Here is a 57671-nt window from a genome sequence, read left to right as displayed (position 1 = left end):
GACGCCGAGTACTGGTATCCCGAGGCGGAGGTAGTGCGTGAGCAGGTAGCCGTCGTTGGCCCCGATGTCGATGACCAGGCTGCCCGGGCCGAGGCGTTGCTCGTCGGTGACGCGAGCCGCCAACTCCGCCATCGCCTCGACCATCGTCGTGCTGTACGACGAGTAGTACGGGTAGGTGTCGAACAGGGTCTCGGGGGCCACGGTGCCGGCCAGTTGGACGAGGGTGCAGTGTCTGCAGCGCGTCAGTCGCAGGGGGTACCGTGGTTCCGGTGCCGTGTCCCGCGGCGTCCGATAGGCGTTGGCCAGTGGTTGACGGCCCAGGTCCAGGACGGGCAGCAGGGCAGCCCGTCCGCAGGAGCGGCACGCGTCGACGAGGCTGTAGGTCATAGGGACCGCAGATGGTCCCGGTACCAGGCCGCGGTACGCCGCAGCCCGATGGTCACCCCCAGCGCTGGCCGCCAGCCCAGGTCGGACCGGGCAGCCGAGGAGTCCAGGAACTGGGACGGGATCTCCTGCGCCGCTCCACCCAGCACGATGGGCTTGATGTCGACGCCCACCGCCTGGGTCATGTGGGACATCATCTGCAGGACGGTGAGCGGCTCTTCGAGGGAGAAGTTGAACGCACGCCCGGCCAGGTCCCGCTGGTGCATCATGGCCTCCGCGAGTCTCAGATAGGCAGAAACGCCGTCCTCGACATACAGGTAGTCGCGGACGAGCGAGCCGTCGGAGCGGATGGTGGGCGCCCTGCCTGCGAGGAGGTCTCGCATGGTGCCGGGCACCAACCGGCTCCAGTTGAGGTCGCCGCCGCCGAAGAAGTTCCCGCACCGCGTGACACAGACGTGCAGTCCGTACGCCTGCGCGTAGGACTGTGCGATGAGATCCGCGCAGGACTTGCTGACCTCGTAGGGGGCACTCCCGTGGAGTGGCGTCGTCTCCGTGTAGGGGAGGACGGACTGACTCCCGTACGCCTTGTCGCTGCTCGCCACCACGGTTTCCGAGACGATCGGGCTGCGTCGGCAGGCTTCCAGCACCGTCCATGTGCCCCGGACGTTGGTCTCGAACGTCGCCACCGGATTGCGGTCGGCCACCGGCACAAGGGTCTGGGCGGCGAGATGGAAGACGGTACGTACCTCGTACTCACCCAGGACGCGTTCGAGCAGGGGCTGATCGGTGATCTCGCCGCGGACTTCCTGCACGCGTCCTCGGACGCCCTCGGTGCGGTAACGGCTGTGGGGGACCCGGTCGCGCACCAGACACACGACGCGCGCGCCTCGGGCCACCAGCGCTTCGACCAGCCAGCCGCCGAGCAGTCCGGTGGCTCCCGTGACCAGGACAGGGCGTTCGTCCCAGACGGAACTGTCCGAGGACTTCATGCGCTCAGCCACGCGCATCACCAGTGGACGACAGGCTGCCGGCCAAGTCGAACAGGTGGGGCTGCCCAGCGATCCAGGCGTCGCGGTCCCGACCCCGTGCCGCCTCCGCCTTCGCGGTCGTGGCATGCGGATAGATCAGGAAGCTGTCCGCTGTCACGCCGGCCACGATCCGGTCGGCGACGGTGCGCGGTGCCAACACCTCGCCCACGAACCCCTTCGCGGCTTCGCCGGTGGAGGCCAGGAACGCATCGAGCATGGGCGTGTCCACGCTCTGGGGGCATACCGCCGACACGCGTACCCCGGTGCCGCGGCAAGCGATGGCCAACCACTCGGCGAAGCCGACCGCAGCGTGCTTGGACACCGCGTAGGGGGCTGCGGTCGGGTCGGTGAGGACACCGGCCGCGGAACACATGTTGACGATGTAGCCCTCGCTGCGGCCGAGCATGCCAGGCAAAACGGCACGCGCCCCGTACACATGCGCCATGACGTTGACCGCGAGGCAACGCTGCCATGCGCTGTTCGGGGCCTGAGGCCCGCCGGGGGCGAAGTGGCCGGCGTTCTGCACCAGGATGTCAATCCCGCCGTGGGAGGCCTGTGCCTGGTCGACAGCTGCGCGGATCTCTTCCTCACTGGTGACGTCGGCGACCACTCCGATCGTGTCAGTGCCCCGGGCTCGCGTCTCCGAGACGACGACGTCGAGGCGCGAGGCGTCGACATCCACCGCGACGACTGCTCGGACCCCGGCCCCGGCGAAGCTCTCACAGAGGGACGCGCCGATTCCCCCTGCCGCGCCGGTGATGACAACCACGCGATCCTCTAGGAGCATTGCTCCACGCTAGCGATGGCCTGACGAGAGCTCAAGAGTGCCTTTGTCAGAACAAGTTGTCCGGGGGCTCGTCGGCCTCCCCGTCCTTGGAGGCGTCGTTGTCGGTGCACGTGCTCCAGCTCAGCGATATCCATTTCACCGCGACCGGACGGCACGTCGACGGACGAGACGCAGATGCACGGCTCGCCACTGTGCTCGACGCCTGCCTGCAGGCCGACGCCGGTCCTGACCTGGTGGTCGTCACCGGTGATCTCACCGACGACGGCACCACGGCGGCGTGTCGGAGACTGCGTGACGCCCTGGCCCCACTGGAGGTGCCGATACTCGCCGTGCCCGGGAACCATGACGTGCCCGCCGTCGTGAGCGAGACGTTCCCGACGAATGTGGCGACGGCGGGTGGTTGGCGGATTGTCGGAATCGACACGTCGCGCGACGGACAGATCCACGGGCGGGTGGACGTGGCGGGTGAGCTGCGTCGGCTCGACGCGTGGGACCGGCGGCCGACACTCCTGGCCATGCATCACCCGCCGTTGTCGCCCTCGCGCAACGCCTGGTTCCAGCTGGACGGCGCGGCCGATCTGCTGGCAGCGCTGACGTCCCGACCGCAGGTCAAGGGCATCGTCTCCGGGCACCTGCACCATCCGTTCTCGCTGCGATCGGAGGCAGGTACTCCGGTGCTGGGCTGCCCGTCGACCCTGATCGCCTTCCGCCACGATGGAGAGGAGCTGGTCGTCGGTGGCAGCGACGCCACCGGAGCCCGGTGGCTGCACCTCACGGACGCCGGGACCCTCACGTCCACGGTGCTCACGGCATGACGGCTGCGGCTCGGCCCCCGGCCGGGGACTGCCCGGCGGACGAGGCCTGGATGACAGCGCTGATGGCGGATCTGTTTCCGCTGAGTCGCAGCATCACGGGGGACGGCACCCGGGCCACGCTGGCACGCGTCGGCCGTGAGATCGCCCTCACCGTCCACGAGGTGCCGACCGGCACATCCGTCCTCGACTGGTCGGTCCCCGAGGAGTGGAACCTGCGTCGAGCCCGGCTGATCGCGCCGGACGGTTCCGTCGCCGTCGACACGGCGGACAGCAACTTGCACGTCGTCGGCTACAGCACGCCAGTGCGGGGCGAGTACGCGCTGGTCGATCTTCTGCCCCGGCTCCACTCGCTGCCGGACCGCCCCGAACTGGTGCCCTACCGGACCAGCTACCACGTTCGTGACTGGGGCTTTTGCCTGTCGCAGCGGACGCGCGCCGCTTTGCTGCCCGGCCGGTACCGTGTGGAGATCGACGCCTCGCTGGCTCCGGGTTCGCTCAGCTACGGCGAACTGTTGGTGCCGGGCCGTGTACGCGACGAAGTCCTCATCACCACCCACATCTGCCACCCCTCCCTGGCCAACGACAACCTGACCGGTATCGCGGCCGCGACCGCTCTGGCCCGCTGGGCGGCCAGGGAGAGCCGCCGGCACACCTACCGCTTCCTGTTCCTGCCGGCGACCATAGGCGCTGTCACGTGGCTCGCCCGCAACCTGGACGCCACCGCACACGTCCGGTACGGACTGGTCCTCACGGGTCTGGGAGACCCCGCGCCGCTGACCTACAAGAGTTCTCGCCGCGGAAACACCGCCATTGACCGCCTGATGTCGCACTTGGTCACCCATGGCGGCGGAACCACGACGGACTGGTACCCGTACGGCTACGACGAGCGGCAGTTCTGCTCGCCCGGATTCGACCTTCCCGTAGGCCGTCTGAGCCGGGCGATGCACGGCACGTATCCGCAGTACCACACGTCCGCGGACGACCTGTCCTTCGTGAGCGGCGGGCAGGTAAGCGCGGCGGTGGCCACCGTGCTCGCGGCGTTCGACGCCATCGAGAGCGGCCTGGTGCCGCGCAGCCTCGCTCCCTACGGCGAACCTCACCTGGGACGGCGGGGACTGTTCCGCGGACTCGGCGGCACCCTGGAGAAGACGTCGTCGGAGTACGCGCTGCTCTGGCTGCTGAGCCTGGCCGACGGCGAGCACGACCTCGTCGCGATCGCCGAGCGTTCTGGCCTGTCCCTCAGCGAGGTGATGACAGCCGCCGAGGTCCTGAGGACCTGCGGGCTACTGGCCTGAGTTCAGCCGGTCGACACGGGCGCGGTCCGGCAGGGCGGGGAAGGCGCTGATCACCGCCGCCGCCGTGGCATTGCCCAGCGCCAACGCCTGGGCCGGCCCGCGCCCTTCGACCAGCCCTGCCAGCAGCCCTGCCGCCAAGGCGTCACCGGCCCCCAGCGTGTTGACCGGGCAGCAGCGGACGGCATCGACGTGGACGATGTCGCCGCCGACGAGCACCAGTGAGCCACCGGCCCCGAGTGTCAGGACCACCAGGCCGGCACCAACACTTGCCGCCTCCCGCATCATCCTCGCCTGCTGGTCCCGGGCCAGGCCGTCGCCGGACAACAGGCAGACGTGACAGTACGGGGCCCGGGCCAGCACGGACGCACGGTAGCCGGCCGGATCCGCGAGCCACGGTCGGTACCCGAGATCGACGGCTGTCGGCGCGCCCGCTCGCGCGAGGGCCTCCAGCACCGGCTCGAACCCCGGAAAGCCCGGGCAGTACGCGTACTGCACTCCGTCCGGCCACACCTCGGGCACTTTCGCGACGAGGAGCCCCGGAGTGCCGTCCGACGGTTCGTGGACGATGTCATGGTGGCCGGAGGTGTCGTGCAGCACGAGCGTCCTGCCGGTACGGATCCCCGTGCGCAGCGGTGCCTCGCAACGCACCCCTCGTGCCTTCACTTCGCCGATTAGCCACGTTCCGACCTCGTCGTCACCGGCCATCGCCTCGAGCGCAACGCGGTGACCGAGCCAAGCCAGTTGCTGGCACACCAACGCCGAGCCTCCTCCCAGGGTCAGATGCACCCGGCCCAGCCGGAGCGTGTCGGAGGCAGGCGGTCGTGAGGGAAACGCGCCGAAGACATGGGCGGCCAGCTCGCCGAACGCGACAACGGACAGTGGGGCTCGGCCGGGGGACGGCTTTTCCCCGCACGCGGGCCGCGGGGCGGAGGTCATCCGCGGCCCGCTGTGGTGTCGCCTTCCAGCTCCGGATCGTATACGAGCACGGCGTCGGCGGGAGGCCGGCCGAACAGCTCGACCACGGTTCGCTCGCTGAGGGCCTTGTGGGTCGCGACGTTGTGGAAGTCCCTGATCGCCGTGCCAGTGCAGCGCACGTCGACCAGCGGAGCACCGGAACCGGAGTGCAGGTCGTCGCTGTCCACGGTGCGAAAGTCCACGCTGTAGCGGGCCCAGCCGGAGGTGTTGGGGACCGTCGCATGCAGGTGCGCGCCAGAGAAGAGCATGACCGCGCCGGTGGAGGGCAGGACCGTCAGGGGGTGGTCCGCGGTGTGGTCAAGGGCGCGCGGACGTGGCTGCGTCTCGTGCGTAACCTGCCGCGCCGTGTGCGCGCGACCGGCGTTGTGGCGGTAGTAGTCGAACGTCTCCGAATCGTTGGGCACTTCGCGGGCGAAAAAGGCCGGGTCGAAGTACATGGCGTTGTCCGGTAGGACGTCGAAGACCGGCAGCCACCAGTTGACCTGCTGCGCAGGTGCGCCGTACCAGACGTCGCGGTGCCAGGGAAAGGAGAACGCCACCCCCGTGGTCAGGTGGCCCTGAGGGAAGGAGGTGCGTGGTTTGGGAACGTCGTAGAAGCTTCGGCCGGCCGGGAAGCCCGCCTGAACGATGATCTCCCGTACCAGCTCGCCCGCGCGTCGACTGTGGATGAACCGCGGTTTCCACCGGCCGAGCATGCCGGCCAGTTCGGACGGGCTGTAATGCTCGTGGGCCCGTTGCGGATCATGCGGTGCGAACAGGTCGGTGAGCTGTTCACGGGTGTGCTCCGCCAGCGCCCGTACGCCCGGCAGCCCGGTCAGGACCACGATGTCGCCCTGAAACAGCCTGCGCCGCAGCGCGGCGGCCGGGTCCGGCGGATCGACGACGACCATCATGCAGGCTCCCTGGGATTCAGTTCGGTCCCGAACCGGGGATAACCGGGACCACGGAAGGGCGCCCCGGCGGTCACCCCGTTGCGCCGTGCCTTGTCCATCTGGCGGCCGGAGGCGTACGGCTTTGGTGCGTAGCGCACGTCCGCACCGGCCCAGCGGGTCACGACCGCCCGTCGGCGGCGGTGTCGCGAGATGTTGGGGCCCGCGCCATGCAGGACCGATGCGTGGAAGACGACCGCGTCCCCGGCGGACAGGGCGGGCGCCAGGACACGGTGGCGTTCGCGCAGCTCGGTGTCGTCCGGCACGGCGAGCCACGCCGGGTCTCCCACGTTCTGCCCCTCGGCGAAGGAGGCGGCCCGGAAACGCTCGGGCCACAGGTGCGATCCCGCCACGAACTCCAGCCCGCCGGTGGTCTGGTCGACGTCGTCCAGTGCCAGCCACGCACTGCACAGCTCCCGGCCCGTGGCGGCCCAGTAACTGCCGTCCTGATGCCACGGCGTTCGCCCCTCCGTGCCTGGTTCCTTGACGTAGACCTGATCGTCGAGCAGCGTCAGCGGCGGAGTGCCCCCCAGCGCGCTGAGAACCGCCGGCACCAGAGGGGAGGACCGCAGAACCGGAGCAAACGCCTCCACCCGGGCGAGCACGTCGTGCCCGTACGCGAAACGGCCCGACGTCGTGCGCCCGTCACCGGCCTCCGTCACCGGCGCCCCCTCGTCGTCGAGATAGGCATCGACCTGCTGGCGGATCACGAGTAGCTGGTCGACGCTCAGCACCCCGCGGACCACCACGACGCCGCTGCGCCGAAACTCCCGGAACGTCACAGCGTCCATGTCTCCCCCTCGAATCCCTCGTCCCTGGCTGCGGCGACGATTTCCCGCTCGTAGGTCGCGTTGGAGATCACCAGCATGTCGCAGCTGACGCCGCGAAGGTCGGTCGGCGGGCACACCCGGTGACCGGTCACCGGCAGAAACGCACCGTGCCGCGCAGGATTCGCATCGACCGTGAAGTCGACCAGCCGGGCCCCGGGGTCGACCGCCGCGAGGAAACTCGTTCCGCGTCCGCCCGCGCCCCAGAGCACGGTGCGCAGGCCGGACCCCGCCCACGAGCTCAGGCGAGCGGTCCATCGCGACCGCTGCTCCCGGTAGGCGCCGGCGAAGTCCCGGGCCGATTGCGCCGTGTGGGGATTCGCCGGGCCCAGGGCGGAGGTGGGTGCGCCGCCGGCGACCGCGACTAGCCGCAGGTACTGGCCGTCCATGTAACAGGGCGCGCACTCCAACACCCGCATGCCCTGTGCCGCGCAGGCACGCCGCAGCGTGTCGGCGGTGAAGTACGACCGATGCTCGTAGTGGACGTTCCACGCCATCCGGTTGCCGAGCAGCCAGTCGGCGTTGGGGACCTCCAGGTACACCAGGGTTCCTGGACGGCCGGGGTCGGCCATGGCGTTGATCATGCGTAGGAAACCCGCTGGGTCCGGCAGCAGTTCCAGGATGCTCCGGGCGACTACGAGCCCGGGCGCTTTTGGGGGCGGCTGCGGACGGAACTCCTGCGGATGCAGCCGTACGCGGCCCTCGCCCACTGCCTCCGTGTGCGCCGCGCGCAGGCTGGGGTCGTACCCGTCGCCGCTGTTGCCTCCGAGCTGGCACAGCAACCGCAGGAAGTAGCCGTCGCCGCAGCCGAGTTCGACCACTGCACGGTCGCGGACTCCGTGCTCGCCGACCAGGGCGAGGGCTTCCTGATGCAAGTAGGCCCGGTAGAGGGGCGAATGGGTGAGCGACACGTCGTAACCGGGGGCGTAGCGGATCCGCTCGGCTTCGAAGCCGTCGTTGACGACCAGGCCGCAGTCCCGGCACTGGGCCAACCGCACGTCTCCCGTGGCGGCGCCCAGTGCCTGTTGATGACTGGGTAACGCCACGCCGATCTGCAGCGGCACGCGGGCGACGTGGAGCACCATCTCCAGGCGCTGCGAGGCGCAGAGCGGGCAGGCGCTCATCCGCGCGTCCGTACCGCTGGTGCGACCGGCCGTCCGCGCAGCACAGTCCCGACCCCGTGGTCCAGAGCCCGCCGGTACGCCGTCATCGCGCCGGCGAACGCGGACACCGTGTCGTCGACCGCCTGGGGGTCGTGCGCGGCGGAGACCACGAGCGAAGGAGCGAGCACCCCGCGTTGCAGCAACTCCTGGAGCAGCAGCGTTCGGAACGCCTGGCTCGCCCTGCCCTCGCCGTCCCTTGCGACGTACACCATGTTGCAGTCCCTGCCCTTGAGCTGCACGTACGACTCCAGGCCGGCGTCGGCTACGACGCCTTCCACTCCGGCGCGCAGGTCGGCCCCAATGCGATGCAGGCGGTCGGCGATCGCCGACCGCTGATAGGTGTCGATGACGGCGAGGACGGCGGCCAGGGCCCACGGCTGGGCGCTGCCCGTCTGAGAGAGCAGGAAGACGCGGTCGGCGTCGTCCACCGGCCCGCCGAGCCGCATGACGTCGCGGCGGCCGACCAGTGCCGACACCGGAAACCCATTGGCCATCGCCTTGCCGAAGGTCGACAGATCAGGGAGAACGCCGTGCACGAACTGTGCGCCGCGTTCGTGCCACCGGAAACCGGTGATGATCTCGTCGAGGATCAGCAGGGTCCCGTGCCGGTCGCACAGCCGACGCAGACCCGGTAGGAAGTCCGGCGCCGGCGGCTCGGTCGTCTCGGCCTCCAGCACGACGGCGGCGATCCGGCCTGGGTGCCGGTCCAGCAACTCGGTCAGGCCAGCCACGTCGTTGTAGGAGAAGCCCACGGTCAACTGCCGAACCGCCTCGGGAATACCGGCAGCCATGGGCGTTGTACCGATGAACCAGTCGTCCGTACCGAACATGGGGTGCTCGCGGCAGACGGCGATCAGATCGCGGCCCGTGAAGGCCCGAGCCAGGCGCACCGCAGCCGCGGTGACGTCGGACCCGTTGAGCCCGAACTTGACCATCTGCGCGCTGGGGACGAGGTCGATGAGCCGCTCGGCCGCTTCGCGCTCGATTCGATGCGGTCGCACGAAGTTGACGCCGCCGGAAAGATGCCGGCGCACTGCGTCGACGACCGGTCCGAAGCCGTGGCCCAGTGTGGTCGATCTGAGGCCGTTGCCGAACTCCACGTATGCGTTGCCGTCCACGTCCCAGACCCGGCAGCCGGCTCCGCGTTCGATGACGGGTGCCATTCCTTCCGGATACTGGTCGTCACCCTTGGCGTACGTGTGCGCACCGCCGGGGATCAGGTCGTTGAGAACCGAGGTGTGAGCGCGCGAGGCGCGGAAATTTCGCACGTGTCACCACGTCCGCCACGGTGGGTTTCGGCCTTTCCACAGGGAGTTGAGAAACGCCACGTCCGCGACAGTGTCCATGCACTGCCAGAAGCCCTTGTGCCGGAAGGCCTTCAGCTCCCCGGCGGCGGCCAGCGCCGGCAGGACGTCGTGTTCCAGGCTGCTGTTGTCCCCGGCGATGAAGTCCATGACCTCTCGCTGGAAGACCATGAACCCACCGTTGATCCATTCAGTGTCGAGTGGTGACCGCTCCGCGAAGCCGACGACGCTGTCGTAGTCGAGGGACAGCCGGCCGAAGCGCGCCGGAGGGTGCACGGCCGTGATCGTGGCCAACCGGCCGTGAGAGACGTGGAATTCCATGGTCTCGGCTATGGCCAGATCACTGACGCCGTCCCCGTAGGTCAGACAGAAGGAACTTTCCGTCAGCCTGTCGGCAAGTCGGAGAACTCTGCCGCCGGTGTTCGTCTCGACCCCGGTGTCGACGACTTCCACGGTAGCGTCCGCGGCGAACAGCTGCTGGATCTGTTCGGCCCGGTAGCCGGCGGCGACAACGCCCCTGGAGACTCCGGCGGCCTTGTAACATGCGAGTACGTGCCAGAGAATGGGACGGCCGCCGACTTCGACCAGAGGCTTGGGTATCTCGTCCGTCAACCTGCCCAGCCTGGCGCCGCGGCCTCCGGCAAGGACGACGACGGACGGTGCACCATGATTTCTGTCAGCCCTCATGGAACTGGCTGCCCCCCTCTGCCCGGCTTAACCCCCATGGGGAACCAGGTTCATCGCCGGTGGGCGGCAAACCCTTCCCACGACTGGTGACGAACAGGTCCCCGAGTACGAGGCCGTCCAGGCACATTTCGGTGAGGCAGCTCAACGCCGCCTGCCACGATCCAGCAGTGGGCCGACCCTTCATGTTCAGCGAGGTGTTGATCAGCAGGGGCGAGCCCGTCAGCTGCTCGTAGCGACCGAGCAGCGCTTCCAGGAATGCGTCCGTCCCCGCCTTCACGGTCTGCACCCGAGCCGTGCCGTTGCGGTGGATCACTGTGGGCGCGTGGTGGAGGAGTTCCTGCCGTGCATCCACAGCGAGGCTCATGTAGGGCGACTCGCACCCACGCAAGTCGAAGTACCCGGCGGCTCGGTCCGCGAGGACCATCGGAGCGAACGGCCTGAAGGTCTCGCGCTTCTTGACCCGGGTGGCCAGCCGGTCGTGTACCTGGGGCGAGAGGGGATTGGCGATGATGGACCGATGCCCCAAGGCTCGTGGGCCGGCTTCCGCAGCACCCCGGTAGATGCCGAGGATGTCGTTCTTGGCCAAGGCCGCGGCCACTCGACGAGCGAGGTCCCGTTCTTCGTGAGGACCGGACACCTCGAACCCGCGATTGCGTACCTCCTCGGCCTTCGGGATTGCCGGTTCGACACCCCAGTACGGCGACGCGGGTACCTCAGCCAGCAGACACTGTTTCTCCAGGACGACGGCCACAGCGGCGCCCAGTGAGGTCCCGGAGTCGCCGGGAGCCGGGGGCACGAAGAGTTCCGCAACGTTCGGAAGGTCGCGCAGTTTGCCGACGGCGACACAGTTGGTGGCGACCCCGCCGGCCACCGCCCAGCTCCTGCCCGATCCGGGACGCAGGCCCACCAGGTGGGCGGTCACCTCCTCGACACGTTCCTGGAGGGAAGCCGCCAGATCGGCATGGTCCTGTGTGAGTTCTTCTCCGGGTGCCCGCCGGGGGATCGACGCCAGGACGAACGCGTCCGTCAGCCTGTTGCCGCTGTCGCCGAACACCCGTTGTCTCACGAGGCGGGTGCTCACCCGGAATCCCCGGGGTGTCAGCGGAATCGCCCGCGCGAGCAGCGCCCGGAACCGCGACGGATCCCCGTAGGCCGCCAGCGCCATGACTGTGCCCTCTTCGTCCCGCATCCGGAAGCCCAAGTGGTCCGTGAGAGCTCCGTAGACGTAGCCGAGGGAGTCCGTGTCAAACGTCAAGGCGCGCAGATCGAGGGAGCGGGCCGCACGGTTCCAGCCGCCCATCGAGGTGGTCGCGGCCTCTCCGATGCTGTCGACGACCAATACATCGCGATCGTGCCAGCCCTGCGGTGCGATCGCCGAGAAGGCATGAGCCCGATGGTGGGGCACCTCCACGATCGCCGCGCACGGAAATTCCGCGGTCAGCCGTCTGAGCGTCTGGGCGTGCGCCGCGGCTATGGAGTCGTACGAATGCACGGCTCGGCGCCGGCGGGCGGGATCCCCCGCCCTTCGCATGGCCCTTTCTCTGCCGTGCCGGTACAGAGAGCTGTCGAAGGTGTATGCCACAGCGGTCACCTCGTCGGGTCCTCGCCCTGCTGCGGCCAGAAGAAGGCGGGCCGCTTCGCTGGGGAACGCCCGGGTGTGCTTGTCGTCGACCAGCCGATCTTCCTCGAGGAAGCCGATCAGACTGCCGCCGACGAAGAGGGCGGCCGACGAATCATGGGTGTGGGCACACACCCCCAGAATCACCTCGGCCGTCATTCTCCGTGCCTCCCGACACAGGGCTCCCCCTGCTGCCCGTGCACGACAACCTCCGGGAGGCCGGGAAGAGGGTGGCGGAACGCCGTTGACGGAGACCACACACGTTGGGCCACCTCGGCCTTCGCGACCGAGTGCCTCCCATCCAGGGTCAGCTGACCCCGGGTCGCTGTACAACGGCCCAGGCGCCAGGGGCGGCGGCCCAGCCGGGCGAAGGCGGCCCGGACATCGTCGAACCGCTCCGGACGAAGGGTCATGACGAGAGCCAGATCACCGGAAGGCGGCCCCAGGAGGCACTCTGCGGAAACGGCTTCGGGAAGTCCTTCACCCAGTCGCTCGACGGCCGAGCCGTCGAGGTCGATGCCGACCTCGGACCCTCTGGCCAGATCGTCGAGGGTGATCAGCAGGCAGTCGTTGGCGTCGATGACAGCGGTGATCGACTCGCTCTCGACGAGCAGCCGCCCGAGCTCCAACTCAGGGAGTCCGCCGAGCAGCGCGGACGCGAGCCATTCGGGTCGCAGGTCGCCCGCGGGGTGGTTCAGGTGGGCAAGCGCCGCGTTGAAGCGCCCGGGCCGGCGTGACACGACCACCAGGTCCCCCGGAGCCGCTCCGGTTCGCCCGGGCGGGAGTTCGGAGCGCCGCCCCACCCCTCTGACCGAGGTGGTGAGGGCGGTGGGGCCGAAAGTGGTGTTGCAGCCGTTCTGCAAGGTCGCGCCGTTGATCCGGATCGCATGCCGTACTCCGGCTGCGATTGCCGCGACCATGGTGGGGTCGGCGCTCCTGGGAATCTGGAGGTCGAGCTGGACTGCCGGCTGCGACACCCCCGCGCACGCCAGATCCGACAGGGCCGCGTTGACCCCTCTGTAAGCCCACACGTCCAAGGGCTCGCCGGGAGGACAGTCACCGTGGACCGCCCGGTCCACGCTCGACGCGAGGCGCACGTCCGAGCCAGGGACCGGCCAGTGATCGAAGTCGGCCTCGGGATTCTCGTCCTCTCCGAGCCCGCCGCGCATCAGCGTGATGACCTCGCGCTCGTGCATTCCGCCCCCTCGTCGTCGCCACCCTCCGGTGCTACTGGTGCGTGTGGTGCCCGATCGAGTACGACAGCGTGCCGGGGGTCGCCGCGACCGCGCCCATGACCAGATCGCGCTCCTGCTGGGTCACCGCGTAGGCGCCCTCCCGCTCGACGCGTTTACTGCCGCCGGACAGCTCGAACAGGTCGCGCAGCATCAACTCGTTGAACCTCTTGGTGTACTCGCAGCTTCTGCGGTCGATGGACATCTCGTCTCCATTGGCGACGTAGGCGTCGTAGGCACAGCCGTTGCCGCACATGCCACGGGCCGAGCACCCGTCACAGTGGGTGTAGTAGATCGGTGACCGCATCCGCCAGCGGCTGAGTACGGAATCCGAGTACGCGGTGCCGTCCAGTTCGGAGAGTGCGAGCCGATCCATGACGAGAAACGACTTGCAGGGGCCGACCTTTCCCTTGGCATCGAGGTTCAGGTTCGCGCCGGCCGCGGCACCGCAGTCATGGAAGCGGTAGTGGCCCTTGACGAATGGCTCGAGCTTGCGATGGACGAGTTCGAGGAACAGACCCTGGTCACGCCACTTGCGGTGGATGTCGTAGAGAGTCTGCGCGTAGTCGACGCCATCTATGAGATAAGGGTAGTCCTGCTGTTCCGGTGTGGGGGGCTTCATGAAGTTCACTCCCAGGCCGGTCGGCTGGTACTCGGTCATGAACCACTCGATGATCTCGTCGGCCCGCGTCAGGTTGTGGCTGCCGAAGACGGCGGAGATGGACACCTCGACGCCGTGCTCCTGAAGGATCCTGATGCCCCGGTCGACCTGAGTCCAGGATCCTCGGTCGGCGTGGTTGGGGCGTAACAGATCGTGGATCTCCGCCGGTCCGTCCATCGACACGATGCACTTGGCGCCGTGACGGGCAAGGGTCCGGGCACGGTCGGCAGTGATCAGGGTCGCATTGGTGCCGACGACGACCCAGCAGTTCTCGTCCGGCCGGGCAAGCCGCTGCTTCTCATCGAGGAGGTGCTCCAGTTCCGGCCAATGCAGGGTCGGCTCACCGCCCGTACAGTGAATGATCTTGGGTCGGGCGGCCCGCGAGTTCGCGAAGAAGTACTCGATGACCTCGGTGAGTCGCGCGGTGCCGGTGGGCGCCTTCTGCGGTGCCTCGACGTTCTGTACGACCTTGCAGTAGTCACACTTGAGATTGCAGAAGTCGGTGAGCAGTACGCGGAGCAGAGAGAAGTCCGGATCCTTCTCGACTCGCTCTGCTTCTTGAGCTGCCAGCGAGGCGCGCACGGCGTTCTTGTCCTCGCCCCGTCCCGAGACGAACCCCTCGGCCTTCATCATGGCGAGCACCGACTCGTCCACGGCTCCGTTCGCGGCGAGGGCCTCAACTGTCCTGTGGAGGACTTCTCCGCCGAAGATCTGACGGTGTCGCAGCGCGTGCGTCAGGCAGTACGCGCCGTCTCCGAGATCGACGAGCTGAACGTCGTTCTCCAGCTCTCCCCGCTCCGAGGTTGCCGGGTCGGCCGGGATCTCGACCAGCAACCGGGTTGGCGGAGCGGCCTCGGGTGGGCCGATACGCAGTGAGCCCTGGGGGATGAAGACCGTGGTGGGCTGTATATCGCTCGTCACACCACAGGACTCTGAGCAAGCAGTCACGGCTCCTCCAGCGGTCTTCGGCGCGCAGGCCGGTGGGAAGGGCACTCGGTCGATTCGCTACGAGGGTGGCAGCAACCAAGGGGAAGCGCCAGAGGGCATATTGGGCGAAGGATCCTGTTCCGCGCCGACGTCCACCGGCGAGGCTGATCTCCCAGGAGGGCATCCATCAGAGTGCGTTCTCGTCAGCTGAGCAAGGCGGAGGCGAAGATCCTCGGCAGGGGACTCCAGCGGGGCGCGGCGGCGAAGTCGGTCAGGAGGCGGTCCCTCATGGCGGCGGTGCGGTTGGTGACGAACCAAGGGGCTTCGAAGACAGCACCGGGTCGCCGTGCAGCAGGGCTCCGGGTGCGGGACGAAACAAACCGCGGACGTCGGTGCTTTCAGGGGCCGTCCAGGAGCAGCGCGTTGTCTTTCCCGGGGCCGGTCGCCGACTCGAACCTCTGGACGGCAGTCAGCCACCGCCTGCGCACCTGACCCGCCGAACCGGACTGCCCGCACACGACCCCGAAGGACCTCGGAGAACCCGCCACCGGACCGGCCATCCGGCACCCACGCCTGCCCGAAACCGGAAACCACCCGACAACCGATCAGCGACCCCGATCAGGATTCACGCGGTGGATCCAGGCTCAGTAGGACGGCTGCCACCCCTCCATCATGCTGTACCGCGGTCGGCCTATGCGTTCGAAATCAGGGATCGCAGCGAGGGGGATAAACGTTTCCCTGCCGCCCGACACCGGAGAATCGAGTATGAGCTGGTTGTGGAGAATTTCTGGATGTGCCAGGACGAATTCCTTGAAGTTCTTGACCGTCATTTCGATCACGATGATGCCGCGGCCGCCTCCGGACCGCCCGCCTTCACTGGCTTGATTCGCATAGTAGTTGGCCGTCTCCAACTGCTGGGTGAGGTACAGGCCTTTCCCCCTCTCGCCCGCTGCCCGCTCCTGATTCGTCGTGATCCGGCCGAGGTCGATGTGCTGGTCCGCAACCGTCCCCTCGGCGTCGTAGTAAGTGGTGCCGCGGTAGAACGTGATGATCGCGTCGTCGTCCGGCTGGTTAGCGGGAGCGGGCGGAGGCGCGGGTACCGTCCCTGGCGACGCGCCTGTGGTGGGCGCCTCCGGCATCTTGCTGTTGGTGGGCGGGGTCGCGAGATGTGCATTGGAGCCGGAGTGGTCGGTGCCGCCCTTCGGCCCGGCGAAGATCGCGAACAAGGTGACGCCCACCACGACGGTTCCCAGCACGGCGCCGACAGCGGCTCCCGGCGGTCCGCCGACTGTGCCACCGACGATCGTGGGGGCGAGAATCACCTCCTCCACGAACTTGCCGGTCGGGTCGGTGTAACGCAGAGGATTGTTGCGTGCGTAGGTGTAACCAGCCAGGTCGCGGGACTCGCTTCCGCCGGCGGTGTCCAGATAGTCCGGCAGCGCCGGGTCCGCGCTCGCCCACAGTTGTGTGCGCGGGTTGTAATAGCGCGCCCCGTAATAATAGAGCCCCGTCTCCGCGTCGAGTTCCTTGCCGGTGAACTGGTACGGGGTGTCCGCGTCGCCGGTGTGTTCCTCGACCCAGGTCTCGCCGTACGGGAAGTACTCCAGGTGTTCCGTCACGTTGCCGTTCTTGTCGCTGACAAAGCCCGAGGAGCCTATGTGGTCGGAGTGGAAGAACTGCTGCTCGTCCTCGACGCCGGCGGTCTTCACCGTCTGGGTGGTGACGCGGCTGTCGCCGATGAAGATGTGCTTGTAGCCGGCGCCGTCACGCTCGCTGTAGTAGCGGTTCGGGTAGAGGGAGAGGCCCGCGTCGCTGGTCTTGACGACGCGATCGCCCCTGTTGTCGTAGGTGTACGAGACGGTGGCGCCGGCGCAGCCGTTGGGGTCTTGGGTGACGGTGCCCGTCGCGGTGTCCTGGTTGCAGACGAGGCGGTTCTCCTCGTCCCAGACGTACTGGCGGTGCTTGTCGGCGACGGCGGTGTTGAGGGTGCTGGTCAGATTGCCGTTGGCGTCGTGGTCGTTGGCGATCGGGCCGACCTTGCCCGGGGCGTGTGGCTTCGGGCCGTCGTATGTGTACGTGTAGTCGTAGGTGGTGCGGTCCTGGACATCGGGGCCGTTGTCCGGATTCTCGACCGGTTCGATGGGCCCGTTACCCCCACCGCCGGACGGGAGGGCCGGGGTGCCACCGGTGATCTCGTGGGTCTGCGTCTTGTGCGTGGTGTTGTGGACCGAGTCGTACTCGATGCTCAGCGTGTACGAGTTCCGTGCCGCGTTCTTGTCCGTGTAGGTACCGGACGCCGAGGTGAGCCGGTACAGGTCGTCGTAGCCGTACGTCTGGGTGCTGGGCCCGCCGATGTCGCCGCCCTGGGGCGCGTTGTTGGCGAGCGAGGAGACGTTGCCGGTCTTGTCATACGTGTAGGCGAGGTCCTGGAAGGCCGTTCCGCCCGACGGCGTGGACTTCAGCGTGGCGAGGCGGCGGTCCTCGGCGTCGTAGGTGTAGGTCGTGCGGACGCCGTTGCCGGCCTGCTGGAGGGCCTTCTGACCGAACTTGTCGTAGTCGATCCGGTCCACGTACGTGTAGGTGGCGCCGTTCTTGCTGCCGGTGGCCCGCCTGACCTGGCCGCCGGAGTCGTAGTCGTAGGTGAGGGTCTCGCCATCCGGGTAGGCCATGGCGAGGACTCGGTTGAAAGCGTCGTAGCGCCAGGACGTGTCGTAGGTGCGGGGGCCGTCATGCACCGCGGTGACGGTACGGATCTCCTTGGCGACCTCACCCAGAGCGCCGTAGACGCGCTTCACCGTGCCAGCGGCGTCGTGGACCTCGCTGACGCGGGAGGCGGCATTGTTGGCGGCACCCGGGGCCCCGTAGTCGTAACTGACGTTGTTCGCGGGGAAGGTCGGATAGCGGATGGCCTTGAGGCGGGAGTACTCGTAGTCGTACTCGATGGCCTTGTCGGCGGCGCGCAGGTTGGCGGTGATCTTGGAGATGACGTTTCCGGCGAGGTCGTAGCGGGTCTCCGTGCGGCCCGTGTCGGGGTTGTCGTACGAGACACGGCGGCCCAGGCCGTCATAACTCGCCCTGATCACGTTGTTCTTGTCGTCGGTGACCGCCGTGACCTGGTTCAACGGGTCGTGGGCGTAGCTCGTCCACACCGGGACGGAGTCGTGGAACTCCTTGACGGCGGTGGTCACTTCTCGCGCGTCGGTGTAGGTGACGCGCTTCCTGCCGTTGCCGTCGGTGACGGTGGTCTCGAAGCGTGTGGCCCCGGACCGGTCGGGCCCGAAGCCATAGGCGGTGCTGGTGCCGACGCCGTCGGGCCGGACCGTCTTCACCGATCGGTCGAGGACGTCGAAGGTCTCCTTCGTCGGCGCGACCGTGTCGTACGCGGCGTTGAAGGTGGTGTTGGCGGCGCCCTTCGGCTCGGTGACCGGGTAGTACGTCTCCACCGTGCGGCCGAGGGCATCGAACTTCATGCGGCCGGACACCGTCATGACGTCGGTCGGGTCGGCGCCCGGTGGGCCGGCGACGGAGGCGTCCTTCTTCTGCTGCAGGATCCGCTGAAGGCCATCGCTGAAGGTGACCGTGTCGATGGTGTCCTCGCGGACACCGTCGGCGGCCCGGTCGAGGTGCTGCGTGGTGGCGTACGGGACGGGCGCCTCGGGGTGGTAGCCGAAGGTGATCGTCGCCCGGCCGGTGTCCTGCTCGTAGGGGCCGGTGATGGTGGCGAGGCGGCCGACGCTGTCGTACGTCATCGTCAAGGACTGGTTGTTCTGGTCCGTGTTCCGGGTGGGGACCCCGTACCTGAGATCGTAGGCGGAGGTGGAACGGTAGCGGAAGCTGTCCTCGACCGACTCGATCTGGACACCGACGGTGGGGTCGTAGCTGTAGGTGAGGGTGTAGCGCTGGCCCTTGGCGTTGGCGGGGCCGGTGACCGCCTTCAGGTTGCCGTCGGGGTGGTAGACCATGTCGGAGACCGCAGCGGTGTCGTCGTCGAGGTACTCGCGGACCCGGCGGACCTCACCCGTGGCGCAGTCGACGTCGGTCCCACGGTGGCGTAGCACCTTCCCGGCGGCGTCCTTCTGACTGATCTCGTCGGCGATGCCGGTGCGGTTCGCGTCGCGGCACTCCGGGTCGGAGGCCGTGTAGGCGTAGGTGGTCTCCAGGTCGTCGGCGGCGCCCTCACCTCCGGTGTCGAAGACGCGGGTGACGTTGCCGTAGGAGTCGTAGGTGAGCTGGGTGGTCGTGCCGGCCCCGGCGGTGGCGGCGCCTTCGTAGTCCTTCTGCTCGACCTGGGTGAGCTGCGGGAAGACGGTGGCGGTGAGGCTGTCCGGCTCGGCAGTCCCACTGGAGGCGGCGTCCACCAGTGTGTAGGTGTTCAGCGTCTCCTTGTACGGGTGCCCGGCGCCGTCCTCGGTGAGGCTGCGGGTGAGAAGTCCGCGGGTGACGTAGCCGTCGGTGCGGTAGTCGTCGGTGCGGACGCGGCGGACGGCGTCGTCGGCGCCGGTGTCGCGCTGTGCGGTGATCACCCGGCCGAAGCCGAGGAACTCGCGTTCAGCGCGGTGGTAGCGGCCCTGGTCGTAGCGGAAGGTGGTCAGACGTGTGTCGGCACCATCACCCGCGAGCCCGTCGAACACCGAGGTGCGGGACAGCACCCAGCGGCTTTCGGGCATGGCCTGGGTGTTGCCGGTACGGGCGTAGTCCAGGTCGATCCGGGCGCCCATCGGGCGCGACACCGTGCGCAGGAGGTTGGTGCGCCCGGTCTTGTTGGTGGCGACCAGCATCTCGTCGTCGCGGGTCGACTTGACGTGGTCGGCGAGGCCGTCGCCGTTGACGTCGCGCAGGCTGGTTTCGGCCCGGCTGATGCCGGTGGACGCGTTGGCGCCGGGGTTGAAGACGAAGACGCCGACGGGAGTGGGCAGGCCGACGGTGAAGTAGACGCCGGCGCCGAGACTGGCGTTCTTGTCGACGGCGATCTCGGGGAAGCTGCCGCGGAACGGGGCGGGTGCGGTGAAGCCGGTGCCGGTGTTGACCGCGACCTTGATCGCCTTGGCCTCGTCGGTGAACACCCGGTCGGTGAGGCCGTCGCCGTTGACGTCCGTCATGCTCGCGTTGGTGAACGAGGTTCCCAGCTCGGCGGAGAGGCCGCCCGCGAAGCCGTAGCGGTCGACGTTGAACCCGAGGTTGACGCCGACGTTGCGGGTGGACGCGTCGTTGATCGGTCCGGCCGACCAGGGTTCGCGGGCGGCGAAGGAGTAACCGAGGTTCAACTGGGCGTCGCCGTTGCCGAACACCTTGTCCGGCAACCCGTCCCCGTTGATGTCGATCAGGTCGACGCGGGCGTCGGACTCGCCGCCGCCGAGGCTGCCGCCGATGCCGAGCGACGGCTGGACCGCGCCGGTGGTGGCGGTGTTGGCGCTGGTGCCCGCGTCGGGCGCGGCCATGCCCAGTGCGCTGGCGATGGTGGCGGTCTCGCTGCCCGCCGACAGCGAGACGTTGCCGGAGACGTTGTCCGCCTCGCGGACGTTGCCGCCGAGGGTGCCGCGCTTGGCGCCGAGCGCGCCGCTCATGTCGGAGAACTGGATCTCCTTGGCGCCCACCACGTCGGGGTAGCCGTCGCCGTTGAGGTCGAGGTAGTCGACCGAACCCGCGGTGATCCCGCCGACCACGGTGCCGCCGAACGGGCCGGCCGCGAGGGTGGCGGACACCTGGCCGGTGACACCGCGGCGCATCACCGCCCGGTCGCCCGCCACGTCGGCGTCGGTGACGATGTCGATGGTGTCCGCGCCGAGGCGGGAACTGGTCGCCATCGCGGCGGTGATCCAGGAGGACTCGTCCTGAGCGGCCCAGCCGCCCTTGGCGGGAACGGGGGCGAACACCGCAAGACGCGGCATGGTGAGCCGGGGATTCGCGGCGAACACCGGGACGTCCGCCTCCTTGGGCTCCTTGGGAAGCGCGTCCTTGAAGCTCTGGTCCAGCGTGAGTTCGGCCTGCTTGAGCGGTTGGGTGGCGCGCTCGCGGTTGCCTTGGTAGCCGATCACGCCCCAGCCGCGGTAGGGCTGGGCGAAGGCGCCCTGCCCGACGGAACCGTGCATGGCGCTGGGCGCCGGGGTGAAGGTCGGCCAGCTCGAGGTCACGTCGTAGGTGACCGACGCGGACTGCTCGACGAGCATGCCGAGCAGTCCGGTCTCCGTCGTGGAGTAGTCGATGTAGAGCTCGTCGCCGGCGGTGACCGGCACGGTCAGGTCCAGGTTCGGGCCACCGAAGGAGGTGTCCTTGGCTTGGAAGATCCGTTTGCCGCGCAACTGCCCGCCGCGCTTCTTCACCGTGAACGCGATTTTGGCCTCACCGAGCAGCCCGAAGTTGAGGGACACCTTCGGCCGCACCTTCAACTGGCCGGTCCTGGTCGCCTTGTAGGACTGCTGCGGCGCGATGAGGGTGTTCGCCGGGTACATGCTCAGGTCGTACGGCGGGTTGATCACCAGCGTGGGCTCGCCCGCGGCGTCGACGACCGACTCGACCCCCTGCGCGGCCGTGTAGTGCGCCTTCGGCGCCCAGCTCACCGCCGAGACGTCGATCGGGGAGTCGGTCTTCAGCTTCCACGACATCTTCTCGAACATGCTGACCGGAATGCTCACGTCGATCGCGGTCGTGCCGGTCGACGCGGCGGGCAGGACCTTGCGGAACACCTCCGTGCCGGCGTGGACGCCGTTGCCCTTCTCGATCACGACGGTCACGTCGTCCGAGGTCGCCTCGGACTTGACCACGTCACCCGTCAGCCGCAGCGTGCCGTTCACCGGCACGGTCACCTGGGACGGCCTGCCGCCGAAGGTGAAGTCGTCCGACGCGCGGAACACGGTGTTCGCCAACCCGTTCGCGTCCGTGCCGGCCGGCAGGTTGGTGTAGGTGATCGCCGGGTCCCACGCCACGGTGTCGTACTTGCCGTCCAGAACGGACTGGGTGCGGAAGTAGAGCGCGTCGCCCTTCTTCACCGGAATCGACGCCACATTGCCCGGTGTGAACTCGCTGTGGTCGTCGGGGCCGATCCGCTGCGCCCAGAGTTCGGCGTCCTTGTGCTGGATGGTGACCCGCACGCCGTCGGCCTTGGTGTAGGCCGCCCGCGCCGGGGAGGGGTCCTGGGTCAGCTGCACGGGGCCGTCGACGCGGACGTTGCCGTCGAACGGCGCGACCCAGCGCCGCACCGAGTCAAGGAGAGGCGAGTTGTCCACCTGCTGGTTGAACTGCGCGGTCTGATCGCCGACGATCTGGCCGGTCACCGCGCCGCCCCCGATCGGCGCCGGGGTGCGGGTGGAGTCCGCGCTGTAGGCGGGTTGCCCATGGGCGTCCAGGTAGCCGAACAGCACGCCGCCGTTGTTCACCAGGTCGGTGATGCCGTCACCGTTGACGTCGCTGAAGAACCGGTCCGAGGTGGTCGTGGTGCCCACGAAGTCCAGCTGGGCCGAGGTGGTGAGGACGTACGACTCGACGCCGATGGTGCCGGTCAGCGTGCGCTCGGTCGAGATTCCCGGGAGGCTGGTGAGCTTGACGGGCGTGTCGCCGAACTTCGGCTCACCGCCTGGTCTGGCCAGGTTGGGCCGGTAGAACACGTCGTTCTTCTTGCGGAACACCTTGTCCGGCAGGTTGTCGCCGTTCACATCGGTCAGCGTCGACAGGCCGTCGGACTGGCCCGCGCTGAACCCGACCTTCAACCCGACGGAACCCTCCTTGGTCGGCAGACCCTGCACGTTGTAGCCCGCGAACAGGTGCGCGCCGAAGCCGACCGACGTGTTCGCCGAGATCGCGCTGGCCTCGCCCTCCCGGATGTTCACCCCGAGGTCGTCATCCGGCACCGACCAACGCGCCGCGTCGGTGAAGGCGTTGTAGTTGCCCGACGGGTCGCGCACGTCGTCGAAGTAGTCGAACGTGTGGGTGTTGAACAGCTTGTTGCTCTCGCTGAACTGCGACACCGAGGTGAGCAGCGTCTTGTCGAACGCGCCGGTGCGGTAGTTCAGTTCGTAGGCGCGGATCAGCTGGTCGTCCAGCTTGACCTCGACGCGCCGCAGCAGGTCGGCGGTGACCTTCTTGAACCCGTACCGGGCGTCGATCCGCACATCCGCGCGGCGGGGCTCGCCGCGCTCACGGTCCCGGATGAACGTCACCGAGTACCTGCCGTCGGTGTCGCCGCGACCGGTGTAGGTGATCTTCTGCGGGTACAGGTCGCTGCCCGGGACCGTGGAGTCCGCCGTGCCGCCGTCGGCCACCTTGGCGTACCGGTAGCGCATGACGTTGTCGTTGCCGTCGCGGACCTCCCGCGCCGCCCAGGTGGCGACGCGCCCCGTGCCGTCGGCCAGCGTGCTGTCGGCCGTGCCGCCGAAGAGCGTGCGGACACCCTGCTTGTCGGTGACCTCCCACCAGTAGTTCGTGGGGCTGTCGCCGTGGCGCACGATCCGGTCGAACCGGCCCTCCACCCGGGAGTGGAACACCTTCTGCGCGGTACGCGCCTGCAACGCGCTCCGGTGCGCCACCGGGGTCAGCTGCTCGCCGTTGAGCAGGTAGGTCTCGGTCTCCAGTCCGGCGTCGTAGCGCGGCACGCCCCACCGTGTGTCGACCGTGACCATCGGGGTGGCGAGGTTCCACCCGACGCCGAGCCACCCGTTCGTCCCCGACGAGTTGTAGGTGACGGCCAGCTTCGGCTCCAGGCCCGCGCGGCCCTTCGGCACCTCCAGCGGGTACGACAACCGCGCGTCGCCGCTGTTGTTCGCCGAGGGCGCCTCGATGAGGTTCACCCCGGAGCCGGGGTCGGCCGCCTTGATGTCCTTGATCTGGTTCGGGTTGAACGACGTGCCCTCGGGGTGCTCGGGGCCCTTCACCGCCGAGTCGGCACCCGCCGTCGGCCCCGCCGAACGCACCCGCTGCGACGGAACCACAGCCGCCATCGCCACCAACGCCACGAGCAGGGCGAAGACCAGGCCCTTGTGGCGAACACGAACCGGACGACGAGCCCACACGAGGACAGTCATGCCCCCGACCCCCTCTGGATCCGGGCGACATCCCTACCGACCCGCCGCCACTACCGCGACGGTAACCACGGCCGTTGAAATCCCGATGAAACAAGCGACACGAGCCCCGGCGGCCGACGACAACGCCACGGCCTCATCGGCCGGGCAGCGACCTGCGGCTCACCCCCGGTTGCCGTGCGACCTCAGTCACATTTGGCCCCGAGGAATCGACCAGCGCGACGGCGTCCCGCTGGACTCCTCCTTCCACCGCTTCGTGTACTGCCCGCCTGGCACAGTTTGCCTGGGCTCCCATGTCCCGGTGTCCACGTGTCCACGTGTCCACGTGTCCGGGTGAACGAGGGGGACTTCAGCGCCGCCGCCCCGTCGCGGCGGCGCACATCCGCCGGGCCGGGGTTCCACCGCGGCGGTGTCAGTCGACGTCCTCGGGAGGGGCACTGGTGGCGCCGGGGCCCGGTTGTCTGCGACGGTGCAGGCCCTCGAGGGTGCGGGCGAGTTCCCCGGGGTCGGTGCGGGAGCGGGCGATGGCCCGCTCGTACCGGTCGCGCGCCTGGGTGAGGTCTTCCGTCGCGGCGTGGCGCCAGCCCAGCCGGTTCCGGATCTCGGCCTCCAGCCTGCCGCCGGGCCGTTCGCCGACCGCCGCGAGTGCCCGGTGGTGGAGTTCCTTCGCCCCGGGCAGGTTACCCAGGCACTCCTCGGCGGTGGCCAGTCTGCCGAGGACCGCGGCGTACAGCGGGATGTCCCCCACGCGCTCGGCGAGTCCGGCGGCCCTGCGGAGCGCGTCGGCGGCCTCCGTGGGCCGCCCGCGGTCGAGCTGGAGCGTCCCCATGCGGAACAGCGTCTTGCTGAGGATCCTGGGGCTGCCGATCTTCTCGGCGAGGATGACCGATGCCGCGTAGCAGTCGTGCGCCGTTTCGTGCTGTCCCACCTGGTGGTGGATGGCGCCGATGTTGGCCAGGTACATGACGGTGAGCCAGTCGTCGTCCGCTGTCCGGGCGAGGTCTGCTGATTCGGCCAGGAGCGCGGCGGCCTCGGCCGGTTCGCCGGCCGCGTTGGCGAAGATGCCGAGGGAACCCAGGGCCCGTGCCTGCTCGATCGGGTCTCCGGTACGGCGGCTGATCTCCAGGGCATCCCTCAGCCAGCGGCGCGCCTGCTCGTAATGGCCCTGCAGGCCGTACGCTATGCCCATACAGGTGCGCAGTTCGGAGACCATCCGCTGGTCGGTGGCCTGCTCCGTCAGCGGCAGCACGATCTCGACGGCGGCCCGGCACTCGCGGTACCGGCCCTGTCGGGTGAGGTAGTCGCACAGCCCCTCGGCGAGCCAGCAGGCGTCGTCCACATGCCCCACGGCCGCCGCATGGCCGACCACGTCGACCAGCTCGCCGCCCACCGCGTCCAGCCAGGCCGAGGCCTCCTCCCAGTCCGCGAAGGGCGCGGTGTCCGGCCGCGGGCCGGTCGGGAAGGCAGAGCGGCCCCAGTCGCTCGCGCGGCGGGCGGCGACCACATAGAGCCGGAACACCCCGGCCCGGGTCGCCGCGACTTCCGCGGGGTATGCGGCGGCGACGCGCCGGGCGTAGACCGCGACCAGGTCATGCAGACGGTAGCGGTCCGCAGCTACCTGCTGGACGAGACTTGCCTCGACCAGGCTCTCCAGGGTGCGCTCGGCGTCGGGCGGCGTGAGGTCGAGCATGGCGGCCAGCGTCAGCCGGTCGAGCTCCACGGTCGGCGACAGGCCCAACGCGCGGAACGCGCGCTGTTCGGCGTCCGGAAGCTGGTCGTAGGAGACCCGGAACGCCGCCTCCACGCTGCGGTCCTCCACCGCGAGCTCGCCGAGCCGGTGCTCATCGTCAGCCAGCCGGGCCGCCATGCGCTCCAGCGCCCATGACGGGCGGCCCTGTATCCGCGCCCCGACGACACGCAGGGCCAGCGGCAGCCGGTCGCAGAGGCGGGCCAGCTCGCGCACCGCCGCACGCTCGGGGTCGGAGCCCGGATCGCCGACGATACGTGTCAGCAGGGCCACCGCCTCGTCGGTGTCCAGCGGCACCAGCGAGATCCTGCGGTCGGCGTCCAGCCCGGTCAGCCGCTGACGGCTGGTCACCAGCACGAGGCTGCCGCGCCCGGCGGGCAGCAGCGGGCGCACCTGCTCGGCAGCGGACGCGTCATCGACCACCACGATCAGGCGGAGGGCGGCGGTCGCGGCCCTCCATGACGCGGCCAGCCCGTCGAGGTCCTCTGATGACTCGTCGTCGCCTTCGCCGGCGTCGCCGACTGCCCGCAGCAACCGGCGCAGCGCGCGGTGCGGGACCGTCGGCTCCCGCCCCTCGCGATGACCGTGGAGGTCCACGAACAGGCAGCCGTCCGGATAACGCCCCCGCATCGCATGCGCGGCGCGCACCACCAGCGCGGTCTTGCCCACCCCGGCCATGCCGTCCACCACGCGGACCGTCACCGCCTGCTCATCGGCCGGCGCAAGGAGCATGTCGAACTCCCGGCCTCGTCCGGTGAACCCGCCGACATCGACCGGTAGTTCATTACGCACGCGACGGAGCGGGCGAGGGACTGTGGGCCGCCGGTCCGCCGATTGGCGCGGTCGTGGCGATGTGCCGAGAAGGAAGGCGGCATCAGCGCGCAGCACCGCCTCGTGCACCCGTCGCAGTTCACCGCCCGGCTCCGCACCCTGGTCCCTCACCAGACGGCGGCGCACCTTGGTGAAGACAGCCAGCGCATCGGCCTGCCGGTCGCCGGCGTAGAGGGCACGCATCAACATGGCGGCCAGTGGCTCGTTGTGCGGATGCGTCTCGGTCAGGGCGAACAGCTCTCCCACGACCTCGGCGTGGCGGCCGAGCCGCAGCTGGCACTCCGCCTTGTCCTGCACCAACGCGAGCCTGTGTTCCCTCAGCCGCAAGCGCTCTCCCTCGGCGAACGGCCCGGGGATCCCGGCCAGGGGATCGCCCCGGAACAGCTCCAGGGCGGTGGACCACGCGCCCGCCGCGGCGGCCAGATCACCGGAGGCCCGCGCGGCGTGCGCCTCGGCGACGACCTCCTTCAGTCGAGCCACGTCCGTCCGGACGTTCTGTGGGACGAAGCGGTAGCCACCACGGTCGGTGACGATCACGGAGTCGGACGGGGTCTCTCCTTCAGTGCCCAGACGTCTGCGCAGCTGGTGCACATAAACCGGGATCACCTTGGCACCCGTGCCCGGCGGTTCCGGGCCCCATACACTGTCGAGCAGCTGCTGCCGGCTGACGGTCGTGCCCGGCCGCAGCAGCAGCGCCGTCAGCAGAGCCTGCCGGCGAAGCGGACCGAGCTCCAACGGTACGTCGCCGCGCCAGGCTCGGAGCGGACCGAGCACAGCGAACCGGAGCCCGCTGCCGCCCGTCGATGACTCCCCCCTCGATGGCACGCAGAGAAGTATAGGCCTAGGATCCCCCACTCCCCGGGGACATGGTGCGTCAGATGGAGGGGAAGTCTCCCGTCCGTGCAGCCGTGTTGGAGCACATCGCACAGGTGGGTCAGGAAGCGGCCGGCTCCTTGCGGCGGCCCCGCCATACGATGATCAGCTGTGACCGCCGAGAAACGCCGACGACTTGGCCACGGTCCCAGGGCGACGCCGGCGACAGCCCCGAGCGTGGCCGCCGCCGAGCCGCGAGGCCGCGTCGTGGCCAGGGAGGCCGATCTGGACACCGGTCCCATCCACCACCTCCAGCTGCCCGATCTTGCCGAGTTGAGGGCCCGGGGCGTGCTCGACTCGCACGCGCTGGGAGACTGGCCGTGTGGGCACGATGCGCCGCCCGTTGGGCACCGGTCCCCGCCCGAACTCTGCCGCTGAAGCGGACGACCGCGGCGGACGCGGCCGCATGGCTGCCGAGCTCGCCGCCCAGCTTGCCTCCGCCCCGGCCGAGCGTAGCCGTACCGGTCGGCAGCCGGCCGTCGACCGCTCGGGACCGGACCGGAAGCCACCGGGTGACCACGGCAACGACAACCGGACCGCTCGATCTGCTGCCCGTTCGGCCTCGAGACCGTCATCGGCGCCGACAGCACCCTGTACGAGACCGCTGACCGCGTGATGCTTGACACCGGCCCGGACCACCTGCCCGCCGTGGACCGCTGACCGGAGCACTGTTGCGACAGATGTTGCGCCTACCTGTTGCGCTGGGTGTTGCGATGGACGTTGCACGAGCCCTCGCAGCCTCCCGCGAATTCGCCCAGGTCACCACGAAGGCATACAGGCATGGTCGGGGTGCCGGCATCCCCGTTGCGGCCGCTTTCGCCCAGTCCTGGCTGGAGTTGAGGGAGAGGGAGGGGCGATGGCGGCGCGGACGCAGCCGCGGGCCGGGGCGCTCGCCGGTGTTGCGCGTCGGCCGGGGCCGCCGCGCTCTGTCGGGGATCACGGCTGCGCCGACCACGAGGCCTTGGCTGTCGTGGGGCAACGTGCCCAGGTCCCACGAGCGGCCGCACACCCTGGTATCCGCCCGGCCGGCTGCATATCGGGGATGCGGGTCAGTTAGCCCTCGTCAGGAGCTTTGCGCCCCACGAACACCAAGGGCTCGTCTGGCGTGAGCACTCAGGGTTAGTCGGTGTCCGTTGCTGCCAGCACGGCGATCCGGCGCTGGTCGGGGGAGAGGGCCGCTACGCCGTAGTCGGAGCCCACGTCGTTGTGGAACCAGTCCGCGTCCGCCTCGAAGTGGAACCATGTGCTCTGCCGGGCATGGCGCTCCACCATCCCGGCGCTCGCGCCCTCCGGAGCCCCACTGAGCCCCGCGAGCGAACGCCATGCCCACAGCCGTCCGTAGGCGCCCTGCACACCCGAGCTGTGCATGCCGCCCATCGACGCGGTGGCGAAGAGCAGGCACCAGATCTCGTCCGCCGGCCGGACCGCGATCTCGAAGCGGTCCGTGGGGCCGAGCCCGTCGACGCAGTCCATGGGCAGGTTCGGCAGCAAGGAGGGCACCTCGTCGGGTGCGATGGCCTTGTTCAGCCTGAAGACCCACGCTCCGCCGCCCCACTCGCCTGCCTGCACGGCGCTCATGATGCTCTCGCGCTCGCCGATGGTGGCGACGTCCCGCAGGGCGGACCGCTGGGTGGCACGCGGCGTGCGTGGGTCCACCCGGCCCGCATTCGGCAGCCCGCCCGGCACAGACGAGGCGGCGCCGCGTATCGAACGACTGGGGAAGTCGGCCTCCGCCTCAAGGCCACACCGGTGCGAGGGAAGCCAGCTCAGGGCATGCCAGCCGGGCCGGCCGTACGGCCAGGAGCGCAGCGGCGGGAAGTCGTTCGCATTCACGCCGCGGAGCACCAACTCGTGGAAGAGACAGGCGCGCAGCTCGTCCAGCCGGTCCCGGTCACTGCGGTCGAAGACGACCGCCGCCAGGTCGGCGACGTGGTGATGCTCCGCGAGGAGCGAGGCGACGAAGCGCTGCCCGAGGCCGGACGTGCCGGGCAGGCTCGGCGCGTCGAGAAGCCGGAGCAGTTGTGCCAGGCTGTCACGGCCGGGGGTGAGCGCGAGCACGCGTACGACATGGGCCAGCTGCCGGTCGTACTCGCGCACCCGCTCGGCGGCGGCTGAGCGCCGGCCGGCCAGCTCCGCGCCCAGATCGCGTACGTACGCGGTGTCGCCTTGTGCGGCGCGCTGTTCGGTCTCGTGCCATACGAGACGCCGGAGATCGTCGTCGGTGTGTTCCACGGTCATCGACCCTATGGCCCCGCAGGATTCGGCGGCCGGACGGGGTCAAACTCGTCCTCGCGTGCCTGCCCTGGAGCGGATGACCTACGAAACCGTCACACCGGCCGATCCCGCAATGCGCTTACCACTTCCGCCGGCAGCAGCGCCGCGGGTGCTGGGCGTGGACGACTTCGCCTGTACGCGGACGTCTCCGGCACCCTTCTGGTGGATGCCGACACCCGGCTGCCGATCGAGCCGTGGGCCGGTCGCGACGCCGAGCAGTTGGCGGCCTGGCTGCGGACACATCCCGGGGTTGAGGTGGTCTGCCGCGACGGCTCGCTGGTCTACCGGCAGGGCATCACCGACGGCGCCCCGGATGCCGTGCAGGTCAGCGACCGCTTCCATCTGTGGCATGGCCTGTCGAAGCGGGCCGGGGATGTCGCCGCCGCCCACCGCGGCTGCCTGCCCTCCGCGGTGCCCGAGCCCGAACCGGCCCTCCCACCGAGCCCAGCGGCACCGTCCGACCAGGCCGATACCCCCGCCCGCCGCCGCGCGAAATACTCTTCGATGCGGTGCACGCAGTGACCGACACAGGCTGCTCACTCAACGCCGCAGCGCACCAGCTCGTCCTCAACCGTCGCACCTGCGCAAATACGCGCGAGCCACCACCTGGTGCGTACTCGTACTCGAGTACGTGCGGCAACGCTGGGAGGAAGGCGAGCACACCGCGACCGTGCTGCACCAGGAGCTCGTCGCCAAGGGCTACCGCGGTCACTACCAGCGGGTCACAATGGCCATCGCACCGCTCCGCCGCGGCCTGCCGATCGACACCCCACGCGAGCGATCACCCTCACCCCGTCAGGTCGCCCGCTGGATCACCACCGCGCCATCCCGGCGCAGCCTGCACGCAGCCGAGGCACTCAGACGGCTGCTCGAACACTGCCCGGTACTGGACCGAAACCCACGACCTGGTGCGTCAGTTCGCCGCCATGCTCGACGCCCAAGACGCCTCACCGCTACCAGACTGGCTCGAGCAACTCACAACCGCCCGCCTCCCAGCCCTGGCCAGCCTGGCCAACGCCATCCGCGAGGACCAGCCCGCAGTCGTGCAGGGCATCACCACCCCGTTCAACTCCGGCGTCAACGAAGGCCGCATCACCGACCTGAAACTCCAGAAACGAATCATGGCCGGCCGCGCCGGAGTCCCGCTGCTCCGCCACCGCGTCATCCTCATGGCCCTGCTCCGGCGCCGCCACCGGTGACGGAGCGCCACCGGCGCACGGTGGCACACCCCAGCTTCACGGAATCTTGCCAGGGCCACTTTCATGTGTACGCCGACAGCTGGACCGGTGCGTATTCCAAAGCACGCGAACTCACGCCAGACCGCGCGTGATCCGGCGCAGTTTGCCGTCGGTTCCCGGCGTGAGCCCTCCGAGATTCGTCGAACTCGTCGGTTTCAAGTCGTCGGCGACAGCATGATCGAGGCCGCCATCTGCCACGGCGACATCGTCACCGTCCGCCGCCAGGACTCCGCAGACCACGGGGATGTCGTCGCTGCCATCTTGGACGGAGGCCACCGTCAAGCGCCTGCGCCGCGAGAGCGGCCGGGTGTGGCTGATGCCCCACAACGCGGCGTACGAGCCGATTCCGGGCGACGACGCGGTCATGCTCGGCAAGGTGGTCGCCGTCCTGCGCACTCTCTGAGAACCAGGCAACAGCGTGTCGTACGTCGGGTGGAGAGGCGGCGCAGCCCGGTGCGCCCTGCGCGACCCGGGTGACATCGCCGCCTCGGCACCGGTCACGGGCCGGGAACTGGAGCTCGCCGAGGTCCTGATCGGGGAGTTGACCGGCATCGAGGTGCGCGAGCTCCACGACGAATAAGCGCACGCCCTGGAGCAGCTGGTCACGGCCAAGGCCAGCGGCGGCACGCCGCCCGTGCTGGAGGAGGCCGCGGCCACAGTGGACCTGATGGCCGCGCTGGAGGAGAGCATGTAGGCGGCGAGGCGTGCCGGGCTGTACTGGGCCCAGCGCGATTTTCAGCCACCCTCTTCCCTGGTGACTGATTTCCGTGCATGCTGTGCGGGCCCCGCCCGGTCACGTCGTGCGGGGTCCAATCCCGCCGGCTCTCCACGGGAAGGCGGCCCATGCCCGCCGCCGGATGTGCCGGCGCCATGCCCTTCGTGGTGACCAGCCGCAGCTGGTGCGGCGCAGCTGATCAGCGGCTGTTGCCCGGGCGGTGGACGCTGAGGTCGCCGTAGGCGGACAGAACGCCGGCCAGGTCACCGGGTTTGTGCCGCAGAGTGGTGTCCAGGAAGGCGAGAGTGGCTGCTGCGACGACGTGCACGCTCTCGGTGCGGCCCAGGGACCCGGCCAGCGAGGGCACCGGCGGCAGGTAGAGAGGGGCGTCCATGAAGGTGAGGTGTGCGGCGCCGGGGAGGGTGAGACGGTAGCTCCTCGCGGTGCTGAGCTTGAGGACCTTGGTGAGGCGGGGTATGTAGCGCGGGTCGGTTTCTGGGCTGATGGCCTGGGTGAGCGCGAGCGCGGGCTGGTGGAAGGGGCGCAGGTTGGGGTCGCGGGGGTAGCCGTCCAGATTGATGACGGCGTCGAACCGGTGGTCCTGGCGGGCTGCCTGCAGGGCGGCACCGCCACCCAGGGAGTGGCCGGTCACCGCGGCCCGGCCGGTGTCCAGACGTCCGGTCAGCGGGTCCGTGCTCTCGCTTCGGTCCAGACGGCCCAGTTGAGTGAGGACGAAGCTGAGGTCGGCGGCCCGAACCCTCGTTGTTTCGACGGCCCGTTTGTCGTCCTCGTCGTCGTCGCCGGTGGAGGCGATCTTGGTGTTGATCGTTCGGCCGTCGTTGAGGACGACGGCGGCGGAGTCGTACGGGTGGTCGAGGGCGGCGACCACATAACCGTGGCTGGCCAGTTCCTCCGCCCAGGCGGTGTTCTGGGTGCGCACTCCCCCCAGCCCGGGGGAGAACAGCACGACCGGGAACCGTCCGCCCCTGTCGGCCACCGGGGCGTTGACGACCGAATGGGTGTGGGCACGCGGGACGCCGTCGAGCAGGAAGCCGGGCAGGCCGGCATAGCGCGCGAGGGCGTCGGAGACGGTGCGTGCTTCGTGCTCCGTGCGTCCGAGGTACTGGGCCCACTGCCCACCCGCGGGGTTCTGCTGCGCGGGGTACCAGAGCTGGGCCACGATGTGCGCCGGTCGTGCAGATCGGCAGTGGCGGTCTCGAGACGGTGCGGGTCGGTCCACTGCATCACGCGGGTGCCGACCGCGAAGCGGCCTGACGGCTTGGGGAACACGGGTACGGGAAGGGCCCAGGCGGCCACCAGGCCCGTGGCGATCAGACCGAGGCATGCCACCGATCCCGGCAACGCCAGCCACCTTCGGGCCCGCCTCGTCGGCCGGCCGGCATGTCGGCGCAGCAGAGGAGAGACGGCGAACGGCAACACGAAGGCAGCGCCTGCCAGTACCGGCAGCATCTGCCAGCGGACCCCCACCACGCTCAGCACGACTGCGGACGGTACGAAAAGCGCTCCCGCCGCGATCGTGACGCGTGGGCGGGCGGCGGGGGGAAGCCAGCGCGCCACCACCAGCGCGACAGCACCCAGCAAGGCAAGGATTTCCACGGGGGACATTTGCAGTCCCGTGATGGTCTCGGTCACCCGGCCATCCTCGGCGCGGGGTACGCGCTGCCGCATCGATCCCGGGCGCAGTCGTGTGCAACCGCAGTCGCAATCCGAGCACGTCCCTTGTGCGACCAGAGTCGCACCCAGGCATATCGCCTGTGCAACCGAAGTGGGACACGGATCTTCTCCGGAACCGGCTTGAACTGTGTGCAGTCCGCCCGCTGACCTGGCGTGACGATCAGGGATAGCGGGCGCAGCGGGCATCTGCGCTCAGCTGGAGCTTGGTGGTGAAGCCGCCGCGCGAGCGGCCCAGGCCCTAACCTGCCGCACCACCTCTACCAGGCGGGCGTGCAGGCCCTGCTTGGCGTTTCGTCCAGATGTTCTGGCCCTTCGGCCCCCTTTGAGGCCGAGGCGGCGGTGGGTTTCGGTGCGAGCCCCCGCCGCATGCTGATGCGCCCGTACGATGGTGGAGTCGACCCAGACACCCAGTCGATCTCGCCTGCGGCGTCAGCGGCGGCCCGGACCCGCTGAGCAGACGCTCCCAGGTTGAGCGACACCATCAGCGAGCACAGCCCACTGCAAGGTGCGCGCAGTCCCCGAGGGGCTGTCGCCGATCACCTGATGATCACGGGCTCACCATTTGTGAGGGAAGTCGTCAAGCGTGTGGAGCGCTCCCTTCATTACGGTTTGAGTGCCCCAATGAAAGGGTCCCACGTGCGTAATGTTCCGAGCGATAATGGCGTTGCCGCTCTTCGCCACCACTCGCTCTTGCTGGGGTAGCAGCAGGTTGAGCGCGCCCACCGAGAGAAATTGCAGGGCGTCGATGCTCCACAGGACGAGGATCCCGTCCCAGCCGGATGGCGGCGTGACAGCAAGTCCGATCTGGGTGGCCAGTGAACCAGCGATGTGGAGTGACAGCAGGGGTATAAGGGTGGTCAACCCGATGAAGGTGGTCAAGCACACGGCGAAAAAAGCCAGTATGCGCATGAGCCTCTCTGCCCACCCGCGCCGACCGTCCTGAAACCACCAACGCATCATTTGCTTGGGGTTCCCCCAGACTGCCTTGGTCACCGCCACGGACAGAGCGATGAGTGGGGCCGCTAGCGCCTTGGTTCCCAGGGTGACCACAGCGGCGCACACCAAGAGCGCCAATCCTCGCTGACCACCTGATCGCGGCAGCACGAAGCTGTCCGACCACAGGGATGCCGTCCACAGTCCGAACGCCGTCACTGCTGTGACGGCCAACCACCTGAGCAGATGGGCCTGTCCACGCATGATGCGCGCGTGCAGCGACTTGTGGCGTTCGAGTTCCCGCTCCAGTTCGCGTGCCCGACTTGCCGCCTGGGCGAACTGAGCTTCTTCCTCCGGAGACGGCCCTTGGACTGTCCCTCGGTTCAATGCCAGCTCGTCGGCGCGGGGGTTCTTGGCCACCAGGATCTGACCGACGGCTGTGGTCACGCTGAGGGTGGGGGTCTGGTCCGGGACCTGTTCGGGTATGCGACGGGTGATATATACGAACAAGTCATCCACGGTGACGTACCCGTCCTTGTCCAGGTCCGCCTCGCCGCTGCGCAGTCCCGCCACGATCGCCGACGTGAACACCGATGGCTGGTTCCTGAGCCGGCTTGACCTCTCCGTTTCATAGCTGTATTGCAAGGCGGTCGAGGAGGTGATCACGATCCGTCCCTTGCCCTGGAACTCCGCGCTCAGGTCCACCTGGGTCTCGCCGCGCGCTCGCATGTCGCGGGCGAAGGCACCGCTGTAGCAGCAGTCGAGCAGCAGGACGATGCGCTGGCTCCTACTACGCTCCATACAGTCGGCGAGGAAGTCGGCGCTGACTGAGGTGGCCTCCAGCTCGTCGAACTCCGTGTCCCGGGCGATGAAGTGCAGACGGTTGCTGGTGTCCTTGCGCCCGTGACAGGACAGGTGAACCAGCAGCACGTCGTCCATGCCCGCATCCCGGAAGAACCGCTGGAGCTCCTTGCGCCAGGTGCGGGCTGTCTCGTCGACCACCACGGTCACTTCGAACCCGCCGATGGCCGGGTCCTTCAAGGCGTCCGTGAGATGCCGCGCGTCAGCGGCGGCACCTGGGAGCTTGCTGAAGCGCTCATCGGCGTGCTTCTGGTTCGCCAGGACCAGTGCCCGCCTAGCCATCGGCGGAGTCTCGCATCGCGTGCGCGATGAAGGCTTCGATAGCCGCCTTCTGATCCGCGCGGCCGGTATGCGTCACGCGGAGCACGTGGTCACCGTGCTTGATCTCGATGGTTCCGCTGTTCCTGCGCGCCAGCCAGTCCTGAGACAGTGCGATCAGCGCTCGGAGAACGGGCGCACCAGCCAGACCCAGCAGCAACGAGGTGTACAGGACCGGCTCACCGGCCCGCGTGCCCTGCGGTGCCTGCTCGGCAGACGGATGCTCCAGGGACAGGACATCAAGATCGCGTATCTCCTCGATCAGATACGTCATGTCCCGGTCGGAAACCTCGGGACCCGCAGGATCGTTCAACGCCAACCGCACGTTCATGGGCGAATGGTTCATACTCTCCCCCAGAAGACACCGCAAAAGGCTGAGCATGCCACAAATGCCTTGCAATGGAGGGTGGTTGGGGAAACCGACGATATGGAGCCCAGCGCATCCCAGGGATGGAGTCGGTCGTCTGCATCGCCCGCGCCGTCATCGACTGCGCCGTGCCGCCGGTACTGGGCACCGCGCCCGACGCCGGGTTCGCCGGGCTCGTGGGTCGTACGGGAGGCCGGCGCAATTCCCCCATCGCCGCGGCCAGCCCCGGCCCTGCCACATGCGCGTCGCTGATCTGCCTCATGCATCGTGCCGCCCCCGGCAAAGAGGAAGCGGGCCGGGGCGGCACGGTGGCGCTCAGTTGTCAGAGCATCGGGGGATCGGGGGGTCCAGGACCTTCACGTGCCGGGCGGGAACCCATCCGCGCGGCTCCGAAGCGAGCTTGTACCAGGCGTCGTTGCCCTTGGCCCGGTGGCCGTCGACTTTGCATTCGATCCTTACGACCTCGCCGGGGCGGAGGCTGCCCTCCACGGGGGAGCGCCTGGCGGGACGTTCGTGCACCTTCAGGGGTTTCTTGGAGACCACTCTTCCTCGACGGTCCGAGGGGGGAGGCGGAGGCGGAGTCCCGATGGTGGCGATCGCCACGTCCGTCGGACCGTCGCCCACACTGATGGGGGGCCCTGTCACCTCGTTGGTGGCAGTGTCGATCACTGACACGCTGTCGTCGAATGAGTTGGTGACGTAGACGCGGGCACCGTCCGGGGTGACTGTCACGCCCTGAGGGCCGTTGCCGACGGTGATGCTGGCGATGACCGTGTTGGTGGCGGTGTCGATCACCGACACGTTCTGTACGCCTCCAGAGGTGTCGCCAAGGTTGGTGACGTAGGCGCGGGTGCCGTCCGGGGTGATCGCCACGTCCGTCGGACTTACGCCGATGGTGATGGTGATGGTGGCGATGACGGTGTTGGTGGACGTGTTGATCACCGACACGTTGTCCGAGCCGGAGTTGGTGACGTACGCGCGGGTGCCGTCGGGGCTGATCGCCACGCCACTCGGAAGGTTACCGACGTCGATGGTGGCGATGACGGTGTTGGTGGCGGTGTCGATCACCGACACGCTGTCGTCGAAGAAGTTGGTGACGTAGGCGCGGGCGCCGTCCGGAGTGACCGCCACGCCACGCGGATCATCGCCGACGGTTACGGTGGCGACGACGGTGTTGGAGGACGTGTCGATCACCGACACGTTGTCCGAATCGGAGTTGGTCACATAGGCGCGGGCGCCGTCCGGAGTGACCGCCACGCCCTGCGGGCCGTCGCCGACGGTTACGGTGGCGACGACGGTGTTGGTGGACGTGTCGATCACCGACACGTTGTCCGAATCCGAGTTGGTCACATAGGCGCGGGCGCCGTCCGGAGTGACCGCCACGCCCCGCGGGCCGTCGCCGACGGTTACGGTGCCGACGACCGTGTTGGTGGACGTGTCGATCACCGACACGCTGTCCGAGACCAAGTTGGTGACATAGACGAGCTGCGTCGTCTGGTAGGCGAATGGTGCAGTCTGGCCGGTGGGCGGTGGCGATGACGCCGCCATGGGTGCCGAGAGCCCGGCCGCGATGACAACGCCGGCCAGGGCGATGCCGACTCTCAGCCACCATCTGGCAATGGCGGATCGGCTTCGGTTCCTCCTTGTGGTGGCCTCGCTCCTCATGCGACGCACCGCCACGGGCCGGTCACGGCGGCAGCCGTTTGTTGCTGGCCCCGCGCCAGCCGTGCGTGTCGCCCCTTCGGGGACTGCTTCGCTCTCCATCTTCCGCAGCCATCCGCCGCGCGCTCATGGCTTTCTCGGGTGGGGGACATCGCATCTCCTGGTGCCTGCTGCGTCGGTTTCGATTCGGCGGCCTCGGGCTGTGCTCGCCTGCCGTTCGGCTCGGCCGTCGACAGCATCCTTTGGTGTCCGGTGGTGCCCCTGCCAGGCAGGGGCCGCCGAACGGATTGATCGTGTGACAAGTCCGCAGACCTCAGTGACCACCCTGCCGACAGTTCGCATGGGGGCGACGTACCCCGATGGGCATGCGCACGCCACGACCGATCTGCCCGCGATGTGGTCAGGACTGGATCCGTCGGTATCGCTTCAAGAGCGATGGGCGGTGTTCTCCCTGTGCACCGAGTGACTCCCCGCCCTGGAGAAGCGCCTTCCCCGAGCCGGGACGCTCATCCGATCTGGCGATCGACGTTGTAGGCGGCGCTGATCAGCGCCAGATGCGTGAACGCCTGAGGGAAGTTGCCGAGTTGCTGGCCCGCCAGACCTATCTCCTCCGAGAGGAGCCCGAGATGGTTCGCGTAGGTGAGCATCTTCTCGAAGGCCGGCCGCGCCTCGTCGAGCCGACCGGCTCGGGCGAGCGCCTCCACCCACCAGAAGGAGCACATCGAGAAGGTTGCCTCCGTGCCGGCGAGCCCGTCTGGCGATGCTTCCGCGGTCGCGATCCAGCGCGGGTCGGTGGGCGCGACCAACAGGGCCGTCGCGCACCATCTGCGAGCGTCCTCCTCGGCCTCGGTCTAGGCGGCCCCCACCGGCCAACCGCACGCTCATCGACCGCCGACATACGCAGCTCCCGGCGTGTCGAGGCCTTCAGTCAGAACGCCGTGCGGTGTCCCGGTGGCAGGGACGCACACGGCGTTCTCGTGGGTTACGCGGCGAGGCGTTCGGCGAGGGCCTTGGCCTTGACGGCCGCGTCCTGGAAGGCGCGGTCGCGGGAGGCTTCAAAGAGCGGCACCAGTTCGGCCATGGCCGGGATGTGCGGGGCCATGGTGAGTTCCGGGACGATGAAGTCGAGGTCGAGGGCGAGCATGCCGGACAGGGTCGCCGTCAGGTAATTCTGCACGTACTCGTAGGGCTCCTTCGGGGTGCCGGGCGCGTAGGAGCCGCCGCGGCTGGCGACGACGGTGACCGGGGTGCCCTTGGCGGAGGGGTTCTCACCCGAGGTGCGGCCGAAGAGGATCACGTTGTCCAGCCATGCCTTGAGGGTCGAGGGGATCGTGTAGTTGTACATCGGCGCGCCGATCAGCACCGCGTCCGCACGCTCCAACTCCTCGATGTGCTCCAGGCGTTCGGCGAAGGCGGTGGCCTGCTCGGGCGTGTGGGTGTCCGGATCGGCGAACCCGGCCGTGTGGGCGTGGACGGTGATGTGCGGCACCGGGTCGGCGGAGAGGTCGCGGTAGATCACCGCGCCCTCGGGGTGCTGCTCCTCCCAGATCTTGCGGAAGGTCTCCGTGACGGCGCGGGAGGCGGAGGCGCCGCCCGGGAACACGGACGAGTCGATGTGCAGCAACGTGGCCATGGAGTGTCTCCAATTTCTGGGTGACGTGACAGGGCGGTCGCTCGCGGCGGGTGCCGCGGGCTCGTGGTCGGTGAGGTGGGGCGGCCGGCCTTCAGGCCGGTGGCCGGGGGCGCAGGACGCCGTCGGGGTCGTAGCGCTTCCACAGGTCGGTGAGGCGGATTCCGGTCGGTCCCGGGTAGGCGCGGGCGAGCGTCGCCTCGGCGGGGGCGCTCTCGACGTGCACGTAGGCGCCGTCGGTGTCCGGGGCGAGGGGGCGCCAAGCCGCAGGCGCAGTTGCAGGTCGGCGACGCCGGTGAGGAAGGAGATGCGGTCGGTGACCGCCGACAAGTGGGTGATCAGGGTCCAGGCGTCGAGGCGGCCGGGCTGGTACGGGTGGTCCTGGACGGCGAGGTGGTCCTGGCCCGAGTCCTCCGCCGTGCGCGCGAGGCGCCGGGTCAGGGTCCATGTCCCGGCGGAGGGGTCGAGGCTCGCTCCGAAGGAGAGTCGGTGTCCGTAGTCGGTCATGAGTCCAGGCTGGGCTGGACCGCCGCGTCGGCAAAACGATGGGTAAGGTGCTAACCTTTTGTAAGTGAACTCCATTCATGACGACACCTGCCCGAGCTTCGAGGGCACCCTCGAAATGGTCGGGCGCCGCTGGACGGGTTCGGTACTGCAGGCTGCCGCCCAGGGCGCCCGGCGCTTCGGCGAATACCGTGCGATGATCGACGGCATCTCCGACCGGCTGCTCTCTCAGCGTCTGAAGGAACTCGAGGCCGCGGGCCTCATCGAGCGCACCGTCATCCCCACGACGCCCGTACAGATCCGCTATCAGCTGGCCCCGGACGGTCAGGCACTGGTGAACGCCCTGTTGCCGCTCGCGCAGTGGAGCATGCATCGCTCCGGCCCCAGGGGTGCGGGGCGGGTTCCGTCGTCGACGTAGTGTCCGGATACGCGTGGACAAAGGCGCGCGCACTCACTCCGCCGATACGGAGGCGCTCAGGCCGGGGCTGGTGCTCTGACCGCACAGATCCGCCGGTCCGGCGGCCATGGCGGGGGGACGTGCGGTGACGTTCGATCCAATGCTGGAAATGCGGAGGCTGAGCCGTCCGTGTGCGCAGGCTGACCGGACCGTCCGGCTGGCCTGGGGTGCGGAGATGCACCACCGCCCCGCCAGCTCCGACGAGCCCAACGTGGATGCGGGCGGGCCCACGGGGTGAAGCCCGCGATGCGCCAGCTTCCACCTCGCCTTGGTGATCTCAGTGCGGCGGCCCGGCCTTGCGGCCACCGGAGGCCCACCGCCCGGGCGGCGGCCGTCAACGGCGGGGGAGTGCCCGCCTGTTGCGGGACACTGGCTGTATGGCTTTGCCGCGTCCGGCCACGACGGCCGATCTGTCGACGGTACGGGATCTCCTCGGCATGGAGTGGCCTCACGAGCGCGGTGCTGCGGCCGAAGAGAAGTGGAAGGAGCGCCTGCAGGACCGGACCATGCCGACGGCCATCCGGAGTTCGGTGTGTGGCTGCTGGAGGACGGCGGCACGGTGGTGGCTGTCGCGGTCACCCAGCTTCCGTCACGCCGGGGGCAGCGGCGGGTGGGCGGCGTGGCGTATCCGGTGTACCTCGATTATCTGATCACGCGGTGCGGCCGCCGGGGCCGGGGGTACGGCGCGCAGATGGAAGAGCATGTGATCGGGGCCCTGGCGGCCCGTGGCTATGGCCGTGTCTGTCTCCTTGTCGAGCCCGGCAGGACGGACGCGCTGCGGTTCTGGACGGGCCGGGGGATGGCAGCGGGCCCCGGAGGCAGAGCAGCCGCCCACCCGGGTGCTGATGGTCAGGGAGACAGCTCCGGCCGTGGAGCCCGGGAAGGACACCGGCCCGGGCAGGAACTGAGGGCCCCCGGCCCTGGGCTTTGTGCCCGGGAACGTGTCCCGTCCCGGATCGCCATCGGGTCCCTATGGGCTCGCGGGGTCGGCATCCCCGGCTCGCACGGCGGCCGCCGCCTCGAGCAGGAGCCAGCCGTCGACCTCCACCGCCCGCCGCTCCCCAGGCTGCCACCCGCGGGCCAGCGCCACGTCGAGCAGGGCCCGGACAGCGCCCGGCTCGTGCAGGTTCAGGGACTCGCCTCGGGTGAGGCCCACGTCCCCGGAGCCCATGGGGGCACCGCCTGGGACGTACCGGCCCGGCCCGTCGGCGAAGACGATGCGCAGCGGGCCTCCGCTGCCGGCTGGCTGCGGGGACAAGGTGAGGGTCTGGCGGCAGTCCACGGACCGGCCCTCGCCGTCCTTACGGTGACTGTGGCGGATCGTCCACATGTACACGCGCCCGTCGGCGACCAGTCGGCGGGGCTTCTTGGAACGGCGAGGCACACAGCCGAGGGTACGCGGCCTGATCCACCCCCGCTGAGACGAGGAAGGTCGTCGAACTTCGGTGAGAACGGCCGATGAGACAGCACAACGGACAGCCCCTGGTGAGTTGCGGCGATGAGCGTGACGTCGAGCCGTCAACGGCCAGTTCGGCTCGATTCTGTGACGGCTGCCCGTCACGCTTGATGCCTCGCGGCACGGGCCGCGCGTCGGCGCCAGGCTCTCGCTGTTGTCCAAGTGCTGTCAGCGGCCGCTTATCGGCCTGCTCGCGTCCTCATCGTCAGGCGAGGCTCCAGCCGCGGAGCTGGCGGACGATGCGCGGGATGCTGAGTGTCCCGGCTGCGACGTCACGCACGAGGATGACGGCGGCTTTGGGGGCGTACTCGAGCCGGCGGCCGTGCAGGGCGAGGTAGGCCTCGGTGGAGTGCCAGGCGAAGGCCTCGTTCGAGTGCTCGAGGCAGGGCAGCTTCGCCAGGGTCTGAAGCAGCGCGGCGGCTTTGAAGTGCAGCGAGCTGTAGATGTCGTGCTCCATGGATCGGGCGTTGACCCGCGCGGCGGCCGCGAACAGGGGGCCCAGGTCGTCGACCTGGGGGTCGCCGGGAAGGAGTTCGGCGGCGTGCAGCAGGAAGGTGACCTCGAGCGGATGGTGCGGTGCGGGCTCGGTCACGCGGCCTGGCCCCGCTCCCGCTGCTCGGCGGCCCGCTGCTCCGCGGAGGGGTCGGTGCTGCTGGGCTCGGCGGCGAAGGCGGCGGCGCTGCGGGCCATCGACTCCTTGAAGCCGTCGAGGAACCGCTGCTCGACCGCGGTCGCGCGCGTGTAGGCGGCGGAGAGGATGTACTCCTGCAGGCTCACCCCTTCCCGGGCTGCGGCGGCAGCGATTACGGCCCGCTGCTCGGGGTCCGGGAAGCGCAGGTTCATGGCTGAACGTCCCGCCCGGCCGCCCTCCCGACCGCCGCACTGGGGGCGAGGGGCAGGCGCCGGGTGCTGACCTGCGCGCCGGCCACCGCCAAGGCCGGCGTCCAGGTGAGCGAAACGGGCCTCTGGGCGTCGACGACCCTGGGATGTGCCGGCGACCAAATTCCTCGACGCCGCAGCTCGCACCCTGCCTCTACGCCGGCCCGCGCCAGCGCGAGCGCCGTGGATCAGGGCCAGTGCCCGGACGGCGCCCCTGCGAGCGGTGGCTCGAGCGGCGCACACCCGCAGTACGGCGGAGCGCCGTTGACGGCCCGCCCCGGCGAGCAAACCCCAACCGGCGCTTCCAGGGCGCAAATGCGGGCCCGCGAAGGGTTCCAGGCATGGTGGGGTGGGGCCTGCATCTGTTGCCGGTGCCCTGTCCCGCCGACCTGATCCCGGACGCGAGGAGTCTTGACGGGTTCAACGCCGCCTGCCAACGGGCCAAGCAGCAGGGTGCCGTGTTCGTCGCCGTCGAGCACCAGGCCCAGTGCTGGGCGGTAACAGCTGATGCGCTCACCGCCCCGCGGCACGTCATCGACGACTCGATATATGACGCCGTCCGCGCTGCAGCCATCCGTCTGGTCCGCTCCGCGAAAATCGCCCGGACTACTCCGTCGGACCGGTGCACTTCGTGCTGTACGGCCTGGAGACCGAGGAGCGGGCCCGTGACAGGCGCGCCGCGAGTTCGAATCCGAATGCCGCAACGGCGGAGGCGGGACCGGCCAATAGAATCATGGCCCGCCTGCGCGCGCCGCCGAACACGAGGCACAGCGATGCCCACCCCTGAGCCTGCGAGCTGCTGGAGCTTGTCGGTGCTGATCACGGCCACCCGGGTCGCGGGCCGGTGGGCGCAGTCGTAGACAGGCCATGAGCGAGCGGGTCGACGTACGGCGGCGATCCTCGGGACATCCCAGGCTGACATGCTCCCGCCCTGACCGAGGGCGGATTGATGGTGCTGCGTCCTCCGGTGGAGCCGATGCCGGCCCAGGCCCGGGAATCGGTGCCGGGGCCGGGCGTGCTGCCCGGTGGGCGTTCGAGGCCAAGTTCGACGGCTAGCGCGCCCTGATGTTCACCCGAACCGTGCGGGCGGTGCGGTGCTGTTGCAGTCGCGCCGCGGCAGCGCTGATACAGCGGCACCTCCCTGACCTGGTCGCAACCGCACGACAGTTGCCGAACGGCCTGGTCCTAGACGGCGAACTGGTGGTGTGGTCGGGGGACCGGTTGTCGTTCCAGGCGCTGCAGCGCCGGGCGGTGTCGGGCGCGCAACGTCGACGAGCTGGCCGCGCGGATGCCGGCGCACTTCATCGCCTTCGACGTCCTCCAGGCCGACGGCCAGGAGCTGCTCACCGAGCCGTACGAGCGTCGCCGCGATGTCCTGGAGAACCTGTTCACCGAGCACGGGCTGACTCCACCGTGGACGCTGTGCCCGATGACGACCGACCCCGGCCGTCGCGCAGGAGGGGCTGAGGCGGCACCCGCCCGCCGGCCCAGTATGGCGGTCGGCTCGATTCCCACCCGGCAGCCGCACTCAGTAGTGCCTTCGCCCAGCTCGCCACGGCCATCGATCTCGCCTTCGCCCCCTGGGATCTGGCTCACCTGCACCTGCGATGCGGACGCGTTCGTCTTCAGACAGGTAGCGAGAGGAGATCGTCCGCTCGATCCGCTCTCCCCGTTCCTCGTGCCTGGGGTTTGGGATCGTGGCCCGCAGTGCGCCCTTGATGGGCTGCACTGCGGGTCTGTACCGCTTGCGACCTTCCTTGGTCGTTCCGGGCCGGGCCGGCCTCCCGTAGAGCCATTCCTTCCCGGCTGATCGGTGGATGCCAACAGTGCGACAAGCGGCTTTGATGCTCACGCCACTGTTAACGAGCTCGAAGAACTTCCGTCGTTCCTCGATCTTCGGCTCACCGCGCCAGGTACCACCGTTGCTCATCGCGTTCCCGTTGACGGGTGTTGCGACGATCATTAGAACCCAAGGGAGGGGTGGGCCAAGGGGCTGTGCTGGGTGGAGTACGTCGTCGCGTTCATCCGCGGGATCTCGCTTCTCTCTCCTTCGTCCGGGCGCCTCGGTCGGTGCGGCACCGGGGTGGCCGGTGGTCGGCTGGACCATGCGGAGGCAGCGGGCATGCGGCGCATTGCCGGTCGTCAGCGGGGAGTCGTGGGCGAGCGCGCGGCCCCGGTCTGCCGCGTGGAGGGGCAGGCCGGGGCTACGTGGGGTGAAAGCCGGGGCGCAGGGGCGCCGGCCGGATCAGCCGAAGAGGGTCGGCGCTCCGGACCTATTCCGCGGCCTCGACGGCCCGCTCGGCTCCTTGCCCTTCTTCCTCGGCAGCGTGAGCAAGTTCTGTCAGGACGCCGGTCAGCCACCGTTCGGGCGGCAGCGCCACCGCACCCTTGCGCAGCCTCTCCAGCCGTTCGGCCCGCTCCGCCCGAGACAGGTCGAGGCCCGCGGCGATGGCGTCCGCGAGTTCCTGGACGTCGAAGGGGTCGATCAGGACGCAGCCGCCGGCGAGGTCGTCAGCCGCTCCGGCGTGCCGGGACAGGACCAGCGCCAGATCGCGCCGGCTGAGTACGGCGGCCTCCTTCGCGACGAGGTTCATTCCGTCCCGCACCGGATTCACCACCAGCACGTCGGCCAGGGCCATTGCCGCCAGTCCGCGCCCGAAGTCGTTGCGGGTCTCCAGGACGACCGGCTGCCAACCGTCCCTGCCGAAACGCTCGTTGATTCCCGCGACGAGCATCTCGACCTGCGTCGCGAGCTCGCGGTACGCGGCCAGCTCGCCACGTGAAGCGTAGGCGAGAACGAAGTGCACCACCGAGCCGTGCCGGCCGGGGTGCTGTTCGAGGAAGCGCGCGTACGCCTCCAGACCCCGCACGATGTTCTTCGACGGTTCCATCCGGTCCACCCGCACCACCAGGCGGGCGTCCCCGGTCAGGGCGCGCAGCCGGCGTTCGTGCTCCGCCACGTCCGGGGCCGCGGCGCGCGTGTGCAGGGCCTCGGCGTCCACGCCCACCGGGAAGCAGCGCACCCGCGACCAGCGCCCGTCCGGGCCGCGCACCGCCCGCCGGGCGCGGTCGGTGCGCAGCCCCAGCTGCTCGCAGCAGGACAGGAACGCCTCGGCCCAGCGCGGTACGAGGAAGCACACCAGATCTGCTCCCAGCAGACCGGTCACCAGCTCCCGCTGCACGTCGACGGGGAGCACGGCGAAGCGCTCGGGGTCGGCCCACGGCGTCATGGTGCAGTGCGCGCTGCGCAGATCCGGGCGCAACTCCCGCAGCCGGCGCGGGGCCAGCGTCAGGTGGTAGTCCTGCAGCAGTACGGTGCCGCCGGGCAGCGCGGACTCGGCGCACGCCGCCGCGAACTCGCCGTTGACCCGGCGGTACCCGTCCCAGTGGGATCTCAGTTCCGCGTCGAAGGCCGACTTCCCGCCAAGGGGCAAATGGTGCTGCAGGAACCACAACAGCTCCGTGGAGACCGTTTGGTAGTAGGCGGCGAAGAGGGCCGGGTCGAGGTCGAGCAGCCGTACGCCGATCGGGCCCTCGGGCAGGTCCACTTCGTCGAGCCGGCCCCGTGCGCGCAGTTCCCGGGCGGCGGCCCGGTCCTCGTCGGTCAGGGCGGCGGCCACCCACACCCCGCCGTGCGAGGCGAGCGCCGGGCCGAGTACGGCGATCAGGCCGCCGGCTCCGCGGTTCACGACCACCCGGCCGCCGTCGCCGGTGCGCCGTTCGACCGGTCCGCGGTTGGAGGCGATCACCAGACTCGCACGCTGCTGCTGCGCTGTGTCCATGCCCTTGGACTTCCCCTCGGTGTTCGGGTTCTCTCCCGGTTTCGCCTCCGGCACCGGCAGCGCTCCGCCACCACGACCCGACGGTGCTGCCTCCTCCGGCGGCGGGCGGTGCAGTGTATGCGCAGACGGCCGCCTCGTCGGAAGACGGCGGGGTCGAGTTGGTCAAGTCGGCTTCTGTGCCAGTCGAGTTGACGGAAACTGGAGCGGTTCTTGGCGGCCGCGGCCCCGCCTTCCTACGCTCACCCGTGTTCGGAGCACAGCTCTCCCACGAACGCGAGGTGCCCTATGGAACACATGGTCGACTCCGCGGGTGGCCGGCCCGAACCGGTGGTCCCCGACACCGTGTCCGAGGAGAGCCGTTCCGCGTTCCAGGACTATCTGGACGTACAACGGCGAACCATCCGCGTGCCCGAGGACGACCTGCGCCGGCGTATCGCCGGCCGCACCGTCGTCGTCACCGGAGCGGCGGGCTGTATCGGGCGGGCGCTGCTCGCCGAACTCCGGGCCCACTCCCCGGCGCGTGTCGTCGGCGTGGGCCTGGAGGAGCAGCCCCGCCTGCCCGACGCCGACGAGCACCACACTCTCGACATCCGCGACGGCGCCGGACTGACCGCACTGATGCGACGGATTCGTCCCGACCTCGTCTTCCACCTGGCCGCACAGCGCGACCCGGGTCTGGCCGAGCGCGCGGCGGCACACACCATCAGCACCAATGTTCTGGGCACGGCCCACGTCATCGATGCCTGCGTCGCGGCCGGGACCGGCCAGCTCGTGTACGCCTCCACGGGCAAGGCGCTGCGGCCCTACACCAGCGACGTCTACGCCCAGAGCAAACGCACCGGCGAGTGGCTCGTCGTCGACGCGGCCGAGCGGGGCGTCCTGCCAGGCGCTGCCGTCCGCTTCACCCACGTCGTCGACAACGCGATAGTGCTCGGCCGCTTCCGGGACTGGTGCCGACGTGGTGAACCCCTGCGACTGCACAGCAGGGACACCTCGTTCTACGTCCAGTCGGCGCGCGAGTCGGCCCGGCTACTGCTCGCCGCGTCGCTGGCCCCCCTCGACGACCGTTTCCGGCTGTACGCCATCCACGACCTGGGCTGGCCCGTGAGCCTGATGGACCTCGCCCTGGGCGCGGTGGCCGAACAGGGCCGGCCCGTCCCCGTGGAAGTCGTCGGATACGAGCCAGGTTACGAGGAGCAGCCCTACCCCGGGCTCTACGACCCTCGCTACTCCGGCGAGGTCAGCCCGCTGATCAACGCCCTGGAGGCGCCGACCGTGCGGTCCGGCCCCGGCGGCGACGTCGACTGCGCCGGCGGCCGCGCCCGGCTCACCCCCGAACTGCGTGCGGGCGTCGACCACCTGACCCGGCTCTGCGCCCACCGCACCGACGAGAACTGGATCCGCGGCGTCTTCGACGCGCTGGCCTGGGGGCTGCTCGACCACGCGATCACCGGTGCCGAACCGGACTCCGTACGCCGCATCGTCAGGCTCACCGAGCCGCACCGGGAGCGGATGCCGGCCGAACACCTCAGGATCGACGATCTGTTCCGCAAGCACGCGGCCCGCCTGGGCCCGCCCGCCAAGGTCGCGTGATGACCTCACGGACCGCCCCCGGTGACGCGGCACCGGCCGGCCCCCGTGACGCCGCGCCTGGCCCCGGACGCACCCGTGCCCCCGACGGGGCGCCTGCGGCGGGGACCGGGAGGTCCGCGCTGCGCGCCCTGCTCGCTGCGCAGGGCGTGGGTGCACTCGGACTTGCCGCCGGCGGCACGGCCGGTTCGCTCATCGCCGAGGACATCTTCGGATCCACCGCCTACTCGGCCCTGCCCCTCGGCCTCCTGGTGCTGGGAGCCGCCGTGTCCGCACCGCTGCTCACGGCGCTGATGCGACGGCGCGGACGGACCGCGGGCCTCGCCGTCGGCTACGCACTGGCCACGGCGGGGGCCGCCCTGGTGGTCCTTGCGGCCACGCTCACCGACCCCGCCACGCTGCTCGTGGGCAGCGTGCTGCTCGGGATCGGCAACAACGCCGTGATGCTCGGCCGCTACGTGGCGGCCGACCTCGCGCCCGCCGGGCACAGCGCACGGGCCATGAGCGCCGCTCTGACCGCGGTCACCGCGGGTGCGGTCGGCGGACCGGCGCTGCTCGGCCCCGCGGGTACGGCGGCTCGGTCCCTGGGGCTGCCGGCCGCCGCGGGCCTGTACCTGCTGGCGGCCATCGCCTTCCCGGCCGCCGCCGCGCTGACGCTGCGGCTGCAACTCCGTTTTCGGCACACCGCCGGGGCCCAGGGCACCGCCGTGTTCACCGCGAGCGACGATCCGCAGCCGCGCGGCTCCGGCACCGGTGACCGTCCGAAGGCCGACGACTCCGCCGCGGGCCACCGGCTCACGGGCCGACGGCTGACCGGTGGCGCGGCCCTCGCGCTGATCGTGCTGGGCGTCTCCAACCTGACCATGGTGACCGCGATGGGCGTCGCCCCCGCCCGTCTGCACGCCTACCACTGGTCACTGGACATGGTCGGGCTGCTGGTGGCCGGACATGTCGTGCTGATGTTCGGCCCGTCGGCCCTGTCCGGATGGCTCTGCGACCGTGCCGGACCGCGGCGGACGGCACTGCTCGGCGGCCTGGTCCAACTGCTCGCGCTCCCGCTCATCGCCCCCGCGGGCACCGGCGGCAGCCTGGCCGCCGTACCGGGACTGCTGCTGCTCGGTCTGGGCTGGAACCTCCAGCTCGTCAGCGGCAGCGCCCTGGTGATCCGCACCGCCGGGCCCGCGCACCGCCACCGGGCCGAGGGCCTCGGAGAGTCGGCGATGGGGGCGGGCGCGGTCGTCGGCACACTCGGCATGGCCGGACCGCTCCTCGCCGCCGGGGGGCTGCCGCTGCTGTGCCTGGCCCTCGGGGCCTTCACCCTGCTCGCCTCGATTCCACTGCTGCGGGAGTACCACTGATGGCACCGACGTACGGGCGGCCCGGCCCGGGACAGCCCCGGCCCGGCGCGGTCCTCATGGACTTCTCCGGCACACTGTTCGACGACACCTCGGTGATCCGTCCCGACCGTCTGATCGCCCGGTGTGCCGCACGCGGCCGCGAGTTGGGGCATGCGCAGGCACAGCGGCTGTGCACCGGGATACTCGCCGTGGTCGACTCTCCCGACGGCCGGGCACGGCGCGAGAACGCGGACCTGTCGGCCGACCGGCACCGCGCAATCTGGACCGCACTGGCCGCATCCGCCCCGGGCAGCGACGCGTTGATCGCGGAGGCGTTCTACGACTGCGTGATCGCGGCCGACGGCTGGCACCCCTATCCGGACACGCCGCAGGTGCTGAGGGCACTGCACACGGCAGAGGTCCCGGTGGCCGTGGTGAGCAACACGGGCTGGGACATCCGGGGTTCCTTCGCCCACGCCGGTCTGGACGGTCTCGTGACCCGGTTCGTTCTGTCCTGCGAGCTGGGCGTGCAGAAGCCGGACCCGGCCCTCTTCCAGACCGCCTGCGACCTCCTGGGCGTACCCCCCGGGCACGCCCTCATGGTGGGCGACGACCCGGCACGGGACGGCGCGGCCACCGCAGCGGGCATCCCCGCGTACATCCTCCCGGCGGCCCGGGGCCCACTGCGCCCACGCGGGCTGGCCGCGGTGACCGACCTGCTCGGCACGGCCGTGTCCTGAGGCATCGTGCCCCGACGGCGGCCGGAGACACCAGGCCGCGGTGACAGCCCGAGGCGCCGTCGCGGATCCGCGTGCACATGACCCCGGACTCGACGACGGCGCCCCGGTGTCCTCGCCACCGGCGGCGAGGACACCGGCGCGCCCGCGTCGTCACCGGACGTCTTACGAGCCATCCGCACAGGCCAGCTGCAATACGCCGTGGCGGTGATCAACTGTGGCCGAGCCCGGAGAGTCGGCGCATGTAGTCGTCCTCGTCGATCTCACCAGCGGCATAGCGACGTCGCAGAATGTCCTGGGGGGTCTCGACGTCGGGCGCCTTGCTCGCCGTGTTCCCGCTGAGCGCGCGGATCAGGAAGAGCAGTCCGACGATGAAGAGCGCCAGCAGGACGAGTCCGACCACGCCCCACAGGATCATCCAGGCACCCATCCCGCTCATCATGCCGTTCACCCAGCCGCACATCGCGATCTCACCGTTTTCACGGTAGCTCCGGTGCAGCAGGCGCTGCCATCTCGCCTTCCGGCCCGTCGTAGCTGCCGGTCGCCGCGGCCTTCATGCTCCGAACAAGGGCCCCAGTCGAGGCCGGGCAGCACGGCCGCAGCCTCCGCATCATCGGATCCGTGACCTTGCCCCCGGGTGAAGGTTTTAGCGTGGCCGGTATCAGCAGGAAGCTGGAAGGAGGTCACCCTCATGGCATTCGTCGAAGGCGAGGTGTACCGCTGCCCGGACACCGAGTGCGGCTGTGAGATCACCGTGACCAACGGAGCGGCCCCGGGGCACGGCGGAGACCAGGCCCCCACCTGCTGCTGCGGGCTCCCCAGTGGAGAAGGTCCGCAACAGCCCCGATCCTCACCCGCAAGACGCCGAGGACCTGTAAATGGACCAGTTGCTGTACGTACTGCCTGCCCTCGCCTGTCCCGTCGGCATGGGCCTGATGATGTGGCTCATGATGCGCTCCAGGCGCTCCCCGGCGGACCAGCCGCGCAGCGCGGCTGCCACCGCCGCGCAGGAGCAAGAGCTCTTTCGCCTGCGCCATGAGGTCGAGGCCCTGCGTGGCGAACTCGCCCCGAAAGCCGACCTCACCAAAGGCACACCGTCATGACCGGAGCCTGGCTCCCGCTGCTCGCGACCGTGCTGGCCGCCGCCCTCACCTACCTGTGCTGCATCCGCCCGATGCGCAGGAAGGACAGCTGCTGCGCGGCCATCGACCAGCACACCGCCGAGAGCCTGGACGACGAGATCCACCGGACGCGCGAGGAATTACGCACGCTGCGGAAGCAAGCCGCCGCGCGGGCGGTTCCCCCGCGCAGCCGACCCTGGTGGCAGACCCGATGAAGGCGAAACAGATGCGCGCGGGGCACATCGCTGCCACGACCATCCTCGTCCTCGGGTTGGCCGCCTGCTCCGCCGACACCGACACGGAGGAAACCCCCGGGGCGGCGCTCAGTCACATCCACGGCCTCGGCATCGACCCCGCGGACGGGCGGCTGTACGTCGCCACCCATGAAGGGATCTTCACACCGGGCAAGGACGGCAAGGCCCAGCTGGTCGGCGACAGCAAGGACGACTTCATGGGCTTCGCCGTGGCCAAGGCGAAGACGTTCCTGGCGAGCGGCCACCCCGCCCCGGCAGCGACACTCCCGGAAACCCCGGACTGATCGAGAGCACCGACTCGGGCAAGACCTGGAAGGTGCGGTCCCTCACCGGGCAGGCCGACTTCCACGCCCTCGACTGCGCGGGCGGCACCATCTACGGCTACGACAGCACCCAAGGCCTGCTACGGGTCAGCAAGGACGGAACCTCCTGGGACGACCGCGCGCGCATCGAGGCCCTGGACATCGCCGTCGACCCCAATGACCCGGACACCGTGCTGGCCACAACAGCCGACGGCGTCGCAAAGAGCACCGACGCAGGAAAGACCTTCACAGCCGGCAAGCAGCCCGTGATGGCCTACATCTCGTGGGCCGAGGCCAGAGCGCTGTACGGCATCGACCCCTCCGGCGCGTTGAACCGGAGCACCGATGGCGGCTCCACCTGGAAGAGGACGGCGGCGATTCCCGGCGGTCAGCCCCAGGCACTCACCGCCATCGACGCCGAGCGCGTCCTGGCCGCCACACAGGACGGCGTCTACGAGTCGCGGGACGGCGGCAGGACCTTCACACAGCGCCTCGCCACATCCGGAGGCAACCACTGACCCCAGCGCCTGCTCTCCGCCGATGAGTGCCACCCCGTCATACCCGAACGGCGCGGCGCCCGGCGGCGAAACAGCGGTGCCCTCCGCCCCGCTGCCGGTCAGCCTGACCGCCGAAGGCGTCACGCCGTGACGCCTTCTGAACGGCAGAGCCTGTGGCGACAGGCCCGGGTGCGGCACCACGGAGAGCAGCACACGGCGTCCACCCGCTTGCGGTTGCCGCCGTGAACCACCAGCCCTTGCAGATCGGGCACCGCTTCCTCGGCCGGTGATACGGACGGCCTTCGCGCAGGGCGGCCGCGAACTCGACATTGCTCCGCTACCACTCCTCGCGTTCCCGCTTCCACCGCCACGCTTTCGTGCGGCAGGCAGCTGAGCACTACCGACGCGACCGCCGGCTGCCGTCGGGCAACGGACTGCCGCGCTGGCTGCACGTCCGGACATTCTTCCTCGCCACATGCCCAGGGGCCTCCCCGCACGGGCCGCGGGGCCAGGAGCCAGGGAAGCCGTTCGCCGGACGGTCACAGAGACCGTTAAGCGAACGGCTTCCCGGTAGGCAGTGTCGATCAGAATGCTGTGACCTGCGGATTCAAAGTTCAGAAATAGGCTCTGATGCGCCCCGACCAGCGGCCGCGGACGCTGGAGTCACGAGGGCGACGTGGTCGGGCGTGATCCAGTTCGGGCTGGTCGCGCTGCCCGTGCGGCTGTACGCGGCGACCGAGGAGCATCCGGTGCGGCTTCATGAGATCCACACCGCGGACGGCTCCAGGGTCGAGCACCGGCGTTTTTGCCGGGCCGAGGGCCGGGAGATTCCCTACGAGGAAGCGGGCCGGGGCTTCGTGATGTCGGACGGCCGTACGGTGCCGCTGACCGACGAGGACCTGGAGCACCTGCCGCTTGCGACGAAGCGCACCATCGAGGTGCTCGGCTTCGTCCCGGGCCAGGACATCGACCCGATCAGCTACAGCCGGCCGTACTACGTCGGGCCCGGCGGTCCGGAGGCCGACCGCTCCTAACGACCTCGGGGGAAATAGTGATAGGCGTGGTTCCTTCTGAGGGGCAACGTGAACGGCTCACGCGGCGGCGCCAAGTAGGCTCCAGCGCATGTCACAGCCGATACAACTCGTCATCCTGATCACTACTCTCCCGGGCCGCGGCCGGGAACAGATCGCTGCATTCGAGCGTCTCGCGCCGATCGTGCGAGCCGAACCGGGATGCCTGCAATATGACCTGCACCAGGTGAGCGGCGAGCCTGACCGCTTCGTTCTCATCGAGCGGTGGTCGTCGAAGGAGACACTTGCCGCACATGACGCCACCCCGCACATGATCGAAGCCGATGCGGCCAGCCCAACGTTCCGAGCGGGGCCCGCAGAAGTAATCCGGCTCGTCGCTGAACCCCTGGCCTGACCGCATCGTGTACGGTGCCCCGAATCCGGCGCTCGCTCAGAGTGAGCCACACCCTTCGGCGATGCCGATGCAGCCTACGAGGAGATGGGCACCGACCCCGCCGTCGTTTACGTCCTCGGCGGAAACAGTGATCGTCCCGGTCGGGCCGTGACATGGGAAGGACCGCACGGGTTGGGTGAGTTGTGAAGCTGACCTGGGTCCGTGCGGTCTGTTCCCATCCTGCCCTGTCTGGTGTCTCCCGCGCACATTTCGGCGAGTTGTTCGCTGAGATCGCCGGACCGTGGGAAGCGGCCCGGCAGTCCGCGCTGCGGGCAGATCGCGGCGGAGAGCGCAAGCGGGCGGAAGGAGCCGGCCGCAAGCCGAAGCTGGTCTTCTTCGACCGGCTGCTCGTCACCCTGGTCCACCTGCGACACCAACTGCCGCATGAGGCGCTCGCCGAGTTCTTCGATGTGGACCGCTCCACCGTCTCCGAGGCGATCCGTCAGCTCCGCCCGCTGTTGGCGGCCCGCGGCTTCGCGGTGCCCGACCGGCCCGGCCTGCGGCTCAAGACGCTGGAGGACGTCTTCGCCTATGCCGAAGCGGAAGGCGTCGAGATGCGGCTCGACGGTGCCGAGACCCACGTCAGGCGCCCACAGACCGGGCACCCCGGACGCCGTGAGTTCGTCTCCGGCAAGCGCCGGCAGAACACCATCAAGACCACCACGTTCAGCGACGGCCAGGGCCGCATGCTGCTGTCCGGCGTGGTCCGCCCGGGCCGGATGCACGACCAGACCGCCGTCCGCACCGAGGGCATCGCCGAACAGTTCCGCAACCGGCCAGGCGTGAAGGCCAAGGTCGACTCCGGATATGCAGGGCTGGCCAAGGAGTTCCCCGGCCAGGTCAGCGCACCGCCGAAGAAGCCCAAGGACGAGGCATGCGACGGCGACAAGTACGCCTGGCGCGAGACGCGGCGGCGGCAGTCCTCGGCCCGGATCTGCGTGGAACACACCAACGCCGAGCTCCGTCAATGGGCACCCCTGCGCCGGTTCACCGGACGCCGCGATGCTTACGCCGAGACCCATCTCGCGATCGCAGGCCTGGTCTCCGACCGATCCGCACGGCGGCCCACCCGTCGGCGGACGAGCACCGAACTCGTCCTCGTCCGCCACGTGACCTGCTGATCACCCACCAGCCGAACCGCTAGGCCGGCACGGCCGAATCTCAATTTCCCCCGAGGTCGTAAGTCCTGCTCGTCGAGGCGCTCGCCCGGACCGGACACGTGGCCGTGGCCAAGATCGCCATCAGGAGCCGCGAGCGCCTGGCCCTCCTGCGGCCCCGGCACGGCATCCTCGTCCTGCAGACACTGCTCTGGGAAGACGAGCTGCGCGACCCGGGCGACATCGTCCCCTCGGCACCGGTCACTGACCGGGAACTGGAGCTCGCCGAGGTCCTGATCAGGGAACTGACCGGCATCGAGGTGCGCGAGCTCCGCGACGAGTACGCGCACGCCCTGGAGCAGCTGGTCGCAGCGAAAGCCGCCGGCGCGGGCCTAGCCCCGGTGGAGGAGGCCGCGGCCCCCGTGGACCTGATGGCCGCGCTGGAGGAGAGCATCCAGGCGGCGAAGCGCGCCGGGCTCCACTGAGCCCAGCGCGGTTTTCAGTCACCCTCTTCCCTGGTGGCTGAAAATGCTGCCCGGTAGCAGCAGGGCCTGGGCGACGTCCGCGAGAGCGGCCTGCATCTGCTGCGGCATCGCCTTGCCGAACCGGCCCAGCAGTCCGCCCGGCGCAGGTACTCCTCCAGGGACTCGCCGGGATGCTGCTGCTCCCCGTAGCGCCGTAGCGCCAGGTCGAAAGCGGGCAGCGGTCGGCCAAGCTCGGCCAGTGCGGCCCGGATCGTCAGCACGAGCTGCGCGAAATCCGTGTTGGCGGAGCGGGCCAGGTCGATGCGTACGGGCGCGCGCAGCCAGCCCGCCACGTCTCGTCTCTGGGAGAGGTGATCGTCGGCTCACCAGCGATATGCCCGTTGCCCAATGACTCCGTTAAGACTGGTGTTGACTCGGTTCACAAGTGTATGATCATCTTGACCTGACAGGGACTCCCGCAGTCCGGTGCGGGTGCGGGCAAGGGATGACCTATAGAACCCAAAGGGGGGAATAAATGCGCTTGTTGGCAAAGTCAGCCGTTGTTGCAGCCACTTCCGGGGCGCTTCTTGCGACGTTCGGCACGGGACCGGCCACAGCCGCAGCGCTGTACAGCGAGGACTACTCGGCCTACACCACCGATGTCGGCTACATGGAAGGGAAAGTTGTCTTCTACAACCGCAGTGTCACGATCACTGGCACGGTCAAGTCCCATACAACGGGCTGTGCCACCGCGTCCTTTCAGATCCGAAGGGGCACCGACGAGTGGTACCAGGAGGACCGGACGGCTTGCGGCCGAGGTCCTGGTTCGAGCAAGGGCTTCAGCTTCACCCTCGAATGGGACACGGCCGGCACGGCCAACTATGTCCACGCGCGTCTGCTCAACAATGACCGAAACATCGTCAACAGCGACCAGGTGTTTTTTGGCGGATGAGTTGATGTAGGCCGTGGCGTACGAGCGTCATGCCCCAACCCTCGGGCGGACGAGTATGCGAAGCGGAGCTGGTGTTCCTGGTACCAGCCGCTTGCCTCCCATACGGCTGACGCCCGTAGCAGCGCCCAGAGTGTCAGGCGGCCTGGCGGGCGGATCCACTCAAGGAAACCACGCACCTTGGCGCGTGACACGTCGTGAGTGTCCTGGAGCCTGTGGGCTCATGGGCCCTTCTCTTATGACTGGAGCAGAGATGAAAAAGATGATCAAGTGTATGGCTACCGTGGCCGCTGCTACCTCCGCAGTCATGCTGCCGGCAACGCAGGCATCTGCGTTCGAGGCAGTCGAGGCGTTCAGCGTGTGCTATAAGGTCACCGACTGCAACATGGGCTACACGTCCGGCAGTATCGAGTGGGAGACCGGGACCCTGCCGAACATGTCGGGGGCATCCGAGTCCAACGTCAGGGGAAAGGTGGTTAATCGCATCGGCACGGACTACTCGACGACGGCGTACTTCGAGTTCTACGACGGTGACAGCGTGAAGCGCTATTCCACCACCCGGACATCATGGGACGGCGAGTTGTCCTTCAACTTCATGGTGAATACGGAATACCACTGGCGCATGAAGATCACCGTTTGCCAGAACTGGGCAGATGGCACTAGGTCCTGCGGCTCCCCGGAGAACTACTCCTATCAGTGACGCGCGGAAGAACCCCTCGAATGGCACCGCAGAGGTGGGATCCGAGAACGTCTATAGGCGCTTCAGATAGCGGTCTTGTCCCTAGTGGTGCTTCGTTTACGTTGGGTGACCTTGCCTATCCCCGACTTCTCCGGCCTGGAAGGCGGTGACGAGCAGCAGGCCGCGGGCATCGTCCGCGACGTGGCGCTCTGGTACAACACCCAGCTGGCTGCTGAAAGCAGGGCGCCGGTGCCCGACAAGGACCGGATCGAGGAGCTCAGCAGGCCCGGCAGGCCGCGCTGGCCGACCAAGCACAGCTGGCGACCGCCGACCCAGAGGAGGCAGACCAGATCGCCGCCGTCTATGCCGCCCGACTGAAGGAGCTCAACGAGTCGTAAGCCGGGGCCCTGCGCAGTACGGGCAGGGGCCCGACGTGCGGATGCAGCCAGTCGATCCGGACCGGCTGCACCCGCACGGGCATCAGTGGGCGGGCGAGCGCGGCGATGTCCTCCAGCTCCGCCCGGTGCTGCGCCAGAGCACGGCGCAGCGCCTGGTGGAGCCGGAGGAACACCGTGCCCTCCTGCTCAGAGCGGGCCGCGGGTTCTCGTACAACCAAGTCGTCCCTCCGGTGGTCGGACCGGCTGGGACGCACCGGTAATGTCCCACCCCATTCGCGCAGGAGGAACCTCCCTTGCTCTCCCCACACACCGGCCGGCGCCGTCTCGGCGCCGCCGTCGCCACCGTTCTCGCCGTCACGCTCGGCGCGGGCTCGCTGACCACCACCGCGGTGCACGCGACGGAGGTCCCTGCCGCGACGGAGGGGCCGAGCAGTCTTCTCCCGATGGTGCCCGGCGCCTGGCTCATATCTGCGGGCCCCCGAGGCTTCCTGACGTACGTCCTACACCACGGCGATCACGAGAAGTTCCGATGGACCCCGTACGAGGGCGGGGCGACACGAGACCACCACTTCGACACGGTCGAGGGGAGCGCCGAGACATCCGGGGACATGGTCGTCACATTCAGCGAGATTTTCGGGACCGAGGCGGTGGACATGTCCACCGGCACATCCTTCCGCAAGCAGCAGGTTGACGACGGGCTGGACAGCTTCTACGCCGGCACCGCGGGCTCGGCCCTCTTCATCCGCGGGTACACGCGTCTGTGGCTGCAGACCAAGGACACCGAACCCCGCGTCGTGCAGGGCCTGCCGGAGAAGGCCGCTCACGGCTGGGTGCGGCCGGGCGACGCCACGCACGGCCTGATCGACATCCGGACCGCGGAAGGCGAGCACCGCCTCGGCCTGATCGACCTGACCGAC

General features: G+C 69.4%; 48 protein-coding genes and 6 pseudogenes (1 of these 54 running past the window's edge). 24 read left to right on the top strand and 30 right to left on the bottom strand.

Going from position 1 to position 57671, the window contains the following annotated elements; all coding sequences use genetic code 11:
- The 3 genes in view from AB0K02_RS27940 to AB0K02_RS27930 are tightly spaced (each overlapping or abutting the next) and all read right to left on the bottom strand, a layout consistent with a single transcriptional unit that may run on beyond the window.
- On the bottom strand, nt 1-387 hold the 5' portion of the coding sequence (locus tag AB0K02_RS27940) for a class I SAM-dependent methyltransferase (protein ID WP_365995294.1). 849 nt of this gene lie to the left of the window's left edge; the window shows 387 of its 1236 coding nt (coding positions 1-387); the start codon lies at nt 385-387; its stop codon lies off the left edge, out of view.
- On the bottom strand, nt 384-1385 hold the full coding sequence (locus tag AB0K02_RS27935) for an NAD-dependent epimerase/dehydratase family protein (protein ID WP_365995293.1): 1002 nt from the start codon (nt 1383-1385) through the stop codon (nt 384-386). The genes AB0K02_RS27940 and AB0K02_RS27935 overlap by 4 nt, the downstream gene beginning before the upstream one ends.
- A complete protein-coding gene (locus AB0K02_RS27930; protein WP_365995292.1) occupies nt 1378-2181 on the bottom strand; it encodes an SDR family oxidoreductase in 804 nt (267 codons plus the stop codon). The genes AB0K02_RS27935 and AB0K02_RS27930 overlap by 8 nt, the downstream gene beginning before the upstream one ends.
- A gap of 122 nt (nt 2182-2303) precedes the next feature.
- On the opposite strand from AB0K02_RS27930, the gene AB0K02_RS27925 reads away from it, so the two are divergent.
- On the top strand, nt 2304-3014 hold the full coding sequence (locus tag AB0K02_RS27925) for a metallophosphoesterase (RefSeq protein WP_365995305.1): 711 nt from the start codon (nt 2304-2306) through the stop codon (nt 3012-3014).
- Nucleotides 3015-3064: 50 nt separating this feature from the next.
- Nucleotides 3065-4309: a DUF4910 domain-containing protein gene (locus AB0K02_RS27920; RefSeq protein WP_365995291.1), complete on the top strand. Its 1245-nt coding sequence runs from the start codon at nt 3065-3067 to the stop codon at nt 4307-4309.
- On the opposite strand, the gene AB0K02_RS27915 is transcribed toward AB0K02_RS27920, so the two are convergent.
- The 12 genes from AB0K02_RS27915 to AB0K02_RS27860 all read right to left on the bottom strand — a co-directional run bounded on the left by AB0K02_RS27915 (nt 4298) and on the right by AB0K02_RS27860 (nt 29326).
- Nucleotides 4298-5245: a carbohydrate kinase family protein gene (locus AB0K02_RS27915; RefSeq protein WP_365995290.1), complete on the bottom strand. Its 948-nt coding sequence runs from the start codon at nt 5243-5245 to the stop codon at nt 4298-4300. The two genes, AB0K02_RS27920 and AB0K02_RS27915, sit on opposite strands and share 12 nt — an antisense overlap.
- Entirely contained in the window at nt 5242-6177 is a 936-nt protein-coding gene (locus AB0K02_RS27910) for a hypothetical protein (protein WP_365995289.1), read from the bottom strand. Before AB0K02_RS27910 ends, AB0K02_RS27915 begins: the two co-directional genes overlap by 4 nt.
- Nucleotides 6174-7004 (bottom strand): phytanoyl-CoA dioxygenase family protein, encoded by an 831-nt coding sequence (locus AB0K02_RS27905; RefSeq protein ID WP_365995288.1) that lies wholly within the window; start codon nt 7002-7004, stop codon nt 6174-6176. Before AB0K02_RS27905 ends, AB0K02_RS27910 begins: the two co-directional genes overlap by 4 nt.
- On the bottom strand, nt 6992-8164 hold the full coding sequence (locus AB0K02_RS27900; RefSeq protein ID WP_365995287.1) for a methyltransferase domain-containing protein: 1173 nt from the start codon (nt 8162-8164) through the stop codon (nt 6992-6994). The genes AB0K02_RS27905 and AB0K02_RS27900 overlap by 13 nt, the downstream gene beginning before the upstream one ends.
- Nucleotides 8161-9471 (bottom strand): glutamate-1-semialdehyde 2,1-aminomutase, encoded by a 1311-nt coding sequence (locus AB0K02_RS27895; protein ID WP_365995286.1) that lies wholly within the window; start codon nt 9469-9471, stop codon nt 8161-8163. Before AB0K02_RS27895 ends, AB0K02_RS27900 begins: the two co-directional genes overlap by 4 nt.
- Nucleotides 9472-9474: 3 nt before the next feature.
- Nucleotides 9475-10194, bottom strand: a complete 720-nt coding sequence (locus tag AB0K02_RS27890) for a sugar phosphate nucleotidyltransferase (protein WP_365995285.1) — start codon at nt 10192-10194, stop codon at nt 9475-9477.
- Nucleotides 10184-11971, bottom strand: coding sequence for a carbamoyltransferase C-terminal domain-containing protein (locus AB0K02_RS27885; protein ID WP_365995284.1), 1788 nt, complete (start codon nt 11969-11971; stop codon nt 10184-10186). The genes AB0K02_RS27890 and AB0K02_RS27885 overlap by 11 nt, the downstream gene beginning before the upstream one ends.
- The gene (locus tag AB0K02_RS27880) at nt 11968-13008 is read right to left on the bottom strand and encodes an AIR synthase related protein (RefSeq protein ID WP_365995283.1); all 1041 of its coding nucleotides are present in this window, start codon (nt 13006-13008) and stop codon (nt 11968-11970) included. Before AB0K02_RS27880 ends, AB0K02_RS27885 begins: the two co-directional genes overlap by 4 nt.
- Before the next feature lie 31 nt (nt 13009-13039).
- Entirely contained in the window at nt 13040-14626 is a 1587-nt protein-coding gene (locus AB0K02_RS27875) for a radical SAM protein (RefSeq protein WP_365995282.1), read from the bottom strand.
- A gap of 650 nt (nt 14627-15276) precedes the next feature.
- Entirely contained in the window at nt 15277-23646 is an 8370-nt protein-coding gene (locus AB0K02_RS27870) for a SpvB/TcaC N-terminal domain-containing protein (RefSeq protein ID WP_365995281.1), read from the bottom strand.
- 409 nt (nt 23647-24055) lie between these two features.
- A complete protein-coding gene (locus AB0K02_RS27865) occupies nt 24056-27046 on the bottom strand; it encodes a BTAD domain-containing putative transcriptional regulator (protein WP_365995280.1) in 2991 nt (996 codons plus the stop codon).
- Between the two features lie 1167 nt (nt 27047-28213).
- Nucleotides 28214-29326, bottom strand: coding sequence for a DUF6183 family protein (locus AB0K02_RS27860; protein WP_365995279.1), 1113 nt, complete (start codon nt 29324-29326; stop codon nt 28214-28216).
- A gap of 204 nt (nt 29327-29530) precedes the next feature.
- On the opposite strand from AB0K02_RS27860, the gene AB0K02_RS27855 reads away from it, so the two are divergent.
- The 4 genes and pseudogenes from AB0K02_RS27855 to AB0K02_RS27840 all read left to right on the top strand — a co-directional run bounded on the left by AB0K02_RS27855 (nt 29531) and on the right by AB0K02_RS27840 (nt 31186).
- Nucleotides 29531-29890: a transposase gene (locus AB0K02_RS27855; protein ID WP_365995278.1), complete on the top strand. Its 360-nt coding sequence runs from the start codon at nt 29531-29533 to the stop codon at nt 29888-29890.
- A 386-nt stretch (nt 29891-30276) separates the two neighbouring features.
- Entirely contained in the window at nt 30277-30567 is a 291-nt protein-coding gene (locus tag AB0K02_RS27850) for a hypothetical protein (protein ID WP_365995277.1), read from the top strand.
- A 195-nt stretch (nt 30568-30762) separates the two neighbouring features.
- Nucleotides 30763-31009 (top strand): annotated as a pseudogene (locus AB0K02_RS27845) (S24 family peptidase); the annotation flags it as partial.
- 15 nt (nt 31010-31024) lie between these two features.
- Nucleotides 31025-31186: a hypothetical protein gene (locus AB0K02_RS27840; protein ID WP_365995276.1), complete on the top strand. Its 162-nt coding sequence runs from the start codon at nt 31025-31027 to the stop codon at nt 31184-31186.
- A 334-nt stretch (nt 31187-31520) separates the two neighbouring features.
- Here AB0K02_RS27840 and AB0K02_RS27835 read toward each other — a convergent pair.
- From AB0K02_RS27835 to AB0K02_RS27800, 8 genes and pseudogenes are all read right to left on the bottom strand, one after another.
- Nucleotides 31521-33010 (bottom strand): annotated as a pseudogene (locus tag AB0K02_RS27835) (dienelactone hydrolase family protein).
- Nucleotides 33011-33571: 561 nt separating this feature from the next.
- Entirely contained in the window at nt 33572-35092 is a 1521-nt protein-coding gene (locus AB0K02_RS27830) for a caspase family protein (protein WP_365995275.1), read from the bottom strand.
- A complete protein-coding gene (locus AB0K02_RS27825; protein WP_365995274.1) occupies nt 35085-35459 on the bottom strand; it encodes a hypothetical protein in 375 nt (124 codons plus the stop codon). Before AB0K02_RS27825 ends, AB0K02_RS27830 begins: the two co-directional genes overlap by 8 nt.
- Before the next feature lie 351 nt (nt 35460-35810).
- Nucleotides 35811-37043 carry a beta-propeller fold lactonase family protein gene (locus AB0K02_RS27820; protein ID WP_365995272.1) on the bottom strand — a complete coding sequence of 411 codons (1233 nt, stop codon included), beginning with the start codon at nt 37041-37043 and terminating at the stop codon, nt 35811-35813.
- A gap of 620 nt (nt 37044-37663) precedes the next feature.
- Nucleotides 37664-37924: pseudogene (locus tag AB0K02_RS27815) on the bottom strand (glycoside hydrolase family 15 protein); the annotation flags it as partial.
- A gap of 215 nt (nt 37925-38139) precedes the next feature.
- Entirely contained in the window at nt 38140-38790 is a 651-nt protein-coding gene (locus tag AB0K02_RS27810; protein WP_365995304.1) for an NAD(P)H-dependent oxidoreductase, read from the bottom strand.
- Between the two features lie 91 nt (nt 38791-38881).
- The gene (locus tag AB0K02_RS27805; protein WP_365995307.1) at nt 38882-39013 is read right to left on the bottom strand and encodes a hypothetical protein; all 132 of its coding nucleotides are present in this window, start codon (nt 39011-39013) and stop codon (nt 38882-38884) included.
- A gap of 62 nt (nt 39014-39075) precedes the next feature.
- Nucleotides 39076-39294 (bottom strand): annotated as a pseudogene (locus AB0K02_RS27800) (LLM class flavin-dependent oxidoreductase); the annotation flags it as partial.
- Between the two features lie 64 nt (nt 39295-39358).
- Here AB0K02_RS27800 and AB0K02_RS27795 point away from each other — a divergent pair.
- Nucleotides 39359-39709, top strand: coding sequence for a helix-turn-helix domain-containing protein (locus AB0K02_RS27795; RefSeq protein WP_365995271.1), 351 nt, complete (start codon nt 39359-39361; stop codon nt 39707-39709).
- Nucleotides 39710-40019: 310 nt separating this feature from the next.
- Nucleotides 40020-40526, top strand: a pseudogene (locus AB0K02_RS27790) (hypothetical protein); the annotation flags it as partial.
- Nucleotides 40527-40718: 192 nt separating this feature from the next.
- Here AB0K02_RS27790 and AB0K02_RS27785 read toward each other — a convergent pair.
- The 3 genes from AB0K02_RS27785 to AB0K02_RS27775 all read right to left on the bottom strand — a co-directional run bounded on the left by AB0K02_RS27785 (nt 40719) and on the right by AB0K02_RS27775 (nt 42047).
- Nucleotides 40719-41132 carry a hypothetical protein gene (locus tag AB0K02_RS27785; protein ID WP_365995270.1) on the bottom strand — a complete coding sequence of 138 codons (414 nt, stop codon included), beginning with the start codon at nt 41130-41132 and terminating at the stop codon, nt 40719-40721.
- Between the two features lie 277 nt (nt 41133-41409).
- On the bottom strand, nt 41410-41796 hold the full coding sequence (locus AB0K02_RS27780; protein WP_365995269.1) for a fic family toxin-antitoxin system, toxin component: 387 nt from the start codon (nt 41794-41796) through the stop codon (nt 41410-41412).
- Nucleotides 41793-42047, bottom strand: a complete 255-nt coding sequence (locus AB0K02_RS27775) for a DUF1778 domain-containing protein (protein ID WP_365995268.1) — start codon at nt 42045-42047, stop codon at nt 41793-41795. The genes AB0K02_RS27780 and AB0K02_RS27775 overlap by 4 nt, the downstream gene beginning before the upstream one ends.
- 1324 nt (nt 42048-43371) lie before the next feature.
- Here AB0K02_RS27775 and AB0K02_RS27770 point away from each other — a divergent pair.
- Nucleotides 43372-43893 (top strand): hypothetical protein, encoded by a 522-nt coding sequence (locus AB0K02_RS27770; protein WP_365995267.1) that lies wholly within the window; start codon nt 43372-43374, stop codon nt 43891-43893.
- 463 nt (nt 43894-44356) lie between these two features.
- On the opposite strand, the gene AB0K02_RS27765 is transcribed toward AB0K02_RS27770, so the two are convergent.
- The gene (locus AB0K02_RS27765; protein WP_365995266.1) at nt 44357-45919 is read right to left on the bottom strand and encodes a trehalose-6-phosphate synthase; all 1563 of its coding nucleotides are present in this window, start codon (nt 45917-45919) and stop codon (nt 44357-44359) included.
- A gap of 231 nt (nt 45920-46150) precedes the next feature.
- On the opposite strand from AB0K02_RS27765, the gene AB0K02_RS27760 reads away from it, so the two are divergent.
- Genes AB0K02_RS27760 through AB0K02_RS27750 form a run of 3 tightly spaced genes read left to right on the top strand, consistent with a single transcriptional unit; the run spans nt 46151 to nt 49532 of the window.
- Complete coding sequence (locus AB0K02_RS27760; RefSeq protein ID WP_365995265.1) at nt 46151-47458, top strand: polysaccharide biosynthesis protein; 1308 nt, start codon at nt 46151-46153, stop codon at nt 47456-47458.
- On the top strand, nt 47458-48813 hold the full coding sequence (locus AB0K02_RS27755; protein ID WP_365995264.1) for an MFS transporter: 1356 nt from the start codon (nt 47458-47460) through the stop codon (nt 48811-48813). Before AB0K02_RS27760 ends, AB0K02_RS27755 begins: the two co-directional genes overlap by 1 nt.
- A complete protein-coding gene (locus AB0K02_RS27750; protein ID WP_365995263.1) occupies nt 48813-49532 on the top strand; it encodes an HAD family hydrolase in 720 nt (239 codons plus the stop codon). Before AB0K02_RS27755 ends, AB0K02_RS27750 begins: the two co-directional genes overlap by 1 nt.
- A 208-nt stretch (nt 49533-49740) precedes the next feature.
- On the opposite strand, the gene AB0K02_RS27745 is transcribed toward AB0K02_RS27750, so the two are convergent.
- Nucleotides 49741-49959: an SHOCT domain-containing protein gene (locus AB0K02_RS27745; protein ID WP_365995262.1), complete on the bottom strand. Its 219-nt coding sequence runs from the start codon at nt 49957-49959 to the stop codon at nt 49741-49743.
- Between the two features lie 448 nt (nt 49960-50407).
- On the opposite strand from AB0K02_RS27745, the gene AB0K02_RS27740 reads away from it, so the two are divergent.
- The 8 genes from AB0K02_RS27740 (at nt 50408) to AB0K02_RS27705 (ending at nt 54749) form a co-directional block, all read left to right on the top strand.
- A complete protein-coding gene (locus AB0K02_RS27740) occupies nt 50408-50632 on the top strand; it encodes a hypothetical protein (RefSeq protein WP_365995261.1) in 225 nt (74 codons plus the stop codon).
- Entirely contained in the window at nt 50629-50865 is a 237-nt protein-coding gene (locus tag AB0K02_RS27735; RefSeq protein WP_365995260.1) for a hypothetical protein, read from the top strand. The genes AB0K02_RS27740 and AB0K02_RS27735 overlap by 4 nt, the downstream gene beginning before the upstream one ends.
- The gene (locus AB0K02_RS27730) at nt 50862-51188 is read left to right on the top strand and encodes a hypothetical protein (protein ID WP_365995259.1); all 327 of its coding nucleotides are present in this window, start codon (nt 50862-50864) and stop codon (nt 51186-51188) included. Before AB0K02_RS27735 ends, AB0K02_RS27730 begins: the two co-directional genes overlap by 4 nt.
- Nucleotides 51189-51220: 32 nt before the next feature.
- Nucleotides 51221-51724: a hypothetical protein gene (locus tag AB0K02_RS27725; protein WP_365995258.1), complete on the top strand. Its 504-nt coding sequence runs from the start codon at nt 51221-51223 to the stop codon at nt 51722-51724.
- A 665-nt stretch (nt 51725-52389) separates the two neighbouring features.
- Nucleotides 52390-52737 carry a Ku protein gene (locus AB0K02_RS27720; protein ID WP_365995257.1) on the top strand — a complete coding sequence of 116 codons (348 nt, stop codon included), beginning with the start codon at nt 52390-52392 and terminating at the stop codon, nt 52735-52737.
- Nucleotides 52738-52825: 88 nt separating this feature from the next.
- Entirely contained in the window at nt 52826-53128 is a 303-nt protein-coding gene (locus tag AB0K02_RS27715) for a putative quinol monooxygenase (RefSeq protein WP_365995256.1), read from the top strand.
- Between the two features lie 257 nt (nt 53129-53385).
- A complete protein-coding gene (locus tag AB0K02_RS27710; protein WP_365995255.1) occupies nt 53386-54288 on the top strand; it encodes a transposase family protein in 903 nt (300 codons plus the stop codon).
- Nucleotides 54289-54353: 65 nt separating this feature from the next.
- Nucleotides 54354-54749 carry a Ku protein gene (locus AB0K02_RS27705; RefSeq protein ID WP_365995303.1) on the top strand — a complete coding sequence of 132 codons (396 nt, stop codon included), beginning with the start codon at nt 54354-54356 and terminating at the stop codon, nt 54747-54749.
- Between the two features lie 14 nt (nt 54750-54763).
- Here AB0K02_RS27705 and AB0K02_RS27700 read toward each other — a convergent pair whose 3' ends face one another.
- Complete coding sequence (locus tag AB0K02_RS27700) at nt 54764-55081, bottom strand: hypothetical protein (protein ID WP_365995254.1); 318 nt, start codon at nt 55079-55081, stop codon at nt 54764-54766.
- 182 nt (nt 55082-55263) lie between these two features.
- On the opposite strand from AB0K02_RS27700, the gene AB0K02_RS27695 reads away from it, so the two are divergent.
- The 3 genes from AB0K02_RS27695 to AB0K02_RS27685 all read left to right on the top strand — a co-directional run bounded on the left by AB0K02_RS27695 (nt 55264) and on the right by AB0K02_RS27685 (nt 56734).
- A complete protein-coding gene (locus tag AB0K02_RS27695) occupies nt 55264-55680 on the top strand; it encodes a hypothetical protein (RefSeq protein WP_365995253.1) in 417 nt (138 codons plus the stop codon).
- Between the two features lie 271 nt (nt 55681-55951).
- A complete protein-coding gene (locus AB0K02_RS27690) occupies nt 55952-56377 on the top strand; it encodes a hypothetical protein (RefSeq protein WP_365995252.1) in 426 nt (141 codons plus the stop codon).
- Between the two features lie 111 nt (nt 56378-56488).
- Nucleotides 56489-56734: a hypothetical protein gene (locus tag AB0K02_RS27685; RefSeq protein ID WP_365995251.1), complete on the top strand. Its 246-nt coding sequence runs from the start codon at nt 56489-56491 to the stop codon at nt 56732-56734.
- Here AB0K02_RS27685 and AB0K02_RS27680 read toward each other — a convergent pair.
- Nucleotides 56718-56927 (bottom strand): hypothetical protein, encoded by a 210-nt coding sequence (locus tag AB0K02_RS27680; protein ID WP_365995250.1) that lies wholly within the window; start codon nt 56925-56927, stop codon nt 56718-56720. The two genes, AB0K02_RS27685 and AB0K02_RS27680, sit on opposite strands and share 17 nt — an antisense overlap.
- A 120-nt stretch (nt 56928-57047) precedes the next feature.
- Between AB0K02_RS27680 and AB0K02_RS27675 the strand changes: the two are divergent.
- Nucleotides 57048-57671, top strand: a pseudogene (locus tag AB0K02_RS27675) (hypothetical protein); the annotation flags it as partial.

The organism is Streptomyces sp. NPDC049597 (assembly GCF_040675505.1).
Classification (GTDB): Bacteria; Actinomycetota; Actinomycetes; order Streptomycetales; family Streptomycetaceae; genus Streptomyces.
The sequence above is the reverse complement of the archived record's forward strand: the minus strand, read 5'-3'. Positions and strand labels throughout refer to the sequence as shown.

Bases quoted from the DNA above. Each gene is read 5' to 3' on its own strand.
- AB0K02_RS27920 (WP_365995291.1), top strand. From the start codon at position 3,065: ATGACAGCGCTGATGGCGGATCTGTTTCCGCTGAGTCGCAGCATCACG.
- AB0K02_RS27915 (WP_365995290.1), bottom strand. From the start codon at position 5,245: ATGACCTCCGCCCCGCGGCCCGCGTGCGGGGAAAAGCCGTCCCCCGGC.
- AB0K02_RS27910 (WP_365995289.1), bottom strand. From the start codon at position 6,177: ATGATGGTCGTCGTCGATCCGCCGGACCCGGCCGCCGCGCTGCGGCGC.
- AB0K02_RS27905 (WP_365995288.1), bottom strand. From the start codon at position 7,004: ATGGACGCTGTGACGTTCCGGGAGTTTCGGCGCAGCGGCGTCGTGGTG.
- AB0K02_RS27900 (WP_365995287.1), bottom strand. From the start codon at position 8,164: ATGAGCGCCTGCCCGCTCTGCGCCTCGCAGCGCCTGGAGATGGTGCTC.
- AB0K02_RS27890 (WP_365995285.1), bottom strand. From the start codon at position 10,194: ATGAGGGCTGACAGAAATCATGGTGCACCGTCCGTCGTCGTCCTTGCC.
- AB0K02_RS27885 (WP_365995284.1), bottom strand. From the start codon at position 11,971: ATGACGGCCGAGGTGATTCTGGGGGTGTGTGCCCACACCCATGATTCG.
- AB0K02_RS27880 (WP_365995283.1), bottom strand. From the start codon at position 13,008: ATGCACGAGCGCGAGGTCATCACGCTGATGCGCGGCGGGCTCGGAGAG.
- AB0K02_RS27870 (WP_365995281.1), bottom strand. From the start codon at position 23,646: ATGACTGTCCTCGTGTGGGCTCGTCGTCCGGTTCGTGTTCGCCACAAG.
- AB0K02_RS27830 (WP_365995275.1), bottom strand. From the start codon at position 35,092: ATGGCTAGGCGGGCACTGGTCCTGGCGAACCAGAAGCACGCCGATGAG.
- AB0K02_RS27825 (WP_365995274.1), bottom strand. From the start codon at position 35,459: ATGAACGTGCGGTTGGCGTTGAACGATCCTGCGGGTCCCGAGGTTTCC.
- AB0K02_RS27820 (WP_365995272.1), bottom strand. From the start codon at position 37,043: ATGGCGGCGTCATCGCCACCGCCCACCGGCCAGACTGCACCATTCGCC.
- AB0K02_RS27810 (WP_365995304.1), bottom strand. From the start codon at position 38,790: ATGGCCACGTTGCTGCACATCGACTCGTCCGTGTTCCCGGGCGGCGCC.
- AB0K02_RS27775 (WP_365995268.1), bottom strand. From the start codon at position 42,047: ATGAACCTGCGCTTCCCGGACCCCGAGCAGCGGGCCGTAATCGCTGCC.
- AB0K02_RS27770 (WP_365995267.1), top strand. From the start codon at position 43,372: ATGCCGGCGCACTTCATCGCCTTCGACGTCCTCCAGGCCGACGGCCAG.
- AB0K02_RS27760 (WP_365995265.1), top strand. From the start codon at position 46,151: ATGGAACACATGGTCGACTCCGCGGGTGGCCGGCCCGAACCGGTGGTC.
- AB0K02_RS27755 (WP_365995264.1), top strand. From the start codon at position 47,458: ATGACCTCACGGACCGCCCCCGGTGACGCGGCACCGGCCGGCCCCCGT.
- AB0K02_RS27750 (WP_365995263.1), top strand. From the start codon at position 48,813: ATGGCACCGACGTACGGGCGGCCCGGCCCGGGACAGCCCCGGCCCGGC.
- AB0K02_RS27745 (WP_365995262.1), bottom strand. From the start codon at position 49,959: ATGGGTGCCTGGATGATCCTGTGGGGCGTGGTCGGACTCGTCCTGCTG.
- AB0K02_RS27740 (WP_365995261.1), top strand. From the start codon at position 50,408: ATGGACCAGTTGCTGTACGTACTGCCTGCCCTCGCCTGTCCCGTCGGC.
- AB0K02_RS27735 (WP_365995260.1), top strand. From the start codon at position 50,629: ATGACCGGAGCCTGGCTCCCGCTGCTCGCGACCGTGCTGGCCGCCGCC.
- AB0K02_RS27730 (WP_365995259.1), top strand. From the start codon at position 50,862: ATGAAGGCGAAACAGATGCGCGCGGGGCACATCGCTGCCACGACCATC.
- AB0K02_RS27715 (WP_365995256.1), top strand. From the start codon at position 52,826: ATGTCACAGCCGATACAACTCGTCATCCTGATCACTACTCTCCCGGGC.
- AB0K02_RS27695 (WP_365995253.1), top strand. From the start codon at position 55,264: ATGCGCTTGTTGGCAAAGTCAGCCGTTGTTGCAGCCACTTCCGGGGCG.
- AB0K02_RS27690 (WP_365995252.1), top strand. From the start codon at position 55,952: ATGGCTACCGTGGCCGCTGCTACCTCCGCAGTCATGCTGCCGGCAACG.